51 protein-coding genes (1 of these 51 only partly in view) are annotated in these 57671 nt (G+C 52.0%); 35 read left to right on the forward strand and 16 right to left on the reverse strand.

The window, feature by feature from the left end; all coding sequences use genetic code 11:
- Together leuA and leuL are read right to left on the reverse strand one after the other, a co-directional pair.
- Positions 1-263 carry the 5' end (the start) of a 2-isopropylmalate synthase gene (leuA, locus tag FQZ95_RS11355; protein ID WP_000082846.1) on the reverse strand. 1309 nt of this gene lie to the left of the window's left edge, so 263 of the gene's 1572 nt are visible here — the first part of the coding sequence; its start codon is at positions 261-263; its stop codon lies beyond the left edge, outside the window.
- Positions 264-355: 92 nt separating this feature from the next.
- Positions 356-442 carry a leu operon leader peptide gene (gene leuL / locus FQZ95_RS11360; RefSeq protein ID WP_001300467.1) on the reverse strand — a complete coding sequence of 29 codons (87 nt, stop codon included), beginning with the start codon at positions 440-442 and terminating at the stop codon, positions 356-358.
- A gap of 658 nt (positions 443-1100) precedes the next feature.
- On the opposite strand from leuL, the gene leuO reads away from it, so the two are divergent.
- Complete coding sequence (gene leuO, locus FQZ95_RS11365; RefSeq protein ID WP_001361829.1) at positions 1101-2045, forward strand: transcriptional regulator LeuO; 945 nt, start codon at positions 1101-1103, stop codon at positions 2043-2045.
- A gap of 154 nt (positions 2046-2199) precedes the next feature.
- On the opposite strand, the gene FQZ95_RS26825 is transcribed toward leuO, so the two are convergent.
- Positions 2200-2244 carry a hypothetical protein gene (locus FQZ95_RS26825; RefSeq protein ID WP_175565144.1) on the reverse strand — a complete coding sequence of 15 codons (45 nt, stop codon included), beginning with the start codon at positions 2242-2244 and terminating at the stop codon, positions 2200-2202.
- A gap of 117 nt (positions 2245-2361) precedes the next feature.
- Here FQZ95_RS26825 and ilvI point away from each other — a divergent pair, with 117 nt between their 5' ends.
- The 23 genes from ilvI to mutT all read left to right on the forward strand — a co-directional run bounded on the left by ilvI (position 2362) and on the right by mutT (position 28163).
- Complete coding sequence (ilvI, locus tag FQZ95_RS11370) at positions 2362-4086, forward strand: acetolactate synthase 3 large subunit (protein WP_105277280.1); 1725 nt, start codon at positions 2362-2364, stop codon at positions 4084-4086.
- 2 nt (positions 4087-4088) lie between these two features.
- Positions 4089-4580, forward strand: coding sequence for an acetolactate synthase small subunit (ilvN, locus tag FQZ95_RS11375; RefSeq protein WP_105277281.1), 492 nt, complete (start codon positions 4089-4091; stop codon positions 4578-4580).
- An 11-nt stretch (positions 4581-4591) separates the two neighbouring features.
- A complete protein-coding gene (locus FQZ95_RS11380) occupies positions 4592-4678 on the forward strand; it encodes a hypothetical protein (protein ID WP_032160836.1) in 87 nt (28 codons plus the stop codon).
- Positions 4679-4759: 81 nt separating this feature from the next.
- Complete coding sequence (gene cra / locus FQZ95_RS11385; RefSeq protein ID WP_000762400.1) at positions 4760-5764, forward strand: catabolite repressor/activator; 1005 nt, start codon at positions 4760-4762, stop codon at positions 5762-5764.
- A 600-nt stretch (positions 5765-6364) separates the two neighbouring features.
- A complete protein-coding gene (mraZ, locus tag FQZ95_RS11390) occupies positions 6365-6823 on the forward strand; it encodes a division/cell wall cluster transcriptional repressor MraZ (RefSeq protein ID WP_001295770.1) in 459 nt (152 codons plus the stop codon).
- A gap of 1 nt (position 6824) precedes the next feature.
- Positions 6825-7766, forward strand: coding sequence for a 16S rRNA (cytosine(1402)-N(4))-methyltransferase RsmH (gene rsmH / locus FQZ95_RS11395; RefSeq protein WP_000970479.1), 942 nt, complete (start codon positions 6825-6827; stop codon positions 7764-7766).
- Positions 7763-8128, forward strand: coding sequence for a cell division protein FtsL (ftsL, locus tag FQZ95_RS11400; protein WP_000625658.1), 366 nt, complete (start codon positions 7763-7765; stop codon positions 8126-8128). Before rsmH ends, ftsL begins: the two co-directional genes overlap by 4 nt.
- Positions 8129-8143: 15 nt before the next feature.
- Positions 8144-9910 (forward strand): peptidoglycan glycosyltransferase FtsI, encoded by a 1767-nt coding sequence (gene ftsI / locus FQZ95_RS11405; RefSeq protein ID WP_000642212.1) that lies wholly within the window; start codon positions 8144-8146, stop codon positions 9908-9910.
- A complete protein-coding gene (murE, locus tag FQZ95_RS11410) occupies positions 9897-11384 on the forward strand; it encodes a UDP-N-acetylmuramoyl-L-alanyl-D-glutamate--2,6-diaminopimelate ligase (protein ID WP_032183200.1) in 1488 nt (495 codons plus the stop codon). Before ftsI ends, murE begins: the two co-directional genes overlap by 14 nt.
- Positions 11381-12739: a UDP-N-acetylmuramoyl-tripeptide--D-alanyl-D-alanine ligase gene (gene murF / locus FQZ95_RS11415; protein ID WP_160530196.1), complete on the forward strand. Its 1359-nt coding sequence runs from the start codon at positions 11381-11383 to the stop codon at positions 12737-12739. Before murE ends, murF begins: the two co-directional genes overlap by 4 nt.
- Positions 12733-13815, forward strand: a complete 1083-nt coding sequence (mraY, locus tag FQZ95_RS11420) for a phospho-N-acetylmuramoyl-pentapeptide-transferase (protein ID WP_000964131.1) — start codon at positions 12733-12735, stop codon at positions 13813-13815. The genes murF and mraY overlap by 7 nt, the downstream gene beginning before the upstream one ends.
- 2 nt (positions 13816-13817) lie before the next feature.
- Positions 13818-15134 carry a UDP-N-acetylmuramoyl-L-alanine--D-glutamate ligase gene (murD, locus tag FQZ95_RS11425; RefSeq protein ID WP_160530197.1) on the forward strand — a complete coding sequence of 439 codons (1317 nt, stop codon included), beginning with the start codon at positions 13818-13820 and terminating at the stop codon, positions 15132-15134.
- Positions 15134-16378, forward strand: a complete 1245-nt coding sequence (gene ftsW / locus FQZ95_RS11430) for a cell division protein FtsW (RefSeq protein ID WP_001295532.1) — start codon at positions 15134-15136, stop codon at positions 16376-16378. The genes murD and ftsW overlap by 1 nt, the downstream gene beginning before the upstream one ends.
- Positions 16375-17442, forward strand: a complete 1068-nt coding sequence (gene murG, locus FQZ95_RS11435; RefSeq protein WP_000016571.1) for an undecaprenyldiphospho-muramoylpentapeptide beta-N-acetylglucosaminyltransferase — start codon at positions 16375-16377, stop codon at positions 17440-17442. Before ftsW ends, murG begins: the two co-directional genes overlap by 4 nt.
- A gap of 53 nt (positions 17443-17495) precedes the next feature.
- The gene (gene murC, locus FQZ95_RS11440) at positions 17496-18971 is read left to right on the forward strand and encodes a UDP-N-acetylmuramate--L-alanine ligase (RefSeq protein ID WP_001096048.1); all 1476 of its coding nucleotides are present in this window, start codon (positions 17496-17498) and stop codon (positions 18969-18971) included.
- Entirely contained in the window at positions 18964-19884 is a 921-nt protein-coding gene (ddlB, locus tag FQZ95_RS11445; protein ID WP_000130051.1) for a D-alanine--D-alanine ligase, read from the forward strand. The genes murC and ddlB overlap by 8 nt, the downstream gene beginning before the upstream one ends.
- Position 19885: 1 nt before the next feature.
- Positions 19886-20716 carry a cell division protein FtsQ gene (ftsQ, locus tag FQZ95_RS11450; RefSeq protein WP_000075744.1) on the forward strand — a complete coding sequence of 277 codons (831 nt, stop codon included), beginning with the start codon at positions 19886-19888 and terminating at the stop codon, positions 20714-20716.
- Complete coding sequence (ftsA, locus tag FQZ95_RS11455; RefSeq protein WP_000588474.1) at positions 20713-21975, forward strand: cell division protein FtsA; 1263 nt, start codon at positions 20713-20715, stop codon at positions 21973-21975. The genes ftsQ and ftsA overlap by 4 nt, the downstream gene beginning before the upstream one ends.
- A 60-nt stretch (positions 21976-22035) precedes the next feature.
- Positions 22036-23187: a cell division protein FtsZ gene (gene ftsZ, locus FQZ95_RS11460; RefSeq protein WP_000462776.1), complete on the forward strand. Its 1152-nt coding sequence runs from the start codon at positions 22036-22038 to the stop codon at positions 23185-23187.
- A 100-nt stretch (positions 23188-23287) separates the two neighbouring features.
- Positions 23288-24205: a UDP-3-O-acyl-N-acetylglucosamine deacetylase gene (lpxC, locus tag FQZ95_RS11465; RefSeq protein WP_000595482.1), complete on the forward strand. Its 918-nt coding sequence runs from the start codon at positions 23288-23290 to the stop codon at positions 24203-24205.
- A gap of 230 nt (positions 24206-24435) precedes the next feature.
- Positions 24436-24948, forward strand: coding sequence for a secA translation cis-regulator SecM (gene secM / locus FQZ95_RS11470; RefSeq protein WP_088541444.1), 513 nt, complete (start codon positions 24436-24438; stop codon positions 24946-24948).
- Positions 24949-25009: 61 nt separating this feature from the next.
- The gene (secA, locus tag FQZ95_RS11475) at positions 25010-27715 is read left to right on the forward strand and encodes a preprotein translocase subunit SecA (RefSeq protein WP_000905777.1); all 2706 of its coding nucleotides are present in this window, start codon (positions 25010-25012) and stop codon (positions 27713-27715) included.
- A gap of 58 nt (positions 27716-27773) precedes the next feature.
- Positions 27774-28163, forward strand: a complete 390-nt coding sequence (mutT, locus tag FQZ95_RS11480; protein WP_088541443.1) for an 8-oxo-dGTP diphosphatase MutT — start codon at positions 27774-27776, stop codon at positions 28161-28163.
- Between the two features lie 156 nt (positions 28164-28319).
- On the opposite strand, the gene yacG is transcribed toward mutT, so the two are convergent.
- The 3 genes from yacG to coaE are packed head-to-tail and all read right to left on the reverse strand — an operon-like array spanning position 28320 to position 29887.
- Positions 28320-28514: a DNA gyrase inhibitor YacG gene (gene yacG / locus FQZ95_RS11485; RefSeq protein ID WP_000005043.1), complete on the reverse strand. Its 195-nt coding sequence runs from the start codon at positions 28512-28514 to the stop codon at positions 28320-28322.
- 9 nt (positions 28515-28523) lie between these two features.
- Positions 28524-29267 carry a cell division protein ZapD gene (gene zapD, locus FQZ95_RS11490; protein ID WP_001194743.1) on the reverse strand — a complete coding sequence of 248 codons (744 nt, stop codon included), beginning with the start codon at positions 29265-29267 and terminating at the stop codon, positions 28524-28526.
- Positions 29267-29887: a dephospho-CoA kinase gene (coaE, locus tag FQZ95_RS11495; protein ID WP_001269512.1), complete on the reverse strand. Its 621-nt coding sequence runs from the start codon at positions 29885-29887 to the stop codon at positions 29267-29269. The genes zapD and coaE overlap by 1 nt, the downstream gene beginning before the upstream one ends.
- 24 nt (positions 29888-29911) lie before the next feature.
- Between coaE and FQZ95_RS26130 the strand changes: the two genes are divergently transcribed.
- Both FQZ95_RS26130 and guaC read left to right on the forward strand, forming a co-directional pair.
- Positions 29912-29956, forward strand: a complete 45-nt coding sequence (locus FQZ95_RS26130; RefSeq protein ID WP_120795372.1) for a protein YacM — start codon at positions 29912-29914, stop codon at positions 29954-29956.
- 155 nt (positions 29957-30111) lie between these two features.
- Positions 30112-31155 carry a GMP reductase gene (gene guaC, locus FQZ95_RS11500; RefSeq protein ID WP_001217338.1) on the forward strand — a complete coding sequence of 348 codons (1044 nt, stop codon included), beginning with the start codon at positions 30112-30114 and terminating at the stop codon, positions 31153-31155.
- 34 nt (positions 31156-31189) lie between these two features.
- Here guaC and hofC read toward each other — a convergent pair whose 3' ends face one another.
- The 4 genes from hofC to nadC form a co-directional block, all read right to left on the reverse strand.
- A complete protein-coding gene (gene hofC, locus FQZ95_RS11505; protein WP_088541442.1) occupies positions 31190-32392 on the reverse strand; it encodes a protein transport protein HofC in 1203 nt (400 codons plus the stop codon).
- Positions 32382-33767, reverse strand: coding sequence for a type II secretion system protein GspE (gene gspE / locus FQZ95_RS11510; protein WP_088541441.1), 1386 nt, complete (start codon positions 33765-33767; stop codon positions 32382-32384). The genes hofC and gspE overlap by 11 nt, the downstream gene beginning before the upstream one ends.
- 9 nt (positions 33768-33776) lie before the next feature.
- On the reverse strand, positions 33777-34217 hold the full coding sequence (ppdD, locus tag FQZ95_RS11515) for a prepilin peptidase-dependent pilin (RefSeq protein WP_160530198.1): 441 nt from the start codon (positions 34215-34217) through the stop codon (positions 33777-33779).
- A 202-nt stretch (positions 34218-34419) separates the two neighbouring features.
- Entirely contained in the window at positions 34420-35313 is an 894-nt protein-coding gene (gene nadC / locus FQZ95_RS11520) for a carboxylating nicotinate-nucleotide diphosphorylase (RefSeq protein ID WP_001135168.1), read from the reverse strand.
- 87 nt (positions 35314-35400) lie between these two features.
- Between nadC and ampD the strand changes: the two genes are divergently transcribed.
- A complete protein-coding gene (gene ampD, locus FQZ95_RS11525) occupies positions 35401-35952 on the forward strand; it encodes a 1,6-anhydro-N-acetylmuramyl-L-alanine amidase AmpD (RefSeq protein WP_000923726.1) in 552 nt (183 codons plus the stop codon).
- Positions 35949-36803, forward strand: coding sequence for a beta-lactamase regulator AmpE (gene ampE, locus FQZ95_RS11530; RefSeq protein WP_000171983.1), 855 nt, complete (start codon positions 35949-35951; stop codon positions 36801-36803). Before ampD ends, ampE begins: the two co-directional genes overlap by 4 nt.
- Before the next feature lie 42 nt (positions 36804-36845).
- Here ampE and aroP read toward each other — a convergent pair whose 3' ends face one another.
- Positions 36846-38219, reverse strand: coding sequence for an aromatic amino acid transporter AroP (gene aroP / locus FQZ95_RS11535; RefSeq protein ID WP_000969912.1), 1374 nt, complete (start codon positions 38217-38219; stop codon positions 36846-36848).
- 540 nt (positions 38220-38759) lie between these two features.
- Between aroP and pdhR the strand changes: the two genes are divergently transcribed.
- The 4 genes from pdhR to lpdA all read left to right on the forward strand — a co-directional run bounded on the left by pdhR (position 38760) and on the right by lpdA (position 45887).
- Positions 38760-39524: a pyruvate dehydrogenase complex transcriptional repressor PdhR gene (gene pdhR, locus FQZ95_RS11540; RefSeq protein WP_000331776.1), complete on the forward strand. Its 765-nt coding sequence runs from the start codon at positions 38760-38762 to the stop codon at positions 39522-39524.
- A gap of 160 nt (positions 39525-39684) precedes the next feature.
- The gene (gene aceE / locus FQZ95_RS11545) at positions 39685-42348 is read left to right on the forward strand and encodes a pyruvate dehydrogenase (acetyl-transferring), homodimeric type (protein WP_000003821.1); all 2664 of its coding nucleotides are present in this window, start codon (positions 39685-39687) and stop codon (positions 42346-42348) included.
- A gap of 14 nt (positions 42349-42362) precedes the next feature.
- The gene (gene aceF / locus FQZ95_RS11550) at positions 42363-44255 is read left to right on the forward strand and encodes a pyruvate dehydrogenase complex dihydrolipoyllysine-residue acetyltransferase (protein ID WP_160530199.1); all 1893 of its coding nucleotides are present in this window, start codon (positions 42363-42365) and stop codon (positions 44253-44255) included.
- A gap of 207 nt (positions 44256-44462) precedes the next feature.
- Positions 44463-45887 (forward strand): dihydrolipoyl dehydrogenase, encoded by a 1425-nt coding sequence (gene lpdA, locus FQZ95_RS11555; protein WP_000102485.1) that lies wholly within the window; start codon positions 44463-44465, stop codon positions 45885-45887.
- A 71-nt stretch (positions 45888-45958) separates the two neighbouring features.
- Here lpdA and FQZ95_RS11560 read toward each other — a convergent pair whose 3' ends face one another.
- Complete coding sequence (locus FQZ95_RS11560) at positions 45959-47704, reverse strand: DUF3300 domain-containing protein (RefSeq protein ID WP_160530200.1); 1746 nt, start codon at positions 47702-47704, stop codon at positions 45959-45961.
- A 354-nt stretch (positions 47705-48058) separates the two neighbouring features.
- On the opposite strand from FQZ95_RS11560, the gene acnB reads away from it, so the two are divergent.
- Together acnB and yacL are read left to right on the forward strand one after the other, a co-directional pair.
- Entirely contained in the window at positions 48059-50656 is a 2598-nt protein-coding gene (acnB, locus tag FQZ95_RS11565) for a bifunctional aconitate hydratase 2/2-methylisocitrate dehydratase (protein WP_160530201.1), read from the forward strand.
- A gap of 174 nt (positions 50657-50830) precedes the next feature.
- Positions 50831-51193 (forward strand): protein YacL, encoded by a 363-nt coding sequence (gene yacL / locus FQZ95_RS11570; RefSeq protein WP_160530202.1) that lies wholly within the window; start codon positions 50831-50833, stop codon positions 51191-51193.
- A 37-nt stretch (positions 51194-51230) separates the two neighbouring features.
- Here yacL and speD read toward each other — a convergent pair whose 3' ends face one another.
- The 3 genes from speD to FQZ95_RS11585 all read right to left on the reverse strand — a co-directional run bounded on the left by speD (position 51231) and on the right by FQZ95_RS11585 (position 53360).
- Positions 51231-52025: an adenosylmethionine decarboxylase gene (speD, locus tag FQZ95_RS11575; protein WP_160530203.1), complete on the reverse strand. Its 795-nt coding sequence runs from the start codon at positions 52023-52025 to the stop codon at positions 51231-51233.
- A gap of 15 nt (positions 52026-52040) precedes the next feature.
- Complete coding sequence (gene speE, locus FQZ95_RS11580; RefSeq protein ID WP_160530204.1) at positions 52041-52907, reverse strand: polyamine aminopropyltransferase; 867 nt, start codon at positions 52905-52907, stop codon at positions 52041-52043.
- Positions 52908-53012: 105 nt separating this feature from the next.
- The gene (locus FQZ95_RS11585) at positions 53013-53360 is read right to left on the reverse strand and encodes a YacC family pilotin-like protein (RefSeq protein ID WP_001295568.1); all 348 of its coding nucleotides are present in this window, start codon (positions 53358-53360) and stop codon (positions 53013-53015) included.
- A gap of 165 nt (positions 53361-53525) precedes the next feature.
- Between FQZ95_RS11585 and cueO the strand changes: the two genes are divergently transcribed.
- Complete coding sequence (cueO, locus tag FQZ95_RS11590; protein WP_160530205.1) at positions 53526-55076, forward strand: multicopper oxidase CueO; 1551 nt, start codon at positions 53526-53528, stop codon at positions 55074-55076.
- Positions 55077-55122: 46 nt separating this feature from the next.
- On the opposite strand, the gene gcd is transcribed toward cueO, so the two are convergent.
- The gene (gene gcd / locus FQZ95_RS11595; protein ID WP_160530206.1) at positions 55123-57513 is read right to left on the reverse strand and encodes a quinoprotein glucose dehydrogenase; all 2391 of its coding nucleotides are present in this window, start codon (positions 57511-57513) and stop codon (positions 55123-55125) included.
- Between the last annotated feature and the right edge of the window lie 158 nt (positions 57514-57671).

Here is a 57671-nt window from a genome sequence, read left to right on the forward strand (position 1 = left end):
AGAGATTCAGCTGCCACGTCGATATCCTTTTCCACGCAGCGAGCTAACGCACATACGCGGCTGTTTTTGACCTGGCGGGCGATGGTCTGCACCGATTCGAAATCGCCCGGCGAAGAGACGGGGAAACCGACTTCCATCACGTCAACACCCATACGCTCAAGGGCCAGCGCAATTTGCAGTTTTTCTTTCACACTCAAGCTTGCCTGTAACGCCTGTTCACCGTCGCGCAATGTGGTATCGAAAATAATGACTTGCTGGCTCATGGTTTGGGTCCTTGTCTCTTTTTGAGCGCCTCGCTTCGGGCATAAAAAAACCCGCGCAATGGCGCGGGTTTTTTGTTTGACTGCGTGCTGGCTTAATGCTGAATGCCGCTCACTCGTCTACCGCGCAAAGAAGATGCGTTTAGTAGTAGTAGACCGATAAAGCGAACGATGTGAGTCATTAAATCAGCTCCAGATGAATACGATATGCTTTTAGAGTTACTGGATACAAAAACGGATGTCAACCCTGACGCAACAAAAACGTTCCGCCAGAGTGAGTTCTGCATTCGTCAAATTAGCTAATTGTGCTGCGGTGGTTAAAACAAGCGATATTAATTTCTGCTTAACCACCGACGCTTTTCATCGGTTGACATATTTCAGAATAAATTTTTGCATCTAATCAACGAGGAAAAGGGGGATAAAATGCACGCGTTACAAAACCTATCATGATGATTTGTATTGAATTATATGTTTTGCTAATTTTTTGATATTCATTTGGTGAATATTATTGTTCAATTAATGTTAAGAATTAATGCATTAAACATATAAATTAATTATTAAAAAAGCACATTTAATCCATTTTGTGGATGATTGAGTATTCGCGGTAGTTATGATTAGATTGTTTTCGCAACAAAAACATTATGGATTATTATGCTGCGGTAAATGACTCTTTACTCGGCAATGGGTTCTGTTTTTATAAGAACCCGTATCTTTATGTTTTCCTAATTTTTCTCATTTTCCTTTTTCTTATTTTATATGCATGATAAATCATATTCTCGAGGATTATTTCTCTGCATTCCAATAAGGGAAAGGGAGTTAAGTGTGACAGTGGAGTTAAGTATGCCAGAGGTACAAACAGATCAACCAGAGACGGCGGAGTTAAGCAAGCCACAGCTACGCATGGTCGATCTCAACTTATTAACCGTTTTCGATGCCGTGATGCAGGAGCAAAACATCACCCGTGCCGCTCATGTTCTGGGGATGTCGCAACCTGCGGTCAGTAACGCGGTTGCACGCCTGAAGGTGATGTTTAATGACGAGCTTTTTGTTCGTTATGGCCGTGGCATTCAACCGACTGCTCGCGCATTTCAACTTTTTGGTTCAGTTCGTCAGGCATTGCAATTAGTACAAAATGAATTGCCAGGTTCAGGTTTTGAACCCGCGAGCAGTGAACGTGTATTTCATCTTTGTGTTTGCAGTCCGTTAGACAGCATTCTGACCTCGCAGATTTATAATCACATTGAGCAAACTGCGCCAAATATACATGTTATGTTCAAGTCTTCATTAAATCAGAACACTGAACATCAACTGCGTTATCAGGAAACGGAGTTTGTGATTAGTTATGAAGACTTCCATCGTCCTGAATTTACCAGTGTGCCATTATTTAAAGATGAAATGGTGCTGGTAGCCAGCAAAAATCATCCAACAATTAAAGGCCCGTTACTGAAACATGATGTTTATAACGAACAACATGCGGCAGTTTCGCTCGATCGTTTCGCGTCATTTAGTCAACCATGGTATGACACGGTAGATAAACAAGCCAGTATCGCGTATCAGGGCATGGCAATGATGAGTGTACTGAGCGTGGTGTCGCAAACGCATCTGGTCGCTATTGCGCCGCGTTGGCTGGCTGAAGAGTTCGCTGAATCTTTAGAGTTACAGGTATTACCGCTGCCATTAAAACAAAATAGCAGAACCTGTTATCTCTCCTGGCATGAAGCTGCCGGGCGCGACAAAGGCCATCAGTGGATGGAAGAGCAATTAGTCTCAATTTGCAAACGCTAACTGGATGCAGAATAGGTCAGGCATTGATGTCTGATTTATTCTGTATTTTTTATTGAATATAGAATTTTATTCTGAATGTGTGAGTTCACTATTTTAGGATTAATTAAAAAAATAGAGAAATTGCTGTAAGTTGTGGGATTTAGCCGATTTATTATCAATTTAATCCTCCGTAATGGAGGATTTTATCGTTTCTTTTCACCTTTCCTCCTGTTTATTCTTATTACCTCGTATTTATGTCTCTGGCTGCCAATTGCTTAAGCAAGATCGGGCGGTTAATGTGTTTTACACATTTTTCCGTTAAACAGTGAGGCAGGCCATGGAGATGTTGTCTGGAGCCGAGATGGTCGTCCGATCGCTTATCGATCAGGGCGTTAAACAAGTATTCGGTTATCCCGGAGGCGCGGTCCTTGATATTTACGATGCATTGCATACCGTGGGTGGTATCGATCATGTATTAGTTCGTCATGAGCAGGCGGCGGTGCATATGGCCGATGGTCTGGCACGCGCGACCGGGGAAGTCGGCGTCGTGCTGGTAACATCGGGGCCAGGGGCGACCAATGCGATTACCGGCATCGCCACCGCTTATATGGACTCCATTCCCTTGGTTGTTCTTTCCGGGCAGGTAGCAACTTCGTTGATAGGCTACGATGCCTTTCAGGAGTGTGACATGGTGGGGATTTCCCGCCCGGTGGTGAAGCACAGTTTTCTGGTCAAACAGACAGAAGATATTCCTCAGGTGTTGAAAAAAGCCTTCTGGCTGGCGGCAAGTGGTCGTCCAGGACCTGTGGTGGTCGATCTACCAAAAGATATCCTGAATCCGGCAAAAAAATTACCGTATGCCTGGCCGGAAGCAGTCAGTATGCGTTCTTACAATCCCACAACCACTGGGCATAAAGGGCAAATTAAGCGCGCTCTGCAAACGCTGGTGGCGGCAAAAAAACCGGTTGTCTATGTAGGCGGCGGGGCAATCACGGCGGGCTGCCATCAGCAGCTGAAAGACACGGTGGAGGCGTTGAATCTGCCCGTTGTTTCCTCATTAATGGGGCTGGGGGCGTTTCCGGCAACGCATCGTCAGGCACTGGGCATGCTGGGAATGCACGGCACCTACGAAGCCAATATGACGATGCATAACGCGGATGTGATTTTTGCCGTCGGGGTACGTTTTGATGATCGAACGACGAACAATCTGGCAAAGTACTGCCCAAATGCCACGGTTTTGCATATCGATATTGATCCTACCTCCATTTCTAAAACCGTGACTGCTGATATCCCGATTGTTGGAGATGCCCGCCAGGTCCTTGAACAAATGCTTGAACTCCTGTCGCAAGAATCCGCCCATCAACCGCTGGATGAGATCCGCGATTGGTGGCAGCAGATTGAACAGTGGCGTGCTCGTCAGTGCCTGAAATACGATATTCACAGTGAAAAGATTAAACCGCAGGCGGTTATCGAGACTCTTTGGCGGCTGACGAAGGGGGACGCTTACGTGACGTCTGATGTCGGGCAGCACCAGATGTTCGCCGCACTTTATTATCCTTTCGACAAACCGCGTCGCTGGATTAACTCTGGTGGCCTCGGCACGATGGGGTTTGGTTTACCTGCGGCACTGGGCGTCAAAATGGCGCTGCCAGAAGAAACCGTGGTTTGCGTCACTGGTGACGGCAGTATTCAGATGAACATTCAGGAACTGTCTACCGCCTTGCAATACGAGTTGCCGGTATTGGTGGTGAATCTCAATAATCGCTATCTGGGGATGGTGAAGCAGTGGCAGGACATGATCTATTCCGGCCGTCATTCACAATCTTATATGCAATCGCTACCCGATTTCGTCCGTCTGGCGGAAGCCTATGGGCATGTTGGGATCCAGATTTCTCATCCGCAAGAGCTGGAAAGCAAACTTAGCGAGGCGCTGGAACAGGTGCGCAATAATCGTCTGGTCTTTGTTGATGTTACCGTCGATGGCAGTGAGCACGTCTACCCGATGCAGATTCGCGGGGGCGGAATGGATGAAATGTGGTTAAGCAAAACGGAGAGAACCTGATTATGCGCCGGATATTATCAGTCTTACTCGAAAATGAATCAGGCGCGTTATCCCGCGTGATTGGCCTTTTTTCCCAACGTGGGTACAACATTGAAAGCCTGACCGTTGCGCCCACCGACGATCCGACATTATCGCGTATGACCATCCAGACCGTGGGCGATGAAAAAGTGCTTGAGCAGATCGAAAAGCAATTACACAAACTGGTCGATGTCTTGCGCGTGAGCGAGCTGGGGCAGGGGGCGCACGTCGAGCGGGAAATTATGCTGGTGAAAATTCAGGCCAGCGGCTACGGACGTGACGAAGTGAAGCGCAATACGGAAATATTTCGTGGGCAAATCATCGATGTCACGCCATCGCTTTACACCGTCCAACTGGCAGGCACCAGCGATAAGCTTGATGCATTTTTAACATCGATTCGCGATGTGGCGAAAATTGTGGAAGTTGCTCGCTCTGGTGTAGTTGGACTTTCGCGCGGCGATAAAATAATGCGTTGAGAATGATCTCAATGCGCAATTTGCAGCCCAACATGTCACGTTGGGCTTTTTTTGCGAATTCAGTGGGAACCTGGAATAAAAGCAGTTGCCGCAGTTAATTTTCTGCGCTTAGATGTTAATGAATTTAACCCATACCAGTACAATGGCTATGGTTTTTACATTTTACGCAAGGGGCAATTGTGAAACTGGATGAAATCGCTCGGCTAGCGGGAGTGTCGCGGACCACTGCAAGCTATGTTATTAACGGCAAAGCGAAGCAATACCGTGTGAGCGACAAAACCGTTGAAAAAGTCATGGCTGTGGTGCGTGAGCACAATTACCACCCGAACGCCGTGGCAGCTGGGCTTCGTGCTGGACGCACACGTTCTATTGGTCTTGTGATCCCCGATCTGGAGAACACCAGCTATACCCGCATCGCTAATTATCTTGAACGTCAGGCGCGGCAACGGGGTTATCAACTGCTGATTGCTTGCTCAGAAGATCAGCCAGACAACGAAATGCGTTGTATTGAGCATCTTCTACAGCGTCAGGTTGATGCCATTATTGTTTCGACGTCGTTGCCACCAGAGCATCCTTTTTATCAACGCTGGGCTAACGACCCGTTCCCGATTGTCGCGCTGGACCGCGCCCTCGATCGTGAACACTTCACCAGCGTGGTTGGTGCCGATCAGGATGATGCCGAAATGCTGGCGGAAGAGTTACGTAAGTTTCCCGCCGAGACGGTGCTTTATCTTGGCGCGCTGCCGGAGCTTTCTGTGAGCTTCTTGCGTGAGCAAGGTTTCCGTACTGCCTGGAAAGATGATCCGCGCGAAGTGCATTTCCTTTATGCCAACAGTTATGAGCGGGAGGCGGCTGCCCAGTTATTCGAAAAATGGCTGGAAACGCATCCGATGCCGCAGGCGCTGTTCACAACGTCGTTTGCGTTGTTGCAAGGGGTGATGGATGTCACGCTGCGTCGCGATGGCAAACTGCCTTCTGACCTGGCAATTGCCACCTTTGGCGATAACGAACTGCTCGACTTCTTACAGTGCCCGGTGCTGGCAGTGGCTCAACGTCACCGCGATGTCGCAGAGCGTGTGCTGGAAATTGTCCTGGCAAGCCTGGACGAACCGCGTAAGCCAAAACCTGGGTTAACGCGCATTAAACGTAATCTCTATCGCCGCGGCGTGCTCAGCCGTAACTAAGCCGCGAACAAAAATACGCGCCAGTGAATTTCTCATTGGCGCGTCGAGTACGGGAATGGACATCAATATCCTTAAAGTAAATAAGACTATTCCTGGCTATTATTGATAAATGCTTTTAAACCCGCCCATTAATTAACTCACCTGCTGAAATTCACAATAATTAAGCAATATTGACAGAGCGTTTTTGCATTATTTTGTTACATGCAGAGATGAATTGCCGATTTAACAAACACTTTTCTTTGCTTTTGCGCAAACCTGCTGGCATCAAGCGCCACACAGACGCAACAGGGACTGTTAACCGGGGAAGATATGTCCTAAAATGCCGCTCGCGTCGCAAACTGACACTTTATATTTGCTGTGGAAAATAGTTAGTCATTTTAAAACGGTGATGACGATGAGGGATTTTTTCTTACAGCTATTCATAACGTTAATTTGCTTCGCACGTTGGACGTAAAATAAACAACGCTGATATTAGCCGTAAACATCGGGTTTTTTACCTCGGTATGCCTTGTGACTGGCTTGACAAGCTTTTCCTCCGCTCCGTAAACTCCTTTCAGTGGGAAATTGTGGGGCAAAGTGGGAATAAGGGGTGAGGCTGGCATGTTCCGGGGAGCAACGTTAGTCAATCTCGACAGCAAAGGGCGCTTATCAGTGCCTACCCGTTATCGGGAACAGCTGCTTGAGAACGCTGCCGGTCAAATGGTTTGCACCATTGACATTCATCACCCGTGCCTGCTGCTTTACCCCCTGCCTGAATGGGAAATTATCGAGCAAAAATTATCGCGTCTGTCGAGCATGAACCCGGTTGAGCGCCGTGTGCAGCGCCTTCTGTTAGGTCATGCCAGCGAATGTCAGATGGATGGCGCCGGTCGATTGTTAATCGCGCCAGTACTGCGGCAACATGCCGGTCTGACAAAAGAAGTGATGCTGGTTGGACAGTTCAACAAGTTTGAGCTGTGGGATGAAACAACCTGGCATCAACAGGTCAAGGAAGATATCGACGCAGAGCAGTTGGCTACTGGAGACTTATCGGAGCGACTGCAGGACTTGTCTCTATAAAATGATGGAAAACTATAAACATACTACGGTGCTGCTGGATGAAGCCGTTAATGGCCTCAATATCCGTCCTGATGGCATCTACATTGATGGGACTTTTGGTCGCGGTGGTCACTCACGTCTGATCCTCTCGCAGCTTGGCGAAGAGGGGCGTTTGCTGGCGATCGATCGCGACCCGCAGGCTATCGCCGTTGCGAAGACTATTGATGATCCGCGCTTCTCCATCATCCACGGACCTTTCTCCGCGCTGGGCGAATATGTTGCCGAGCGCGATCTTATCGGCAAGATCGACGGCATTCTCCTCGATCTTGGCGTCTCTTCACCGCAACTTGATGATGCTGAACGCGGCTTTTCCTTTATGCGCGATGGCCCGCTGGACATGCGTATGGACCCAACCCGCGGCCAATCCGCTGCTGAGTGGCTGCAAACCGCAGAAGAAGCTGATATCGCCTGGGTATTGAAAACCTACGGCGAAGAGCGTTTTGCCAAACGCATTGCCCGTGCCATTGTCGAGCGAAACCGCGAACAGCCGATGACCCGCACCAAAGAACTGGCGGAAGTCGTGGCTGCCGCAACGCCGGTGAAAGATAAGTTTAAACATCCCGCGACCCGTACCTTCCAGGCGGTGCGCATTTGGGTAAACAGTGAACTGGAGGAGATAGAGCAGGCGCTAAAAAGCTCGCTCAACGTGCTGGCCCCGGGGGGGCGGCTTTCAATTATCAGCTTCCACTCGCTGGAAGACCGCATTGTGAAGCGCTTTATGCGTGAAAACAGCCGCGGTCCGCAAGTTCCGGCAGGGTTACCGATGACTGAAGAGCAGCTCAAAAAACTGGGTGGCCGTCAGCTGCGAGCACTAGGCAAGTTAATGCCGGGCGAAGAAGAGGTGGCTGAGAACCCTCGTGCCCGTAGTTCAGTTCTGCGTATTGCAGAGAGGACGAACGCATGATCAGCAGAGTGACAGAAGCTCTAAGCAAAGTTAAAGGATCGATGGGAAGCCACGAGCGCCATGCATTGCCTGGTGTTATCGGTGACGATCTATTGCGATTTGGGAAGCTGCCACTCTGCCTGTTCATTTGCATTATTTTGACGGCGGTGACCGTGGTAACCACGGCGCACCACACCCGTTTGCTGACCGCTCAGCGCGAACAACTGGTGCTGGAGCGAGATGCTTTAGACATTGAATGGCGCAACCTGATCCTTGAAGAGAATGCGCTCGGCGACCATAGCCGGGTGGAAAGGATCGCCACGGAAAAGCTGCAAATGCAGCATGTTGATCCGTCACAAGAAAATATCGTAGTGCAAAAATAAGGATAAACGCGACGCATGAAAGCAGCGGCGAAAACGCAGAAACCAAAACGTCAGGAAGAACATGCCAACTTTATCAGTTGGCGTTTTGCGTTGTTATGCGGCTGTATTCTCCTGGCGCTGGCTTTTCTGCTCGGACGCGTAGCGTGGTTACAAGTTATCTCCCCGGATATGCTGGTAAAAGAGGGCGACATGCGTTCTCTTCGCGTTCAGCAAGTTTCCACCTCCCGCGGCATGATTACTGACCGTTCTGGTCGCCCGTTAGCGGTGAGCGTGCCGGTAAAAGCGATTTGGGCTGACCCGAAAGAGGTGCATGACGCTGGTGGTATCAGCGTCGGTGACCGCTGGAAGGCGTTGGCTAACGCGCTCAACATTCCATTGGATCAGCTCTCAGCTCGCATTAACGCTAACCCGAAAGGGCGCTTTATTTATCTGGCGCGTCAGGTAAACCCTGACATGGCAGAGTACATCAAAAAACTGAAGCTGCCGGGGATTCATCTACGTGAAGAATCTCGCCGTTACTATCCGTCTGGCGAAGTGACCGCTCACCTCATCGGCTTTACTAACGTCGATAGTCAGGGGATTGAGGGCGTCGAGAAGAGTTTCGATAAATGGCTTACCGGGCAGCCTGGCGAGCGCATTGTGCGTAAAGACCGCTATGGTCGCGTAATTGAAGATATCTCTTCCACCGACAGTCAGGCGGCACACAACCTGGCGTTGAGTATTGATGAACGCCTGCAGGCGCTGGTTTATCGCGAACTGAATAACGCGGTGGCCTTTAACAAGGCTGAATCCGGTAGTGCCGTGCTGGTGGATGTCAACACCGGTGAAGTGTTGGCGATGGCTAACAGCCCGTCATACAACCCAAACAATCTGAGTGGCACGCCGAAAGAGGCGATGCGTAACCGTACCATCACCGACGTGTTTGAACCTGGCTCAACGGTCAAACCGATGGTGGTGATGACCGCGTTGCAACGTGGCGTGGTGCGAGAAAACTCGGTACTGAATACCGTTCCTTATCGGATTAATGGCCACGAAATCAAAGACGTGGCACGCTACAGCGAATTAACCCTGACCGGGGTATTACAGAAGTCGAGTAACGTCGGTGTTTCCAAACTGGCGTTAGCGATGCCGTCCTCAGCGTTAGTAGATACTTACTCACGTTTTGGACTGGGAAAAGCGACCAATTTGGGGTTGGTCGGAGAACGCAGTGGCTTATATCCTCAAAAACAACGGTGGTCTGACATAGAGAGGGCCACCTTCTCTTTCGGCTACGGGCTAATGGTAACACCGTTACAGTTAGCGCGAGTCTACGCAACTATCGGCAGCTACGGCATTTATCGCCCACTGTCGATTACCAAAGTTGACCCCCCGGTTCCCGGTGAACGTGTCTTCCCGGAATCCATTGTTCGCACCGTAGTGCATATGATGGAAAGCGTGGCGCTACCGGGCGGCGGCGGCGTGAAGGCGGCGATTAAAGGCTATCGTATCGCCATTAAAACCGGTACCGCGAAAAAGGTCGGGCCGGACGGTCGCTACATCAATAAATATATTGCTTATACCGCAGGCGTTGCGCCTGCGAGTCAGCCGCGCTTCGCGCTGGTTGTTGTTATCAACGATCCGCAGGCGGGTAAATACTACGGCGGCGCCGTTTCCGCGCCGGTCTTTGGTGCCATCATGGGCGGCGTATTGCGTACCATGAACATCGAGCCGGATGCGCTGACAACGGGTGATAAAAATGAATTTGTGATTAATCAAGGCGAGGGGACAGGTGGCAGATCGTAATTTGCGCGACCTTCTTGCTCCGTGGGTGCCAGACGCACCTTCGCGAGCACTGCGAGAGATGACACTCGACAGCCGTGTGGCTGCGGCGGGCGATCTCTTTGTAGCTGTAGTAGGTCATCAGGCGGACGGGCGTCGATATATCCCGCAGGCGATAGCGCAAGGTGTGGCTGCCATTATTGCAGAGGCGAAAGATGAGGCGACCGACGGTGAAATCCGTGAAATGCACGGCGTACCAGTCATCTATCTCAGCCAGCTCAATGAGCGTTTATCTGCACTGGCGGGCCGCTTTTACCATGAACCCTCTGACAATTTACGTCTCGTGGGCGTAACGGGCACCAACGGCAAAACCACGACTACCCAGCTGTTGGCGCAGTGGAGCCAACTGCTTGGCGAAACCAGCGCGGTAATGGGCACCGTTGGTAACGGCCTGCTGGGAAAAGTGATCCCGACAGAAAATACCACCGGTTCGGCAGTCGATGTTCAGCATGAGCTGGCGGGGCTGGTGGATCAGGGCGCGACTTTTTGCGCAATGGAAGTTTCCTCCCACGGGCTGGTACAGCACCGTGTGGCGGCATTGAAATTTGCGGCGTCAGTCTTTACCAACTTGAGCCGCGATCACCTTGATTACCATGGTGATATGGAACACTACGAAGCGGCGAAATGGCTGCTTTATTCTGAGCATCATTGCGGTCAGGCGATTATTAACGCCGACGATGAAGTGGGCCGCCGCTGGCTGGCAAAACTGCCGGACGCGGTTGCGGTATCAATGGAAGGTCATATCAATCCGAACTGTCACGGACGCTGGTTGAAAGCGACTGAAGTGAACTATCACGACAGCGGTGCGACTATTCGCTTTAGCTCAAGCTGGGGCGATGGCGAAATTGAAAGCCATCTGATGGGCGCTTTTAACGTCAGCAACCTGCTGCTGGCGCTGGCGACGCTGCTGGCGCTGGGCTATCCACTGGCTGATCTGCTGAAAACCGCTGCTCGTCTGCAGCCCGTCTGCGGGCGTATGGAAGTGTTCACTGCGCCTGGCAAACCAACGGTGGTGGTGGATTACGCGCATACGCCGGATGCATTGGAAAAAGCCTTGCAGGCTGCACGTCTTCACTGTGCAGGCAAGCTGTGGTGCGTCTTTGGCTGTGGTGGCGATCGCGATAAAGGTAAGCGTCCACTGATGGGCGCGATTGCGGAAGAATTTGCTGACGTGGCGGTGGTAACGGACGATAACCCGCGTACCGAAGAACCGCGCGCTATCATCAACGATATTCTGGCGGGAATGTTAGATGCCGGACATGCCAAAGTGATGGAAGGCCGTGCTGAAGCGGTGACTTGCGCCGTTATGCAGGCTAAAGAGAATGATGTGGTACTGGTCGCGGGCAAAGGTCATGAGGATTACCAGATTGTTGGCAATCAGCGTCTGGACTACTCCGATCGTGTCACGGTGGCGCGTCTGCTGGGGGTGATTGCATGATTAGCGTAACCCTTAGCCAACTTACCGATATTCTCAACGGTGAACTGCAAGGTGCAGATATTACCCTTGATGCTGTAACCACTGACACGCGAAAACTGACGCCGGGCTGCCTGTTTGTTGCCCTGAAAGGCGAACGTTTCGATGCCCATGATTTTGCTGAACAGGCGAAAGCTGGCGGTGCGGGGGCACTACTGGTTAGCCGTCCGCTGGATATCGATCTGCCGCAGGTAATCGTCAAGGATACTCGTCTGGCGTTTGGTGAACTGGCTGCATGGGTTCGCCAGCAAGTTCCGGCGCGCGTGGTTGCTCTGACCGGTTCCTCCGGCAAAACCTCCGTTAAAGAGATGACGGCAGCGATTTTAAGCCAGTGTGGCAACACGCTTTATACGGCAGGCAATCTCAACAACGACATCGGTGTACCGATGACGCTGTTGCGCTTAACGCCAGAGTACGATTACGCAGTAATTGAACTTGGCGCGAACCATCAGGGCGAAATTGCCTGGACTGTGAGTCTGACTCGCCCGGAAGCGGCGCTGGTCAACAACCTGGCAGCGGCGCATCTGGAAGGTTTTGGCTCGCTTGCGGGTGTCGCGAAAGCGAAAGGTGAAATCTTTAGCGGCCTGCCGGAAAACGGTATCGCCATTATGAATGCCGACAACAACGACTGGCTGAACTGGCAGAGTGTGATTGGCTCACGCAAAGTGTGGCGCTTCTCACCGAATGCTAACAACAGCGATTTCACCGCCACCAATATCCACGTGACCTCGCACGGTACGGAATTTACGCTGCAAACCCCAACGGGTAGCGTCGATGTTCTGCTGCCGTTGCCGGGGCGTCACAATATTGCGAATGCTCTGGCAGCCGCTGCGCTCTCCATGTCCGTGGGCGCAACGCTTGATGCTATTAAAGCGGGGCTGGCAAATCTGAAAGCTGTTCCTGGCCGTCTGTTCCCCATTCAACTGGCGGAAAATCAGTTGCTGCTCGACGACTCCTACAACGCTAACGTCGGCTCCATGACCGCCGCTGTTCAGGTACTGGCTGAAATGCCGGGCTACCGTGTGCTGGTGGTGGGCGATATGGCGGAACTGGGCGCTGAAAGCGAGGCCTGCCATGTACAGGTGGGCGAAGCGGCGAAGGCGGCGGGTATTGACCGCGTGTTAAGTGTGGGTAAACAAAGCCATGCTATCAGTACCGCCAGCGGCGTTGGTGAACATTTTGCCGATAAAACTGCGCTTATCACACGTCTTAAATCACTGATTGCTGAGCAACAGGTAATTACAATTTTAGTTAAGGGTTCACGTAGTGCTGCCATGGAAGAGGTAGTACGCGCTTTACAGGAGAATGGGACATGTTAGTTTGGCTGGCCGAACATTTGGTCAAATATTATTCCGGCTTTAACGTCTTTTCCTATCTGACGTTTCGCGCCATCGTCAGCCTGCTGACTGCGCTGTTCATCTCATTGTGGATGGGCCCGCGCATGATTGCTCATTTACAAAAACTCTCCTTTGGTCAGGTGGTGCGTAACGACGGTCCTGAATCACACTTCAGCAAGCGCGGTACGCCGACTATGGGCGGGATTATGATCCTGACAGCGATTGTGATCTCCGTGCTGCTGTGGGCATACCCGTCCAACCCGTATGTCTGGTGCGTGTTGGTCGTGCTGGTCGGTTACGGTGTTATTGGCTTCGTTGATGACTATCGCAAAGTGGTGCGTAAAGACACCAAGGGGTTGATTGCTCGCTGGAAGTATTTCTGGATGTCGGTTATTGCGCTGGGTGTTGCTTTTGCTTTGTACCTTGCCGGGAAAGACACGCCTGCAACGCAGCTGGTGGTCCCGTTCTTTAAAGATGTGATGCCGCAGTTGGGGCTGTTCTACATTCTGCTGGCTTACTTCGTCATTGTGGGCACCGGCAACGCGGTAAACCTGACCGATGGTCTTGATGGCCTGGCGATTATGCCGACTGTATTCGTCGCCGGTGGTTTTGCGCTGGTGGCATGGGCAACCGGCAACATGAATTTTGCCAGCTATTTACACATACCGTATCTGCGACACGCCGGGGAACTGGTCATTGTCTGTACCGCGATAGTCGGGGCAGGGCTGGGCTTCTTGTGGTTTAACACCTATCCGGCGCAGGTCTTTATGGGCGATGTAGGTTCGCTGGCGTTAGGTGGCGCGCTGGGCATTATCGCCGTACTGCTGCGTCAGGAATTCCTGCTGGTGATTATGGGCGGCGTGTTTGTCGTTGAAACTCTGTCGGTTATTTTGCAGGTCGGCTCCTTTAAACTGCGCGGACAACGTATTTTCCGCATGGCACCGATTCATCACCACTATGAACTGAAAGGCTGGCCGGAACCGCGCGTCATTGTACGTTTCTGGATTATTTCGCTGATGCTGGTCCTGATTGGTCTGGCAACGCTGAAGGTACGTTAATCATGGCTGATTACCAGGGTAAAAATGTCGTCATTATCGGCCTGGGCCTCACCGGGCTTTCTTGCGTGGACTTTTTCCTCGCTCGCGGTGTGACGCCGCGCGTTATGGATACGCGTATGACACCGCCTGGCCTGGATAAATTACCCGAAGCCGTAGAACGCCACACGGGCGGTCTTAATGACGACTGGCTGATGGCGGCTGATCTGATCGTCGCCAGTCCCGGCATTGCATTGGCGCATCCTTCCTTAAGCGCTGCCGCTGATGCCGGAATCGAAATTGTTGGCGATATCGAACTGTTCTGTCGTGAAGCACAAGCACCAATCGTGGCGATCACCGGTTCTAATGGCAAAAGCACGGTCACCACACTAGTGGGTGAAATGGCGAAAGCGGCGGGCGTTAACGTTGGCGTGGGTGGCAACATTGGCCTGCCCGCGTTGATGCTGTTGGATGCTGAGTGCGAACTGTACGTGCTCGAGCTGTCGAGCTTCCAGCTGGAAACCACCTCCAGTTTACAGGCGGTGGCAGCGACCATTCTGAACGTGACAGAAGATCATATGGATCGCTATCCATTTGGTTTACAGCAGTATCGTGCGGCAAAACTGCGCATTTATGAAAATGCGAAAGTTTGCGTGGTTAATGCTGATGATGCCTTAACAATGCCGATTCGTGGTGCGGATGAACGTTGCGTTAGCTTTGGTATCAATATGGGCGACTATCACTTGAATCATCAGCAGGGTGAAACCTGGCTGCGGGTGAAAGGCGAGAAAGTGTTGAACGTGAAAGAGATGAAACTTTCCGGTCAGCATAACTACACCAATGCGCTGGCGGCACTGGCTCTGGCAGACGCAGCTGGTTTGCCACGCGCCAGTAGCCTGAAAGCGTTAACTACGTTCACTGGTCTACCGCATCGCTTTGAAGTGGTGCTGGAACATAACGGTGTGCGCTGGATTAACGACTCGAAAGCGACCAATGTCGGCAGTACGGAAGCGGCGCTCAATGGCCTGCACGTAGATGGCACGCTGCATTTGTTGCTGGGCGGCGATGGTAAATCGGCGGACTTTAGTCCGCTGGCACGTTACCTGAATGGCGATAACGTACGTTTGTATTGTTTCGGTCGTGACGGCGCACAGCTGGCGGCACTGCGCCCGGAAGTGGCAGAACAAACCGAAACCATGGAACAGGCGATGCGCTTGCTGGCTCCGCGTGTTCAACCAGGAGATATGGTTCTGCTCTCCCCGGCCTGTGCCAGCCTTGATCAATTCAAGAACTTTGAACAACGAGGCAATGAGTTTGCCCGTCTGGCGAAGGAGTTAGGTTGATGCGTTTATCTCTCCCTCGCCTGAAAATGCCGCGCCTGCCAGGATTCAGTATCCTGGTCTGGATCTCCACGGCGCTAAAGGGCTGGGTGATGGGCTCGCGGGAAAAAGATACCGACAGCCTGATCATGTACGATCGCACCTTACTGTGGCTGACCTTCGGCCTCGCGGCGATCGGCTTTATCATGGTGACGTCCGCATCAATGCCTATCGGACAACGCTTGACTAACGATCCCTTTTTCTTCGCTAAGCGTGATGGCGTCTACCTGATCCTGGCGTTCATTCTGGCGATCATTACGCTGCGTCTGCCGATGGAGTTCTGGCAACGTTACAGCGCTACGATGCTACTCGGTTCAATCATCCTGTTGATGATCGTTCTGGTAGTGGGTAGCTCTGTTAAAGGGGCATCGCGTTGGATCGATCTCGGCTTGCTGCGTATCCAGCCTGCGGAGCTGACAAAACTGTCGCTGTTTTGCTATATCGCCAACTATCTGGTGCGTAAAGGCGACGAAGTGCGTAATAACCTGCGCGGCTTCTTGAAACCGATGGGCGTGATTTTGGTGTTGGCAGTGTTACTGCTGGCACAGCCAGACCTTGGTACGGTGGTGGTGCTGTTTGTGACCACGCTGGCGATGTTGTTCCTGGCGGGGGCGAAATTGTGGCAGTTCATTGCCATTATCGGCATGGGGATTTCAGCGGTTGTGTTACTGATCCTCGCCGAACCGTACCGTATCCGCCGTGTTACCGCATTCTGGAATCCGTGGGAAGATCCCTTTGGTAGCGGCTATCAGTTAACGCAATCGCTGATGGCGTTTGGTCGCGGCGAACTGTGGGGGCAAGGTTTAGGTAACTCGGTTCAAAAACTGGAGTATCTGCCGGAAGCACACACTGACTTTATTTTCGCCATTATCGGCGAAGAACTGGGGTATGTCGGTGTGGTGCTGGCACTTTTAATGGTATTCTTCGTCGCTTTTCGTGCGATGTCGATTGGCCGTAAAGCATTAGAAATTGACCATCGTTTTTCCGGTTTTCTCGCCTGTTCCATTGGCATCTGGTTTAGTTTCCAGGCACTGGTTAACGTAGGCGCGGCAGCGGGGATGTTACCGACCAAAGGTCTGACATTGCCGCTGATCAGTTACGGTGGTTCGAGCTTACTGATTATGTCGACAGCCATCATGATGCTGTTGCGTATTGATTATGAAACGCGTCTGGAGAAAGCGCAGGCGTTTGTACGAGGTTCACGATGAGTGGTCAAGGAAAGCGATTAATGGTGATGGCCGGCGGAACCGGTGGACATGTGTTCCCGGGACTGGCGGTTGCGCACCATCTAATGGCTCAGGGTTGGCAAGTTCGCTGGCTGGGGACTGCCGACCGTATGGAAGCGGACTTAGTGCCAAAACATGGCATCGAAATTGATTTCATTCGTATCTCTGGTCTGCGTGGTAAAGGTATAAAAGCACTGTTAGCTGCGCCTCTGCGTATTTTTAACGCCTGGCGTCAGGCACGGGCGATTATGAAAGCGTTCAAACCTGATGTGGTGCTCGGTATGGGCGGCTACGTATCAGGTCCAGGTGGACTGGCAGCGTGGTCGTTAGGCATTCCGGTTGTACTTCATGAACAAAACGGTATTGCGGGCTTAACCAATAAATGGCTGGCGAAGATTGCCACCAAAGTGATGCAGGCGTTTCCAGGCGCTTTCCCTAATGCGGAAGTGGTGGGTAACCCGGTGCGTACCGATGTGCTGGCGCTGCCGTTGCCACAGCAACGTTTGGCTGGACGTGAAGGTCCGGTTCGTGTGTTGGTAGTGGGTGGTTCCCAGGGCGCACGCATTCTTAACCAGACAATGCCGCAGGTTGCTGCGAAACTGGGTGATTCAGTCACTATCTGGCATCAGAGCGGCAAAGGTTCGCAACAATCCGTTGAACAGGCGTATGCGGAAGCGGGGCAACCGCAGCATAAAGTGACGGAATTTATTGATGATATGGCGGCGGCGTATGCGTGGGCGGATGTCGTCGTTTGCCGCTCCGGTGCGTTAACGGTGAGTGAAATTGCCGCAGCGGGGCTACCGGCATTGTTTGTGCCGTTTCAACATAAAGACCGCCAGCAATACTGGAATGCGCTACCGCTGGAAAAAGCGGGCGCAGCCAAAATTATCGAGCAGCCACAGCTTACTGTGGATGCTGTCGCCAACACCCTGGCCGGGTGGTCGCGAGAAACCTTATTAACCATGGCAGAACGCGCCCGTGCTGCATCCATTCCGGATGCCACCGAGCGAGTGGCAAATGAAGTGAGCCGGGCTGCCCGGGCGTAATTGTAGCGATGCCTTTTGCATCGTATGAATGTAAGAAGTTAATGGCGTAAAGAATGAATACACAACAATTGGCAAAACTGCGTTCCATCGTGCCCGAAATGCGTCGCGTTCGGCACATACATTTTGTCGGCATCGGTGGTGCCGGTATGGGCGGTATTGCCGAAGTTCTGGCCAATGAAGGTTATCAGATCAGTGGTTCCGATTTAGCGCCAAATCCGGTCACGCAACAGTTAATGAATCTGGGAGCGACGATTTATTTCAACCATCGCCCGGAAAACGTACGTGATGCCAGTGTGGTCGTTGTTTCCAGCGCGATTTCTGCCGATAACCCGGAAATTGTCGCAGCTCATGAAGCGCGTATTCCGGTGATTCGTCGCGCGGAAATGCTGGCTGAGTTAATGCGTTTTCGTCATGGCATCGCCATTGCCGGAACGCACGGCAAAACGACAACCACCGCGATGGTTTCCAGCATCTACGCAGAAGCGGGGCTCGACCCAACCTTCGTTAACGGCGGGCTGGTAAAAGCGGCGGGTGTTCATGCGCGTTTGGGGCATGGTCGATACCTGATTGCCGAAGCGGATGAGAGCGATGCATCGTTCCTCCATTTGCAACCGATGGTGGCGATTGTCACCAATATCGAAGCCGACCACATGGATACCTACCAGGGCGACTTTGAGAATTTAAAACAGACCTTTATTAATTTTCTGCACAACCTGCCGTTTTACGGTCGTGCGGTGATGTGTGTAGATGATCCGGTGATCCGCGAATTGTTACCGCGTGTGGGGCGTCAGACCACGACTTACGGCTTCAGCGAAGATGCCGACGTGCGTGTAGAAGATTATCAGCAGATTGGTCCGCAGGGGCACTTTACGCTGCTGCGCCAGGACAAAGAGCCGATGCGCGTTACCCTGAATGCGCCAGGCCGTCATAACGCGCTGAATGCCGCAGCTGCGGTCGCTGTTGCCACGGAAGAGGGGATTGACGACGAGGCTATTTTGCGTGCGCTGGAGAGTTTCCAGGGGACAGGCCGTCGTTTTGATTTCCTCGGTGAATTCCCGCTGGAGCCAGTGAATGGTAAAAGCGGTACGGCAATGCTGGTTGATGACTACGGTCACCATCCGACCGAAGTGGATGCCACCATTAAAGCGGCGCGTGCAGGCTGGCCGGATAAAAACCTGGTAATGCTGTTTCAGCCGCACCGTTTTACCCGTACGCGCGACCTGTATGATGATTTCGCCAATGTGCTGACGCAGGTTGATACCCTGTTGATGCTGGAAGTGTATCCGGCTGGCGAAGCGCCAATTCCGGGAGCGGACAGCCGTTCGCTGTGTCGCACAATTCGTGGACGTGGGAAAATTGATCCCATTCTGGTGCCGGACCCGGCGCAGGTAGCCGAAATGCTAGCACCAGTATTAACCGGTAACGACCTGATTCTCGTTCAGGGGGCCGGTAATATCGGAAAAATTGCTCGTTCTTTAGCTGAAATCAAACTGAAGCCGCAAACTCCGGAGGAAGAACAACATGACTGATAAAATCGCGGTCCTGTTGGGCGGGACCTCCGCTGAGCGGGAAGTTTCTCTGAATTCTGGTGCAGCGGTGTTAGCCGGGCTGCGTGAAGGCGGTATTGACGCGTATCCTGTCGACCCGAAAGAAGTCGACGTGACGCAACTGAAGTCGATGGGCTTTCAGAAAGTGTTTATCGCGCTACATGGTCGCGGCGGTGAAGATGGCACGCTGCAGGGTATGCTCGAGCTGATGGGCTTGCCTTATACCGGCAGCGGAGTGATGGCATCTGCGCTTTCAATGGATAAACTACGCAGCAAATTGCTTTGGCAGGGCGCTGGTTTACCGGTAGCGCCGTGGGTAGCATTAACCCGCGCAGAGTTTGAAAAAGGCCTGAGCGATAAGCAGTTAGCAGAAATTTCTGCCTTAGGTTTGCCGGTTATCGTTAAGCCGAGCCGCGAAGGTTCCAGTGTGGGAATGTCAAAAGTAGTAGCAGAAAATGCTCTACAAGATGCATTAAGATTGGCATTTCAGCACGATGAAGAAGTATTGATTGAAAAATGGCTAAGTGGGCCGGAGTTCACGGTTGCGATACTTGGTGAAGAAATTTTACCGTCAATACGTATTCAACCGGCCGGAACCTTCTATGATTATGAGGCGAAGTATCTCTCTGATGAGACACAGTATTTCTGCCCCGCAGGTCTGGAAGCGTCACAAGAGGCCAATTTGCAGGCATTAGTGCTGAAAGCATGGACGACGTTAGGTTGCAAAGGATGGGGACGTATTGACGTTATGCTGGACAGCGATGGACAGTTTTATCTGCTGGAGGCCAATACCTCACCGGGTATGACCAGCCACAGCCTGGTGCCGATGGCGGCACGTCAGGCAGGTATGAGCTTCTCGCAGTTGGTAGTACGAATTCTGGAACTGGCGGACTAATATGTCGCAGGCTGCTCTGAACACGCGAAACAGCGAAGAAGAGGTTTCTTCTCGCCGCAATAATGGAACGCGTCTGGCGGGGATCCTTTTCCTGCTGACCGTTTTAACGACAGTGTTGGTGAGCGGCTGGGTCGTGTTGGGCTGGATGGAAGATGCGCAACGCCTGCCGCTCTCAAAGCTGGTGTTGACCGGTGAACGCCATTACACGCGTAATGACGATATCCGGCAGTCGATCCTGGCATTGGGTGAGCCAGGTACCTTTATGACCCAGGATGTCAACATCATCCAGACGCAAATAGAACAACGCCTGCCGTGGATTAAGCAGGTGAGCGTCAGAAAGCAGTGGCCTGATGAATTGAAGATTCATCTGGTTGAATATGTGCCGATTGCGCGGTGGAATGATCAACATATGGTAGACGCGGAAGGAAACACTTTCAGCGTACCACCAGATCGCACCAGCAAGCAGGTGCTTCCAATGCTGTATGGCCCGGAAGGCAGCGCCAATGAAGTGTTGCAGGGCTATCGCGAAATGGGGCAGATGCTGGCAAAGGACAGATTTACTCTGAAGGAAGCGGCGATGACCGCGCGGCGTTCCTGGCAGTTGACGCTGAATAACGATATTAAGCTCAATCTTGGCCGGGGCGATACGATGAAACGTTTGGCTCGCTTTGTAGAACTTTATCCGGTTTTACAGCAGCAGGCGCAAACCGATGGCAAACGGATTAGCTACGTTGATTTGCGTTATGACTCTGGAGCGGCAGTAGGCTGGGCGCCCTTGCCGCCAGAGGAATCTACTCAGCAACAAAATCAGGCACAGGCAGAACAACAATGATCAAGGCGACGGACAGAAAACTGGTAGTAGGACTGGAGATTGGTACCGCGAAGGTTGCCGCTTTAGTAGGGGAAGTTCTGCCCGACGGTATGGTCAATATCATTGGCGTGGGCAGCTGCCCGTCGCGTGGTATGGATAAAGGCGGGGTGAACGACCTCGAATCCGTGGTCAAGTGCGTACAACGCGCCATTGACCAGGCAGAATTGATGGCAGATTGTCAGATCTCTTCGGTATATCTGGCGCTTTCTGGTAAGCACATCAGCTGCCAGAATGAAATTGGTATGGTGCCTATTTCTGAAGAAGAAGTGACGCAAGAAGATGTGGAAAACGTCGTCCATACCGCGAAATCAGTGCGTGTGCGCGATGAGCATCGTGTGCTGCATGTGATCCCGCAAGAGTATGCGATTGACTATCAGGAAGGGATCAAGAATCCGGTAGGACTTTCGGGCGTGCGGATGCAGGCAAAAGTGCACCTGATCACATGTCACAACGATATGGCGAAAAACATCGTCAAAGCGGTTGAACGTTGTGGGCTGAAAGTTGACCAACTGATATTTGCCGGACTGGCATCAAGTTATTCGGTATTGACGGAAGATGAACGTGAACTGGGTGTCTGCGTCGTCGATATCGGTGGTGGTACAATGGATATCGCCGTTTATACCGGTGGGGCATTGCGCCACACTAAGGTAATTCCTTATGCTGGCAATGTCGTGACCAGTGATATCGCTTACGCCTTTGGCACGCCGCCAAGCGACGCCGAAGCGATTAAAGTTCGCCACGGTTGTGCACTGGGTTCCATCGTTGGAAAAGATGAGAGCGTGGAAGTGCCTAGCGTAGGCGGTCGTCCACCGCGGAGTCTGCAACGTCAGACCCTGGCAGAGGTGATCGAGCCGCGCTATACCGAGCTGCTCAACCTGGTCAACGAAGAGATATTGCAGTTGCAGGAAAAGCTTCGCCAACAAGGGGTTAAACATCACCTGGCGGCAGGCATTGTTTTAACTGGTGGCGCAGCGCAGATCGAAGGTCTTGCAGCCTGTGCTCAGCGCGTGTTTCATACGCAGGTGCGCATCGGCGCGCCGCTGAACATTACCGGTTTAACGGATTATGCTCAGGAGCCGTATTATTCGACGGCGGTGGGATTGCTTCACTACGGGAAAGAGTCACATCTTAACGGTGAAGCTGAAGTAGAAAAACGTGTTACAGCATCAGTTGGCTCGTGGATCAAGCGACTCAATAGTTGGCTGCGAAAAGAGTTTTAATTTTTATGAGGTCGACGATAATTACGGCCTCAGGCGACAGGCACAAATCGGAGAGAAACTATGTTTGAACCAATGGAACTTACCAATGACGCGGTGATTAAAGTCATCGGCGTCGGCGGCGGCGGCGGTAATGCTGTTGAACACATGGTGCGCGAGCGCATTGAAGGTGTTGAATTCTTCGCGGTAAATACCGATGCACAAGCGCTGCGTAAAACAGCGGTTGGACAGACGATTCAAATCGGTAGCGGTATCACCAAAGGACTGGGAGCTGGCGCAAATCCAGAAGTTGGCCGTAATGCGGCTGATGAGGATCGCGATGCACTGCGTGCGGCGCTGGAAGGTGCAGACATGGTCTTTATTGCTGCGGGTATGGGTGGTGGTACCGGTACTGGTGCAGCACCAGTTGTCGCTGAAGTGGCAAAAGATTTGGGGATCCTGACCGTTGCTGTCGTGACTAAGCCTTTCAACTTTGAAGGCAAGAAGCGTATGGCATTCGCTGAGCAGGGGATCACTGAACTGTCCAAGCATGTGGACTCTCTGATCACTATCCCTAACGACAAACTGCTGAAAGTCTTGGGCCGCGGTATCTCCCTGCTGGATGCATTTGGCGCAGCGAACGATGTACTGAAAGGTGCTGTGCAAGGTATCGCTGAACTGATTACTCGTCCAGGCCTGATGAACGTGGACTTTGCAGACGTACGTACCGTAATGTCTGAAATGGGCTACGCAATGATGGGTTCTGGTGTGGCGAGCGGCGAAGACCGTGCGGAAGAAGCTGCTGAAATGGCAATCTCCTCTCCGCTGCTGGAAGATATCGATCTGTCTGGCGCGCGCGGCGTGCTGGTTAACATCACGGCGGGCTTCGACCTGCGTCTGGATGAGTTCGAAACGGTAGGTAACACCATCCGTGCATTTGCATCCGACAACGCAACTGTCGTTATCGGTACTTCTCTTGACCCGGATATGAATGACGAGCTGCGCGTAACCGTTGTTGCGACAGGTATCGGTATGGACAAACGTCCTGAAATCACCCTGGTGACCAATAAGCAGGTTCAGCAGCCAGTGATGGATCGCTACCAGCAGCACGGGATGGCACCGCTGACTCAGGAGCAGAAACCGGTTGCTAAAGTCGTGAATGACAACGCACCGCAAACTGCGAAAGAGCCGGATTATCTGGATATCCCAGCATTCCTGCGTAAGCAAGCTGATTAAGAATTGACTGGAATTTGGGTTTCGAGGCTCTTTGTGCTAAACTGGCCCGCCGAATGTATAGTACACTTCGGTTGGATAGGTAATTTGGCGAGATAATACGATGATCAAACAAAGGACACTTAAACGTATCGTTCAGGCGACGGGTGTCGGTTTACATACCGGCAAGAAAGTCACCCTGACGTTACGCCCTGCGCCGGCCAACACCGGGGTCATCTATCGTCGCACCGACTTGAATCCACCGGTAGATTTCCCGGCCGATGCCAAATCTGTGCGTGATACCATGCTCTGTACGTGTCTGGTCAACGAGCATGATGTACGGATTTCAACCGTAGAGCACCTCAATGCTGCTCTCGCGGGCCTGGGCATCGATAACATTGTTATCGAAGTTAACGCGCCGGAAATCCCGATCATGGACGGCAGCGCCGCTCCGTTTGTATACCTGCTGCTTGACGCCGGTATCGACGAGTTGAACTGCGCCAAGAAATTTGTTCGCATCAAAGAGACTGTTCGTGTCGAAGATGGCGATAAGTGGGCTGAATTTAAGCCGTACAATGGTTTTTCGCTGGATTTCACCATCGATTTTAACCATCCGGCTATTGATTCCAGCAACCAGCGCTATGCGATGAACTTCTCCGCTGATGCGTTTATGCGCCAGATCAGCCGTGCGCGTACGTTCGGTTTCATGCGTGATATCGAATATCTGCAGTCCCGTGGTTTGTGCCTGGGCGGCAGCTTCGATTGTGCCATCGTTGTTGACGATTATCGCGTACTGAACGAAGACGGCCTGCGTTTTGAAGACGAATTTGTGCGTCACAAAATGCTCGATGCGATCGGTGACTTGTTCATGTGTGGTCACAATATTATTGGTGCATTTACCGCTTATAAATCTGGTCATGCACTGAATAACAAACTGCTGCAGGCTGTCCTTGCAAAACAGGAAGCCTGGGAATATGTGACCTTCCAGGACGACGCAGAACTGCCGTTGGCCTTCAAAGCGCCTTCAGCCGTACTGGCATAACGACATTTATACTGTCGTATAAAATTCGACTGGCAAATCTGGCACTCTCTCCGGCCAGGTGAACCAGTCGTTTTTTTTTGAATTTTATAAGAACGATAAAAAACGGTGCGAACGCTGTTTTCTTAAGCACTTTTACGCACAACTTATCTTCATTCGTGCTGTGGACTTCAGGCTTTAATGATAAGATTTGTGCGCTAAATACGTTTGAATACGATCGGGATGGCAATAACGTGAGTGGAATACTGACGCGCTGGCGACAGTTTGGTAAACGCTACTTCTGGCCGCATCTCTTATTAGGGATGGTCGCGGCGAGTTTAGGTTTGCCTGCGCTCAGCAACGCCGCCGAACCAAACGCGCCCGCAAAAGCGACAACCCGCAACCACGAGCCTTCAGCCAAAGTTAACTTTGGTCAATTGGCCATGCTGGAAGCGAACACGCGCCGCCCGAATTCGAACTATTCCGTTGATTACTGGCATCAACATGCCATTCGCACGGTAATCCGTCATCTTTCCTTCGCAATGGCACCGCAAACGCTGCCCGTTGCTGAAGAATCTTTGTCTCTTCAGGCGCAACATCTTGCATTACTGGATACGCTCAGCGCGCTGTTGACCCAGGAAGGCACGCCGTCTGAAAAGGGTTATCGCATTGATTATGCGCATTTTACCCCACAAGCAAAATTCAGCACGCCCGTCTGGATAAGCCAGGCGCAAGGCATCCGTGCTGGCCCTCAACGCCTCAGCTAACAACAATAAACCTTTACTTCATTTTATTGACTCCGCAACGCGGGGCGTTTGAGATTTTATTATGCTAATCAAATTATTAACTAAAGTTTTCGGTAGTCGTAACGATCGCACCCTGCGCCGGATGCGCAAAGTCGTCAACATCATCAATGCCATGGAACCGGAGATGGAAAAACTCTCCGACGAAGAACTGAAAGGGAAAACCGCAGAGTTTCGTGCACGTCTGGAAAAAGGCGAAGTGCTGGAAAATCTGATCCCAGAAGCTTTCGCTGTGGTGCGTGAGGCAAGTAAGCGCGTCTTTGGTATGCGTCACTTCGACGTTCAGTTACTCGGCGGTATGGTTCTTAACGAACGCTGCATCGCGGAAATGCGTACCGGTGAAGGTAAAACCCTAACCGCAACGCTGCCTGCTTACCTGAACGCATTAACCGGTAAGGGGGTACACGTTGTTACCGTCAACGATTACCTGGCGCAACGTGACGCCGAAAACAACCGTCCGCTGTTTGAATTCCTTGGCCTGACAGTCGGCATCAACTTGCCGGGCATGCCAGCACCGGCAAAGCGCGAAGCTTACGCAGCTGACATCACTTACGGTACAAACAACGAATACGGCTTTGACTACCTGCGCGACAACATGGCATTCAGCCCTGAAGAACGTGTACAACGTAAACTGCACTATGCGCTGGTGGACGAAGTGGACTCCATCCTCATCGATGAAGCGCGTACACCGCTGATCATTTCCGGCCCGGCTGAAGACAGCTCGGAAATGTATAAACGCGTGAATAAAATTATTCCGCACCTGATCCGTCAGGAAAAAGAAGACTCCGAAACCTTCCAGGGCGAAGGCCACTTCTCGGTGGACGAAAAATCTCGCCAGGTGAACCTGACCGAACGTGGTCTGGTGCTGATTGAAGAACTGCTGGTGAAAGAAGGCATCATGGATGAAGGGGAGTCTCTGTACTCTCCGGCCAACATCATGCTGATGCACCACGTAACGGCGGCGCTGCGCGCTCATGCGCTGTTTACCCGAGACGTCGACTACATCGTTAAAGATGGTGAAGTTATCATCGTTGACGAACACACCGGTCGTACCATGCAGGGACGTCGTTGGTCCGATGGCCTGCATCAGGCAGTGGAAGCGAAAGAAGGAGTACAGATCCAGAACGAAAACCAGACGCTGGCGTCGATCACCTTCCAGAACTACTTCCGTTTGTATGAAAAACTGGCGGGCATGACCGGTACTGCTGATACCGAAGCTTTCGAATTTAGCTCAATCTACAAACTGGATACCGTTGTTGTTCCAACCAACCGTCCGATGATTCGTAAAGATCTGCCAGATCTGGTCTATATGACTGAAGCAGAAAAAATCCAGGCGATCATCGAAGATATCAAAGAGCGTACTGCGAAGGGCCAGCCAGTGCTGGTGGGTACTATCTCCATCGAAAAATCGGAATTGGTGTCAAACGAGCTGACCAAAGCCGGTATCAAACACAACGTTCTGAACGCCAAATTCCACGCTAACGAAGCAGCGATTGTTGCACAAGCGGGTTATCCGGCGGCGGTGACTATCGCGACTAACATGGCGGGTCGTGGTACAGATATTGTGCTCGGTGGTAGCTGGCAGGCAGAAGTTGCCGCGCTGGAAAATCCGACCGCAGAGCAAATTGAAAAAATCAAAGCCGACTGGCAGGTGCGTCACGATGCGGTACTGGCTGCAGGTGGTCTGCATATCATCGGTACAGAACGTCACGAATCTCGTCGTATCGATAACCAGCTACGCGGTCGTTCTGGGCGCCAGGGGGATGCCGGTTCTTCACGTTTCTACCTGTCGATGGAAGATGCGCTGATGCGTATTTTTGCTTCTGACCGTGTTTCCGGCATGATGCGTAAACTGGGTATGAAACCAGGCGAAGCCATCGAGCACCCGTGGGTGACCAAAGCGATTGCCAACGCTCAGCGTAAAGTTGAAAGCCGTAACTTCGATATTCGTAAGCAACTGCTGGAATATGATGACGTGGCTAACGATCAGCGTCGCGCTATTTATTCCCAGCGTAATGAACTGCTGGATGTCAGCGATGTGAGCGATACCATCAACAGCATTCGTGAAGATGTGTTCAAAGCGACCATCGATGCCTACATTCCGCCGCAGTCGCTGGAAGAAATGTGGGATATTCCGGGGCTGCAGGAACGTCTGAAGAACGATTTCGACCTCGATTTGCCGATTGCCGAGTGGCTGGACAAAGAGCCAGAACTGCATGAAGAGACGCTGCGTGAGCGTATTCTGGCGCAGTCCATCGAAGTGTATCAGCGTAAAGAAGAAGTGGTTGGCGCTGAGATGATGCGTCACTTCGAGAAAGGCGTCATGCTGCAAACGCTTGACTCCCTGTGGAAAGAGCACCTGGCGGCGATGGATTATCTGCGTCAAGGTATCCACCTGCGTGGCTATGCACAGAAAGATCCGAAGCAGGAATACAAACGTGAATCGTTCTCCATGTTTGCAGCGATGCTGGAGTCGCTGAAATATGAAGTCATCAGCACGCTGAGCAAAGTCCAGGTACGTATGCCTGAAGAGGTTGAAGAGCTGGAACAACAGCGTCGTATGGAAGCCGAGCGTTTAGCGCAAATGCAGCAGCTTAGCCATCAGGATGACGACTCTGCAGCCGCAGCTGCACTGGCGGCGCAAACCGGTGAACGCAAAGTAGGACGTAACGATCCTTGCCCGTGCGGTTCTGGTAAAAAATACAAGCAGTGCCATGGTCGCCTGCAATAAAGCTAACAGTTGAAGTAAAAGGCGCAGGATTCTGCGCCTTTTTTATAGGTTTAAGACAATGAAAAAGCTGCAAATTGCGGTAGGTATTATTCGCAACGAGAACAATGAAATCTTTATAACCCGTCGCGCCGCAGATGCGCACATGGCGAATAAACTGGAGTTTCCTGGCGGTAAAATTGAAATGGGCGAAACGCCGGAACAGGCGGTGGTGCGTGAACTTCAGGAAGAAGTCGGGATTACCCCACAACATTATTCGCTATTTGAAAAACTGGAATATGAATTCCCGGACAGGCATATAACACTGTGGTTCTGGCTGGTCGAAAGCTGGGAAGGGGAGCCGTGGGGTAAAGAAGGGCAGCCCAGTGAGTGGATTTCACAGGCCAGCCTCAATGCAGATGATTTTCCGCCAGCCAATGAACCGGTAATTGCGAAGCTTAAGTGTCTGTAGATCGGTTAAGGCATCCAACATTTACACTGGATGCCTGATGCGACGCTGGCGCGTCTTATCAGGCCTACAATTTTTTAACACATTGATATAAAAGATCTTGCAGGTCGGATAAGGCGTTCGCGCTGCATCCGACAACATCTCACCTTTTACACCCAATTACTTCTGCTCTTCGCTCCAGTCATCGCTTTCGGAAAGATCGCCACTGCTGGGGATTCGTTTTTCTTCAGCAGCCCATTCTCCTAGGTCGATCAGCTGACAACGTTTGGAACAAAATGGCCGAAACGGGCTGATTTCACCCCACACCACCGTTTTCCCGCAGGTTGGGCAATTCACCGTAATAGTTTCTGACATTTTTACTCCTTAGCAACAGGCCAGTTCGAAATCCAGACGTTCCGGTACCTGTCCGTTTTCACTGTCCAGCGGCATAAAACGAATGGCAAAACGGCTCTTATGACCGGAAATTTGCGGATAAAGCTGTGAATCGAGCGACAGATTCAGGCGCAGCAAGTCGGCATCGCCACCGTTATCCTGATAAAAACCATTCAGGCTGGTTTGTTTACGGAAGGGGGCCGACTGGCGAATTAAATCCAGCACCATGGTAAGTGCCTGGGTGAGCGGGTTCAGACTGGCAATCCAGGTTTCTACCTGGCTGTCGCGCTGCGCCTGGGGTAGATGCAGCCAAATGTGCAATGTAGGTAAATCAAAGCTACAACAGCCGCCTGGGATGCTCAGTCGCTGACGCACCAGAGCAATCAAACGATCTTCACGCAGAAATTGCCCGATACGCGGCGCGGAAATTAATACGCTCCCCGCCGCTTTTAACTGCTGAATTAATGCTTCAATACGGCTCTGGTCCACGCCAGGCACGCCAATCCAGGTCTGGAGTTTGCGCTGCTGGCGGTCAAGTTCTTTCAACAGCTCAGTACGGACTTCGCCGCGCTCGAAAACATCCAGTAATTCACTGACATTGCGGAAGAAATGCAGAGCGCCAGCGTAGTCAACGACGGGTAGATTAACGGTGAGTTGCTGAATCAAAAACTCAATGCGCAGCCATGTACGCATTTTTTCATTTAGTGGATGTTCAAAAAGGACCTGGGTCTGCATTACGGTTTTTCCTGTGAGACAAACTGCGACGCAAGCTGCAAATAGTGTGCGTGCAGGCGGGCAACATCCGATGCGATAGCATCCGGTGCGCCGTTATTATCAATGACGTCATCTGCCACGGCAAGGCGGGCTTCGCGCGTTGCCTGAGCAGCAAGAATTTGTTCAACATGCTCGCGAGTGACATCATCGCGCTGCATGGTGCGTTTAAGTTGCGTTTCTGGGCTGACATCCACCACCAGCACTCGATTCGCTTTTTTATACAATGAGTTTTCTACCAGCAATGGCACAACCCAAAGTACATAGGGGGAAGATGCTTGCTGGATCTGGTGTTGCGTCTCTTGCTGAATCAGCGGATGTAGCAGGGCGTTAAGCCAGTTTTTCTCTTCCGGGTTGGCGAAAATCCGCTCGCGCAAGGCCCGGCGCTGCAATGTTCCATCAGCAGCAATCATGTTAGCGCCAAAGTGATCAGCAATGGCATGTAGCGCAGGTGCACCTGGTTCAACCACCTGACGCGCAATAATATCGGCATCAATGACGTTAATTCCGAGATCAGCAAACGCATTGGCAACGGTACTCTTGCCACTGCCAATGCCTCCCGTTAAGGCAACTATATACCTCATAATTTATATTCCCGGGAATTCATCATGATTATCAAAACGTTAAAAATGAGCGCACGAAAGCGAAATTGATGAAACGTTCGCTCACTATTTACCAGGTAAATTTATGGGATTGTAGCGTAAAAAAAGACAATTTCGCAGTCTTGCGCCGCATTGATTAGTGCGTATGATAGCGTCACTGGAGTTGCGCTCTTACCCTTATAGCCATTAACCCCAGGAATCCGCACATGCGTATTGAAGAAGATCTGAAGTTAGGTTTTAAAGACGTTCTCATCCGCCCTAAACGCTCCACTCTTAAAAGCCGTTCCGATGTTGAACTGGAACGTCAATTCACCTTCAAACATTCAGGTCAGAGCTGGTCCGGCGTGCCGATTATCGCCGCAAATATGGACACCGTAGGCACATTTTCTATGGCCTCTGCGCTGGCTTCTTTTGATATTCTGACTGCTGTGCATAAACACTATTCTGTCGAAGAGTGGCAAGCGTTTATCAACAATTCTTCCGCTGATGTGCTGAAACATGTGATGGTTTCTACCGGCACGTCAGATGCGGATTTCGAAAAAACTAAACAGATTCTCGACCTGAACCCGGCATTAAACTTCGTTTGTATTGATGTGGCGAATGGTTATTCTGAACACTTCGTGCAGTTCGTTGCGAAAGCGCGTGAAGCGTGGCCGACCAAAACCATTTGTGCTGGCAACGTCGTGACAGGTGAAATGTGTGAGGAGCTTATCCTCTCCGGTGCTGATATCGTTAAAGTTGGCATTGGCCCCGGTTCTGTTTGTACAACTCGCGTCAAAACAGGCGTCGGTTATCCGCAACTTTCTGCGGTGATCGAATGTGCCGATGCTGCGCATGGTCTGGGCGGAATGATCGTCAGCGACGGTGGCTGCACCACGCCGGGCGATGTCGCGAAAGCCTTTGGCGGCGGTGCCGATTTCGTCATGCTTGGCGGCATGCTGGCGGGCCACGAAGAGAGCGGCGGTCGCATCGTTGAGGAGAACGGCGAGAAATTTATGCTGTTCTACGGCATGAGCTCCGAGTCTGCGATGAAACGTCACGTTGGCGGCGTTGCGGAATATCGCGCAGCAGAAGGTAAAACCGTTAAGCTGCCGCTGCGAGGCCCGGTTGAAAATACCGCGCGTGATATTTTGGGCGGCCTGCGTTCAGCTTGTACATACGTTGGGGCTTCACGCCTGAAAGAGCTGACCAAGCGCACTACGTTTATCCGTGTACAGGAACAAGAAAACCGCATCTTCAACAATCTGTAATCTCCCAATGCTGGCGTGGAGTAACACGCCAGCGTTATCCCATCCCACTCATCGCATCGCCTAAATGGAAAATTGGCAAATACATTGCCACCACTAGCGTACCGATAATTCCTCCCGTTATGACCAGCAACACCGGTTCGAGCAAGGCTGCAAGGTTATCCGCCAGCGCCATGGTGTTATCCCGATGATGACGGGCGAGGTTGTCTAACATGAGATCCAGCGAACCGGATGCCTCTCCTGTTCTCACTAATTGCAAACAGAGCGGGCTAAACTCACCGGCATTTTTTAGCGCCAGCCAGATGGGATGACCGTTACTGATATCGTGCTGGATTTGTGTCAGAAGTTGCTCCCAGTACGGACAGCGCATTGTTGCTCTGACGCTCTCTACGCCCTGTAAAAAAGTAATGCCTGCACTTTGTGTCAGCGCCAGAATCGTAAAGATCTGCGTGAGTTTTTGCCCTCGCATCAGTGAACCCATAATTGGGATGCGTAACAGTGATTTTTGCCTCACGATGAGCCAGGTCGGGCGGCGCACCAGCAACTTATTGGCTATTGCCAGCAGTAAGCCGAACAACAGCAGCAGCCAGCCCCATTCGCCACTAAAGTCTGCCAGCGTCATGATCCCCTGCGTTAGCGCCGGTAATGGGGTGTTAAAGGTCTTGTAGATAGCAGCAAACTCCGGCAGTACAAAATGCAGCATTGCCACAACCACCATGATTGCCATCGCTAAAATGATGATGGGATAACGCAACGCTGATTTCACTTTATCGGCTAACTGACGCTGGGCTTTTTGCTGTCGAGCAAGTTCAAAGCAACATTCATCTAACTTACCGGTCAATTCCCCCGTGCGGATCATTGCCTGATAGAGCGGCGGAAACACCTCTGACCAGGGTAATAAGGCATTGGAAAAGGCAACGCCCTGTTCGAGATCGAGCGCCAGTGATTGCAGCAACGCTTGCCATTGCTTACTGGGATGCTGTTCCGCCAGCAGTGCCAGCCCTTCAGAAAGCGTTAACCCGGCTTTGAGTAGCGTCGCCAGTTGATGAATGACTTCCGCGCTTTTATCTCCTCGCCACTGCGCAGAATTGATGGCGATTCGCTTCAGGCTAAGTGGGGTAACCATCTGTTGCTGTAGTGCTATGAGCAGCAAAGCACGGCTCTCTGCCCATAGCATCCCATCTTGCGCATTGCCGTCGCCGGTTATGCCACGCCAGCGCCAGAGTTGCTTACTCGCCATACGGCATTCCCAATACGCGGATTAACTCTTCAAAGGTGGTTAAGCCTTGCTCCACGGCCAGGCAGCCGTTTTCAAAAAGCGTTCGCATACCCGCCTGTCGGGCGTGCGTTTCCAGCGATTCAACGTCGGTATTAGCGGAAATAAGCTGACGTATGAATGGTGTTATGGGCAGAACTTCAAATAAGGCCGTGCGACCATAAAAACCGTGGTAGCAATGTACACAACCGGGTGCTTGCCAGCGGGGCAGCGGCGACGGCCATACATTGTCTGGAATATGGATGGGCTCCCCTTGCTGCAGGCGGCAATGTGGGCAAAGTTTGCGTACCAGACGCTGGGCTATTACCAGCGTAAGCGCCGATGAGAGCATCCAGCGGGCTACTCCCATTTGCTGTAAACGTACCAGCGTTTCGCAGGTGGAATTGGTGTGTAGGGTAGACAACACCAGGTGGCCCGTTTGCGCGGCTTTAATGGCAATTTCTGCCGTTTCGCCATCGCGGATCTCTCCGATCATGATGACGTCAGGATCCTGGCGCAGCAACGCACGCAAAACACCCTGAAAGGTGAGCCCGGCACGCGGATGGATTTGTGTCTGGTTTAGCCCTGCTATGGGGATCTCAATCGGATCTTCCACGCTGCAAATATTAATATCAGCGGTATTTAGCGTTTGCAGGGCGCTATACAGCGTGACCGTTTTGCCGCTGCCAGTAGGGCCAGTTACCAGCACCAATCCCTGTGGTTGCTGCAAGGCGTAGGTAAAGTCAGTCAGTTGTGATGGTTGCATCCCCAGCGTGTTGATATCCAGCGCCTGGTCCACCTGCTGTAACAACCGTAATACCACCTTTTCACCGCCGCGACATGGCAAGGTAGCAATGCGAAATGAGACGGCGTTCCCGCCCAGTTCGACAGTGAATTGCCCGTCCTGTGGCAGGCGATGTTCCGCGATATCCAGGTTGCCCAGCACTTTTAATCTGGCGGTTAATGCGACTCCGGCATCCGGTAAAACATCCGGTAAAGGATGCAATACACCGTCGATACGCAAGCGGATGCGGTAGGCATTGTCCGCTGGTTCGATATGAATATCAGACGCGCGTTGTTCCAGCGCAGATTGTAACGTTCGAGTCAGCAACTCTGCTTTGGGCTGATGCTTCTCATGAATAGCTACGGGCAATGTCTGTTGGGTGCGACTGGCGTGACCTTCCATTTGTTGGCGCGTCCAGCAGGTGATCTCAATACGTTTGGTGGTAGCGAAATGCAATGCGTCCAGTAGCTCATGCGAAGGGGCATCGACCACCGCAACATGAACCACCTCTTCGCTGGCATCCAGCAAGACTCCCTGATAACGCAGACACAGGGCGGTGAGCTGTGGAATATTCATTGCCGCTCCTTAGTTGGCGTCATCAAAGCGAAAGACATCTTCGCAGGCTTGCTGCAATGCGCTGTCACTTTGAATATTGCAGTTGCGCGTCCAGCCGGTGACGCCGTTTGCGTTATCCCAACCCGGTGTCATGACGACGTTTAGCCCATTGAGACTTTCTTGCCCGGTCAGCGACACCACGCCCTTTGCCACACTCATGGCTGAAACATAGCGGGTGGTGGTAGGCGAGGGAATGCCATTGCTGCCACCGTCGCAGGTATCTAATCCACCATGTTCCAGCGCGCACAACTCTACGGCGGTACGGTAAGGCACAAAGGTTTGTAGCATGTCGGTGAGTGCGGCTTTGCGCAGGTAGTTTTGATAAGCGGGAATACCAATGGCGCTTAAAATGGCAATGATGCCAATAACCACCATCAGTTCGATAAGTGTAAAACCGCGTTGCTTGTCCATTTGTTTCGCTCCTTGATTTGGTTGGCGCTACTTTGGCAAACGCCATCAGCACAAGCGAGGGGCAAAAAACGAAACGGGAAAGCAGCTTCCGGAGTTTTTTATTACGTTGCAGCGAAAGACAAGAAATTTGCGAGGCGTTACGAAGAAAGTTGGGAAAGGGGAGATTATCCGCCCGCGATGGAGCGGATAAATCTGTCAGCAATCAGCGAAAACGCATTGAAAGGTCGAGTGCCTGTACGTGTTTAGTTAGCGCACCGACGGAGATAAAGTCCACGCCCGTTTCGGCAAATTCGCGCAGTGTTTTGTCAGTGACGTTGCCAGACACTTCCAGTAGCGCCTTGCCGTTGGTGCGTTTGACGGCTTCGCGCATCTGTTCTGTTTCGAAGTTATCCAGCATGATGATATCGGCACCTGCTTTCAGGGCTTCATCAAGTTCTTCCAGATTCTCTACTTCGACTTCTACTGGCGCATCTGGGTGCAGCCAGGACGCTTTTTCGACCGCCTGGCGCACTGAGCCGGAGGCAATAATATGGTTTTCTTTGATCAGGAAGGCATCAGAAAGCCCCAGGCGGTGATTCGCTCCGCCGCCGCAAAGTACCGCGTATTTCAGAGCTGAACGCAGGCCGGGTAAGGTTTTGCGCGTATCCAACAACTGCGTGTTGGTGCCCTCCAGTAATTCGACATAGTGGCGTACCTTACTGGCAACCCCTGAAAGGGTTTGCACAAAATTAAGTGCAGTGCGTTCGCCCGTTAACAGCACGCGGGATGGGCCTTCAAGTTCGAACAAGGGTTGATTAGCGTTGATGACATCGCCGTCATCCACATGCCAGATTATGGTGACATCGTCGCCTGCCAGTTGAATAAACACCTCTTCAACCCAGCGTTTGCCGCAAAATACGCCATTCTCGCGTGTGATCACTGTGGCATGAGAGCGAGAGTTTTCCGGTAAAAGTTTTGCCGTAATGTCATTGTTGGCATCGACTGTTCCGCCTAAATCTTCCCGCAGCGCCTGGGCCACCGCGCCGGGGATATCGAGATTAATGCGTTCCAGCAGCTCGTCACGTCGGGTGTCAGGGTTATAGCGGCGAGGCGGCATGTTAAAACTCCAGATAGCTAACGAATCATAAGGTAGAAACATGCTACTCTGAACCGGGTATTAGCACCACATATAAGGAGATCCTGCATGTTGTTAGAACAGGGGTGGCTGGTTGGCGCGCGCCGCGTTCCCTCACCACATTACGATTGCCGCCCGGATGACGAAACACCCACCCTGCTGGTGGTGCACAATATTAGCCTGCCGCCAGGCGAGTTTGGCGGTCCGTGGATCGACGCATTATTCACTGGAACTATTGATCCGCAGGCACATCCTTTCTTTGCTGAGATCGCCCATTTGCGCGTCTCCGCTCACTGTTTGATTCGCCGCGATGGTGAAATAGTCCAGTATGTTCCTTTCGATAAACGTGCCTGGCATGCCGGAGTCTCTCAGTATCAGGGGCGCGAACGCTGCAATGATTTTTCTATTGGGATTGAGCTGGAAGGCACCGATACGCTGGCGTATACCGATGCGCAGTATCAACAGCTTGCGGCGGTTACGCGGGCACTGATTGATCGCTATCCAGATATCGCTAATAACATGACGGGCCATTGTGATATTGCGCCGGATCGGAAAACCGATCCCGGTCCTGCATTTGATTGGGCACGGTTTCGTGCGCTGGTCAGCAAGGAGACAACATGACGCTATTTACAACCTTACTGGTGTTAATTTTCGAGCGCCTGTTTAAGTTGGGCGAGCACTGGCAGCTTGATCATCGTCTTGAAGCGTTCTTTCGGCGGGTGAAACATTTTTCTCTCGGGCGCACGTTATGCATGACCATTATTGCGATGGGCGTGACTTTTTTACTGTTACGCGCATTGCAGGGTGTATTGTTCAACGTTCCCACGTTGCTGGTGTGGCTGCTGATTGGTTTGCTGTGTATTGGCGCAGGTAAAGTTCGTCTTCATTATCATGCTTATCTGACAGCTGCTTCACGTAATGATAGCCATGCCCGTGCCACGATGGCTGGCGAACTCACCATGATTCACGGCGTCCCGGCAGGCTGCGATGAACGTGAGTATTTGCGTGAGCTGCAAAATGCATTGCTGTGGATTAACTTTCGTTTTTATCTTGCTCCGCTGTTCTGGCTGATTGTGGGGGGAACCTGGGGACCCGTTACGCTGATGGGGTATGCGTTTTTGCGTGCATGGCAATACTGGCTGGCGCGATACCAGACGCCGCATCATCGTTTACAGTCCGGCATTGATGCCGTGCTTCATGTACTGGATTGGGTGCCGGTTCGTCTTGCGGGTGTGGTATATGCCTTGATCGGTCATGGTGAGAAAGCGTTACCGGCCTGGTTTGCTTCGCTGGGTGATTTCCATACTTCGCAATATCAGGTATTAACGCGTCTGGCACAGTTCTCTCTGGCGCGTGAACCGCATGTCGATAAGGTGGAGACGCCAAAGGCAGCGGTTTCCATGGCGAAGAAAACCTCGTTCGTGGTCGTGGTGGTAATTGCGCTACTGACGATTTACGGGGCGTTGGTGTAAAGATTATTGCCCTCACCCTGCACGGGTGAGGGCGTAGAGAGATTAATGCGCTTTTACGGCTTTGGCGGTTTTCTCTTTAAACAGATAGCCGATACCTAACACGATCAGCCATACCGGGATCAGGTATACCGAAATCGCCATTCCTGGGGTCATCAGCATAATCACCAGTACCGCCGCCATAAACAGCAGGCAGATCCAGTTACCCAGCGGATAAAGCAGAGCAGGGAAGCGAGTTACCACACCTTGTTCCTGCTTGGCGCGACGGAATTTCATATGCGCCAGGCTGATCATCGCCCAGTTGATCACGAGTGCAGATACTACCAGTGCCATTAACAGTCCGAATGCGGATTCCGGTGCAAGGTAGTTAATCAGCACGCACAATGCTGTAACCAGCGCGGAAACCAGAATGGTGTTAACCGGTACGCCGCGTTTGTCGACAGACGCTAGCGCTTTTGGCGCGTTGCCCTGTTGTGCCAGCCCAAATAGCATACGGCTGTTGCAATATACGCAGCTGTTGTACACGGAGAGCGCAGCAGTCAGTACTACGATGTTTAGCGCATTCGCCACAAAGGTATCGCCCAATTCGTGGAAGATCAGTACAAACGGACTGGTATCAGCGGTAACGCGGGTCCATGGCATCAGCGAGAGCAGAACGGCTAACGAACCAATATAGAAAATCAGGATGCGGTAGATAACCTGGTTAGTCGCTTTTGGAATGCTTTGCTCCGGATTATCAGCTTCTGCTGCGGTGATCCCCACCAGTTCCAGACCGCCGAAAGAGAACATGATAATCGCCATCATCATCACCAGTCCGGTAAAGCCGTGCGGCAGGAAACCACCCTGATCCCACAGGTTGCTAACGCTCGCCTGCGGGCCGCCGTTGCCGCTGAATAGCAGCCAGCCGCCGAAGATGATCATCGCCACCACTGCGATAACTTTGATAATGGCAAACCAGAACTCCATCTCGCCAAACACTTTTACGTTTGTCAGGTTGATGGCGTTGATCACCACAAAGAACACGGCGGCAGAAACCCAGGTGGGGATTTCCGGATACCAGAACTGAATGTATTTACCCACGGCAGTCAGCTCTGCCATGGCAACTAAAACGTACAGTACCCAGTAGTTCCAGCCAGAAGCGAAACCGGCAAAGCTACCCCAGTATTTATAAGCAAAGTGGCTAAAGGAGCCTGCGACAGGTTCTTCGACCACCATTTCACCTAGCTGACGCATGATCAGAAAGGCGATAAAACCAGCAATGGCGTAACCCAGGATAATCCCTGGCCCTGCGGACTGTATTACGGAGGCGCTACCCAGAAATAGCCCGGTCCCTATCGCGCCACCCAGCGCGATAAGCTGAATATGGCGGTTTTTAAGGCCGCGCTTTAGCTGCTCGCCGTGCTGTTGACCTTCCATCATGAAACCTCGTGCGGTGATTGTTTTTTTGATCTACGCAGTGATGCGTGTGTAAGTTTGCAATTCCGTTTTTTGTATTAATTTGTTTACATCAAAGACGTTTGAATTGTTACAAAAGGACTTCCGTCAGATCAAGAATAATGGTATGCGGCAGCGAATGCACCCGCTTTATGCATGGTTGAAGATGAGTTGCTTAAAAAGGAACCGTTTGTAAAGGTCAGCCTCAAATCCCCTCAACATACAAAATGAATATAAATTCATTATTTTTGAATTAAAAATCGATAAATTGGTAAGTGAATCGGTTCAATTCGGATTTTTATAGTTTAATAATCGTTAAAAAATCCCTTTCCTACGTAAAGTCTTCATTTGTGCATAGTTACAACTTTGAAACGTTATATATGTCAAGTTGTTAAAATGTGCACAGTTTCATGATTTCAATCAAAACCTGTATGGACATGAGGTGAATACTTTGTTACTTTAGCGTCACAGACATGAAATTGGTAAGACCAATTGACTTCGGCAAGTGGCTTAAGACAGGAACTCATGGCCTACAGCAAAATCCGCCAACCAAAACTCTCCGATGTGATTGAGCAGCAACTGGAGTTTTTGATCCTCGAAGGCACACTCCGCCCGGGCGAAAAACTCCCACCGGAACGCGAACTGGCGAAACAGTTCGACGTCTCCCGTCCCTCCTTGCGTGAGGCGATTCAACGTCTCGAAGCAAAGGGCTTGTTGCTTCGTCGCCAGGGTGGCGGCACTTTTGTTCAGAGCAGCCTCTGGCAAAGTTTCAGCGATCCGCTGGTGGAGCTGCTCTCCGACCATCCTGAATCACAGTATGACTTGCTCGAAACACGACACGCCCTGGAAGGTATCGCCGCCTATTACGCCGCGCTGCGTAGTACCGATGAAGACAAGGAACGCATCCGTGAACTCCACCACGCTATAGAGCTGGCGCAGCAGTCTGGCGATCTGGACGCGGAATCAAACGCCGTACTCCAGTATCAGATTGCCGTCACCGAAGCAGCTCACAATGTGGTTCTGCTTCATCTGCTAAGGTGTATGGAGCCGATGTTGGCTCAGAATGTCCGTCAGAACTTCGAATTGCTCTATTCGCGTCGCGAGATGCTGCCGCTGGTGAGTAGTCACCGCACTCGCATATTCGAAGCGATTATGGCCGGTAAGCCGGAAGAAGCACGCGAAGCATCGCATCGCCATCTGGCCTTTATCGAAGAAATTTTGCTCGACAGAAGCCGTGAAGAGAGCCGCCGTGAGCGTTCTCTGCGTCGTCTGGAACAACGAAAGAATTAGTGATTTTTCTGGTAAAAATTATCCAGAAGATGTTGTAAATCAAGCGCATATAAAAGCGCGGCAACTAAACGTAGAACCTGTCTTATTGAGCTTTCCGGCGAGAGTTCAATGGGACAGGTTCCAGAAAACTCAACGTTATTAGATAGATAAGGAATAACCCATGTCAGAACGTTTCCCAAATGACGTGGATCCGATCGAAACTCGCGACTGGCTCCAGGCGATCGAATCGGTCATCCGTGAAGAAGGTGTTGAGCGTGCTCAGTATCTGATCGACCAACTGCTTGCTGAAGCCCGCAAAGGCGGTGTCAACGTAGCCGCAGGCACCGGTATCAGCAACTACATCAACACCATCCCCGTTGAAGAACAACCGGAGTATCCGGGTAATCTGGAACTGGAACGCCGTATTCGTTCAGCTATCCGCTGGAACGCCATCATGACGGTTCTGCGTGCGTCGAAAAAAGACCTCGAACTGGGCGGCCACATGGCGTCCTTCCAGTCTTCCGCAACCATTTATGATGTGTGCTTTAACCACTTCTTCCGTGCACGCAACGAGCAAGATGGCGGCGACCTGGTTTACTTCCAGGGCCACATCTCCCCGGGCGTTTACGCACGTGCTTTCCTGGAAGGTCGTCTGACTCAAGAGCAGCTGGATAACTTCCGTCAGGAAGTTCACGGCAATGGCCTCTCTTCCTATCCGCACCCGAAACTGATGCCGGAATTCTGGCAGTTCCCGACCGTATCTATGGGGCTGGGTCCGATTGGTGCTATTTACCAGGCTAAATTCCTGAAATATCTGGAACACCGTGGCCTGAAAGATACTTCTAAACAGACCGTTTACGCTTTCCTCGGCGACGGCGAGATGGACGAACCAGAATCCAAAGGTGCGATCACCATCGCTACCCGTGAAAAACTGGATAACCTGGTCTTCGTTATCAACTGTAATCTGCAGCGTCTTGACGGCCCGGTCACCGGTAACGGCAAGATCATCAACGAACTGGAAGGCATCTTCGAAGGTGCTGGCTGGAACGTGATCAAAGTGATGTGGGGTAGCCGTTGGGATGAGCTGCTGCGTAAAGATACCAGCGGTAAACTGATCCAGCTGATGAACGAAACCGTTGACGGCGACTACCAGACCTTCAAATCGAAAGATGGTGCATACGTTCGTGAACACTTCTTCGGTAAATATCCGGAAACCGCAGCTCTGGTTGCAGACTGGACTGACGAGCAGATCTGGGCGCTGAACCGTGGTGGTCACGATCCGAAGAAAATCTACGCTGCATTCAAGAAAGCGCAGGAAACCAAAGGCAAAGCGACAGTAATCCTTGCTCATACCATTAAAGGTTACGGCATGGGCGACGCAGCTGAAGGTAAAAACATCGCGCACCAGGTTAAGAAAATGAACATGGACGGCGTGCGTCATATCCGCGACCGTTTCAATGTGCCGGTGTCTGATGCTGATATCGAAAAACTGCCGTACATCACCTTCCCGGAAGGTTCTGAAGAGCATACCTATCTGCACGCTCAGCGTCAGAAATTGCACGGTTATCTGCCAAGCCGCCAGCCGAACTTCACCGAGAAGCTGGAGCTGCCGAGCCTGCAAGACTTCGGCGCGCTGCTGGAAGAGCAGAGCAAAGAGATCTCTACCACTATCGCTTTCGTTCGTGCCCTGAACGTGATGCTGAAGAACAAGTCGATCAAAGATCGTCTGGTACCGATCATCGCCGACGAAGCGCGTACTTTCGGTATGGAAGGTCTGTTCCGTCAGATTGGTATTTACAGCCCGAACGGTCAGCAGTACACCCCGCAGGACCGCGAGCAGGTTGCTTACTATAAAGAAGACGAGAAAGGTCAGATTCTGCAAGAAGGGATCAACGAGCTGGGCGCAGGTTGTTCCTGGCTGGCAGCGGCGACCTCTTACAGCACCAACAATCTGCCGATGATTCCGTTCTACATCTATTACTCGATGTTCGGCTTCCAGCGTATCGGCGATCTGTGCTGGGCTGCTGGCGACCAGCAGGCACGTGGCTTCCTGATCGGCGGTACTTCCGGTCGTACCACCCTGAACGGCGAAGGTCTGCAGCACGAAGATGGTCACAGCCACATTCAGTCGCTGACTATCCCGAACTGTATTTCTTACGACCCGGCTTACGCTTACGAAGTTGCTGTCATCATGCATGATGGTCTGGAGCGTATGTACGGTGAGAAACAAGAGAACGTTTACTACTACATCACTACGCTGAACGAAAACTACCACATGCCGGCAATGCCGGAAGGTGCTGAGGAAGGTATCCGTAAAGGTATCTACAAACTCGAAACCATTGAAGGTAGCAAAGGTAAAGTTCAGCTGCTGGGCTCCGGTTCTATCCTGCGTCACGTCCGTGAAGCGGCAGAGATCCTGGCGAAAGATTATGGCGTAGGTTCTGACGTATATAGCGTGACCTCCTTCACCGAACTGGCGCGTGATGGTCAGGATTGTGAACGCTGGAATATGCTGCACCCGCTGGAAACTCCACGCGTTCCGTATATCGCTCAGGTGATGAACGACGCTCCGGCAGTGGCATCTACCGACTATATGAAACTGTTCGCTGAGCAGGTCCGTACTTACGTACCGGCTGACGACTACCGCGTACTGGGTACTGATGGCTTCGGTCGTTCCGACAGCCGTGAGAACCTGCGTCACCACTTCGAAGTTGATGCTTCTTATGTCGTGGTTGCGGCGCTGGGCGAACTGGCTAAACGTGGCGAAATCGATAAGAAAGTGGTTGCTGACGCAATCGCCAAATTCAACATCGATGCAGAAAAAGTTAACCCGCGTCTGGCGTAAGAGGTAAAAGAATAATGGCTATCGAAATCAAAGTACCGGACATCGGGGCTGATGAAGTTGAAATCACCGAGATCCTGGTCAAAGTGGGCGACAAAGTTGAAGCCGAACAGTCGCTGATCACCGTAGAAGGCGACAAAGCCTCTATGGAAGTTCCATCTCCGCAGGCGGGTATCGTTAAAGAGATCAAAGTCTCTGTTGGCGATAAAACCCAGACCGGCGCACTGATTATGATTTTCGATTCCGCCGACGGTGCAGCTGACGCTGCACCTGCTCAGGCAGAAGAGAAGAAAGAAGCAGCTCCGGCAGCAGCACCCGCGGCTGCGGCGGCAAAAGACGTAAATGTTCCGGATATCGGCAGCGACGAAGTCGAAGTGACCGAAATCCTGGTGAAAGTGGGCGACAAAGTTGAAGCTGAACAGTCGCTGATCACCGTAGAAGGCGACAAGGCTTCTATGGAAGTTCCGACTCCGTTTGCAGGCACCGTGAAAGAGATCAAAGTGACCGTGGGTGACAAAGTGTCTACCGGCTCGCTGATTATGGTCTTCGAAGTCGCGGGTGAAGCAGGCGCGGCAGCTCCGGCGGCTAAACAGGAAGCGGCTCCGGCAGCGGCCCCTGCACCAGCGGCTGGCGTGAAAGAAGTTAACGTTCCGGATATCGGCGGTGACGAAGTTGAAGTGACCGAAGTGATGGTGAAAGTGGGCGACAAAGTTGCCGCTGAACAGTCACTGATCACCGTAGAAGGCGATAAAGCGTCTATGGAAGTTCCGGCTCCGTTTGCAGGCGTCGTGAAGGAACTGAAAGTCAACGTTGGCGACAAAGTGAAAACTGGCTCGCTGATTATGATCTTCGAAGTTGAAGGCGCAGCACCTGCGGCAGCTCCTGCGAAACAGGAAGCGGCAGCGCCGGCTCCGGCAGCAAAAGCTGAAACTCCGGCAGCAGCACCGGCTGCGAAAGCAGAAGGCAAATCTGAATTTGCTGAAAACGACGCTTACGTTCACGCGACTCCGCTGATCCGCCGTCTGGCACGCGAATTTGGCGTTAACCTGGCGAAAGTGAAGGGCACTGGCCGTAAAGGTCGTATCCTGCGCGAAGACGTTCAGGCTTACGTGAAAGAAGCGATCAAACGTGCAGAAGCGGCTCCGGCGGCAACTGGCGGCGGTATCCCTGGCATGCTGCCGTGGCCGAAGGTGGACTTCAGCAAGTTTGGTGAAATCGAAGAAGTGGAACTGGGCCGCATCCAGAAAATCTCTGGTGCGAACCTGAGCCGTAACTGGGTGATGATCCCGCATGTTACTCACTTCGACAAAACCGATATCACTGAGCTGGAAGCGTTCCGTAAACAGCAGAACGAAGAAGCAGCGAAACGTAAGCTGGATGTGAAGATAACCCCAGTTGTCTTCATCATGAAAGCCGTTGCTGCGGCACTTGAGCAGATGCCTCGCTTCAACAGTTCTCTGTCGGAAGACGGTCAGCGTCTGACCCTGAAGAAATACATCAACATCGGTGTGGCGGTGGATACCCCGAACGGTCTGGTTGTTCCGGTATTCAAAGACGTCAACAAGAAAGGCATCATCGAGCTGTCTCGCGAGCTGATGACTATTTCTAAGAAAGCGCGTGACGGTAAGCTGACTGCGGGCGAAATGCAGGGCGGTTGCTTCACCATCTCCAGCATCGGCGGCCTGGGTACTACCCACTTCGCGCCGATTGTGAACGCGCCGGAAGTGGCTATCCTCGGCGTTTCCAAGTCCGCGATGGAGCCGGTGTGGAATGGTAAAGAGTTCGTGCCGCGTCTGATGCTGCCGATTTCTCTCTCCTTCGACCACCGCGTGATCGACGGTGCTGATGGTGCCCGTTTCATTACCATCATTAACAACACGCTGTCTGACATTCGCCGTCTGGTGATGTAAGTAAAAGAGCCGGCCCAACGGCCGGCTTTTTTCTGGTAATCTCATGAATGTATTGAGGTTATTAGCGAATAGACAAATCGGTTGCCGTTTGTTGTTTAAAAATTGTTAACAATTTTGTAAAATACCGACGGATAGAACGACCCGGTGGATGATGGGCGTCATAAAAAAAACGTCAGACCCGCCGGAGATAAATATATAGAGGTCATGATGAGTACTGAAATCAAAACTCAGGTCGTGGTACTTGGGGCAGGCCCCGCAGGTTACTCCGCTGCCTTCCGTTGCGCTGATTTAGGTCTGGAAACCGTAATCGTAGAACGCTACAACACCCTCGGCGGTGTTTGCCTGAACGTCGGCTGTATCCCTTCTAAAGCACTGCTGCACGTAGCAAAAGTTATCGAAGAAGCCAAAGCGCTGGCTGAACACGGTATCGTCTTCGGCGAACCGAAAACCGATATCGACAAGATTCGTACCTGGAAAGAGAAAGTGATCAATCAGCTGACCGGTGGTCTGGCTGGTATGGCGAAAGGCCGCAAAGTCAAAGTGGTCAACGGTCTGGGTAAATTCACCGGGGCTAACACCCTGGAAGTGGAAGGTGAGAACGGCAAAACCGTGATCAACTTCGACAACGCGATCATTGCAGCGGGTTCTCGCCCGATCCAACTGCCGTTTATTCCGCATGAAGATCCGCGTATTTGGGACTCCACAGATGCGCTGGAACTGAAAGAAGTACCAGAACGCCTGCTGGTAATGGGTGGTGGTATCATCGGTCTGGAAATGGGGACCGTATACCACGCGCTGGGTTCACAGATTGATGTGGTTGAAATGTTCGACCAGGTTATCCCGGCAGCTGACAAAGACATCGTTAAAGTCTTCACCAAGCGTATCAGCAAGAAATTCAACCTGATGCTGGAAACCAAAGTTACCGCCGTTGAAGCGAAAGAAGACGGCATTTATGTGACGATGGAAGGCAAAAAAGCACCAGCTGAACCGCAGCGTTACGACGCCGTGCTGGTAGCGATTGGTCGTGTGCCGAACGGTAAAAACCTCGACGCAGGCAAAGCGGGCGTGGAAGTGGACGACCGTGGTTTCATCCGCGTTGATAAACAGCTGCGTACCAACGTACCGCACATCTTTGCTATCGGCGATATCGTCGGTCAGCCGATGCTGGCACACAAAGGTGTTCACGAAGGTCACGTTGCCGCTGAAGTTATTGCCGGTAAGAAACACTACTTCGATCCGAAAGTTATCCCGTCTATCGCCTATACCGAACCAGAAGTTGCATGGGTGGGTCTGACTGAGAAAGAAGCGAAAGAGAAAGGCATCAGCTATGAAACCGCCACCTTCCCGTGGGCTGCTTCTGGTCGTGCTATCGCTTCTGACTGCGCAGACGGTATGACCAAGCTGATTTTCGACAAAGAATCTCACCGTGTGATCGGTGGTGCGATTGTCGGTACTAACGGCGGCGAGCTGCTGGGTGAAATCGGTCTGGCAATCGAAATGGGTTGTGATGCTGAAGACATCGCACTGACCATCCACGCGCACCCGACTCTGCACGAGTCTGTGGGCCTGGCGGCAGAAGTGTTCGAAGGTAGCATCACCGACCTGCCGAACCCGAAAGCGAAGAAGAAGTAATTCTTCGAGTGCCGGGACATCCGGTAATTAAAAAAGCGGCTAACCACGCCGCTTTTTTTTACGTCTGTAATTTACCTTTCCAGTCGCCTTGCTCCGTGCTCAGAGAGACGTTCGCGTACTGCTGACCGTTGCTCGTTATTCAATCGGGCAGTACGGTTACTGTCGTTTAGACGTTGTGGGCGGCTCTCCTGAACTTTCTCCCGAAAAACCTGACGTTGTTCAGGTGATGCTGATTGTATACGCTCACGCGCTGCCTCTCTTCGCTGCTGGTTCTGCGGGTTAGTCTGCATTTTCTCGCGAACCGCCTGGCGCTGCTCAGGCGAGGCTGACTGAATACGCTCACGTGCCGCTTCTCTTCTCTGCTGGTTCTGCGGGTTAGTCTGCATTCTCTCGCGGACTGCCTGGCGCTGCTCAGGAGAGGCCGACTGATAACGCTGACGAGCGGCGTCCTTTTGTTGCTGGGTCAGTGGTTGGCGACGGCTGAACTCGCGGAAGTCGTCATAGCTCCCATAGTGTTCCGCTTCATTAAATCGCTGTGCCGCAGCCTGACGTTGTGTATCTCGCGTAATGACGGGTGTGGCGTGTGTTCGTTGCTGAAACTGACTTGCTGCCGCCTGACGCTGGCTGTCGCGTGTTGGAGCAGGTAACTGCGTGGCGCTCATGCCGCCGTTGACATCGGTTTGGTGAAACCGCTTTGCCATATCCTGATCATGATAGGGCACACCATTACGGTAGTTTGGATTGTGCCGCCATGCCATGTTCTTATCAGTAAGATGCTCACCGGTGATACGGTTGAAATTGTTGACGTCGATATTGATGTTGTCGCCGTTGTGTTGCCAGCCATTACCGTCACGATGACCGCCATCGTGGTGGTGATAATCATCATCGTCATGATGATGGTCATCGTCCCAGTCGATGCTGCTGAATAGTGCGTACGTGGTAGCAACGCCCATGCTATAGCCGAATCCGCGCACAAAGCTGTCAACAAACGGTTCACCGGCTGGTGGTGGCAGATAAACCGGCGGATACGCAGTATTGGCCCAGTTCCCGTAAACCACGGATGGGTTGTAGTTGGGAATATAGACCACATCAGGATTGGCGGGCTCAATGGAAATGACGGTTGTTGCAGGCTCTGTAATGACAGGGTTGGCAGTTGTAACGGTATTGAATGGTATGACGGGAGCCGTGACTGTCTGTTTTACCGGTATAGCTTTCTTCGTTGTGGTAATAACTTTCTGTTCGGTTGATGACTTCAGCGAGCCGGTTTGTTGCGCCAGTTGCCGCAACCGCTGTACCGAGTCCATCACGTCCTGCGGCTGCGCCAGAAAAGCATCGCCCAGGTTTTGCACCCACTGCGGGTTTTCGCCCATTAACGCCATCAATTGCGGAAAAGCCACCAGCGATTTGACGCTGGCGTCCCACGGCTGGTCAGATACCGCCTGAATAGCAGCATCGCCTTGTTTAAGTGGATTATCGTGCGACCATTGCACTGCTTGCGCAACGTTTGCCGGATAGGTTGATGCCATTAACACTTGTGAAAGCAAAGAGTCGGGGTACAGCGCGACAGGTGCAACCCATTGATCTATTTGCGCAGTGCTGAATGCGGTTTTAACGACGGCGGGCGTTACGGGCGGTGCGGAAACCGTTGCAGGAAGCGTAACTGCGGTGATGTCAGGCGCAGCCAGTTGTGTCGATTGCGCTTCCACAGGCGCTTCCACTGTGCGGCTTTTTATATATAGCCCTGCAGAGGCGGCACAAAGCCCGGCACTGCAAATTAGCGCCAGCACATGGGGTTTAAACGGCAAAGTCATTTTCATAATTCGGATCTCAAGGAAATCGCAATGGTCGGCGAACTGCCACCCGCAGGTGCTGTGAATCCGAGTATAAAGAGGCGGTAGTTTAAATTTTGACTAATCTTGGGATTCGTTGAGAAAGGTGATTATCACCATGCGAATTAACGAAGTTTTTACGGAGGGAAACAATCTCTAGACCATCCTTAACGATTCAGCCACTTTTTTATGTTGCTTTTTTGTAAACAGATTAACACATCGTCAAAATCCTGCTATTCTGCCCGTTGCGGTACTGGGCATTTACCCTACAAACTGCTGTCTCACAGGAGCGTGAAGAGAATCGCCTGCCGCACTATGACAATGAGAGCGAGGAGAACCGTCGTGCTAGAAGAATACCGTAAGCACGTAGCTGAGCGTGCCGCTGAGGGGATTGCGCCCAAACCCCTGGATGCAAACCAAATGGCCGCACTTGTAGAGCTGCTGAAAAACCCGCCCGCGGGCGAAGAAGAATTCCTGTTAGATCTGTTAACCAACCGTGTTCCCCCTGGCGTCGATGAAGCAGCCTATGTAAAAGCAGGCTTCCTGGCTGCTGTCGCCAAAGGCGAAGCTAAATCCCCGCTGCTGACTCCGGAAAAAGCTATCGAACTGCTGGGCACTATGCAGGGTGGTTATAATATTCATCCGCTGATCGACGCGCTGGACGATGCCAAACTGGCACCGATTGCTGCCAAAGCACTGTCCCACACGCTGTTGATGTTCGATAACTTCTATGACGTAGAAGAGAAAGCCAAAGCAGGCAACGAATATGCGAAGCAGGTAATGCAGTCCTGGGCAGATGCCGAATGGTTCCTGAATCGCCCGGCGCTGGCTGAAAAACTGACCGTTACCGTCTTCAAAGTAACTGGCGAAACCAACACCGATGACCTTTCTCCAGCACCGGATGCGTGGTCACGCCCGGATATCCCACTGCACGCGTTGGCGATGCTGAAAAACGCCCGTGAAGGTATTGAGCCAGATCAGCCGGGTGTTGTTGGTCCGATCAAGCAAATCGAAGCTCTGCAACAGAAAGGTTTCCCGCTGGCCTATGTGGGTGACGTTGTGGGTACCGGTTCCTCGCGTAAATCTGCGACTAACTCCGTGCTGTGGTTTATGGGTGAAGATATTCCTCATGTACCGAACAAACGCGGCGGTGGTTTGTGCCTCGGTGGTAAAATTGCACCAATCTTCTTTAACACGATGGAAGACGCGGGTGCATTGCCAATCGAAGTCGACGTCTCTAACCTGAACATGGGCGACGTGATTGACGTTTACCCGTACAAAGGTGAAGTGCGTAACCACGAAACCGGCAAACTGCTGGCAACCTTCGAACTGAAAACCGACGTGCTGATTGATGAAGTGCGAGCAGGTGGCCGTATTCCGCTGATTATCGGGCGTGGCCTGACCACCAAAGCGCGTGAAGCACTCGGCCTGCCGCAGAGCGATGTGTTCCGTCAGGCGAAAGATGTCGCTGAGAGCGATCGCGGCTTCTCGCTGGCGCAGAAAATGGTCGGTCGTGCCTGCGGCGTGAAAGGCATTCGTCCGGGCGCGTACTGCGAACCGAAAATGACCTCTGTCGGTTCTCAGGACACCACCGGTCCAATGACCCGTGATGAACTGAAAGACCTGGCGTGCCTGGGCTTCTCGGCTGACCTGGTGATGCAGTCTTTCTGCCACACCGCGGCGTATCCGAAACCAGTTGACGTGAATACGCACCACACGCTGCCGGACTTCATTATGAACCGTGGCGGTGTGTCGCTGCGTCCGGGTGATGGCGTAATCCACTCCTGGCTGAACCGTATGCTGCTGCCGGATACCGTCGGTACTGGCGGTGACTCCCATACCCGTTTCCCGATCGGTATCTCTTTCCCGGCGGGCTCTGGTCTGGTGGCATTTGCAGCTGCAACAGGCGTAATGCCGCTGGATATGCCGGAATCCGTTCTGGTTCGCTTCAAAGGCAAAATGCAGCCAGGCATCACCCTGCGCGATCTGGTACACGCCATTCCGCTGTATGCGATCAAACAAGGTCTGCTGACCGTTGAGAAGAAAGGCAAGAAAAACATCTTCTCTGGTCGCATTCTGGAAATCGAAGGTCTGCCGGATCTGAAAGTTGAGCAGGCCTTTGAGCTGACCGATGCGTCCGCCGAGCGTTCTGCTGCCGGTTGTACCATCAAGCTGAACAAAGAGCCGATCATTGAATACCTGAACTCTAACATCGTCCTGCTGAAGTGGATGATCGCGGAAGGTTATGGCGATCGTCGTACCCTCGAACGTCGTATTCAGGGTATGGAAAAATGGTTGGCGAATCCTGAGCTGCTGGAAGCCGATGCTGATGCAGAATACGCAGCAGTAATCGATATCGATCTGGCTGATATCAAAGAGCCAATCCTCTGTGCACCGAACGACCCGGACGACGCACGTCCGCTGTCTGCGGTACAGGGCGAGAAGATCGACGAAGTGTTTATCGGTTCTTGCATGACCAACATCGGTCACTTCCGTGCCGCCGGTAAACTGCTGGATGCGCATAAAGGTCAGCTGCCGACCCGTCTGTGGGTGGCACCGCCAACGCGTATGGACGCCGCGCAGTTGACCGAAGAAGGCTACTACAGCGTCTTCGGTAAGAGTGGTGCGCGTATCGAGATCCCTGGCTGTTCCCTGTGTATGGGTAACCAGGCGCGTGTAGCGGACGGTGCGACGGTGGTTTCCACCTCTACCCGTAACTTCCCGAACCGTCTGGGGACTGGCGCGAACGTCTTCCTGGCTTCTGCGGAACTGGCTGCTGTTGCGGCGCTGATTGGCAAACTGCCGACGCCGGAAGAGTACCAGACCTACGTGGCGCAGGTAGATAAAACAGCCGTTGATACTTATCGTTATCTGAACTTCAACCAGCTTTCTCAGTACACCGAAAAAGCGGATGGGGTGATTTTCCAGACTGCGGTTTAATAAGTAAGCGCACCCGCTGCGCATAAACGAGACAATGCCCGGTGAATGAGATTCCCGGGCATTTTTTATTTCTAAACCATCGCCGTTCCGCTGTTTTTCTCCGATAAGGCTGCGATAATTAAATCAATGGCGCAATGCGATTTCGGCGCATTGCCGGGAGCAGAGGAACACACTATGGATTATGAATTTCTGCGCGATGTAACCGGAGTGGTAAAGGTGCGCATGTCCATGGGGCATGAAGTGGTCGGGCACTGGTTTAATGAAGAGGTAAAAGAAAACCTGGCCTTGCTTGATGAAGTGGAAGACGCCGCGCGCACGCTCAAAGGCAGCGAACGTTCCTGGCAGCGGGCAGGGCATGAATACACCCTGTGGATGGACTGTGAAGAGGTAATGGTTCGCGCCAATCAACTGGAATTCGCTGGCGATGAAATGGAAGAGGGGATGAACTACTACGACGAGGAAAGCCTGTCGCTGTGCGGCGTTGAGGACTTCTTGCAGGTAGTAGCGGCTTATCGCGATTTTGTGCAGCAGAAGTAGATTAATCAGGCGGAGCCTCTGTGCTCCGCCTGAGTCGTTAAACAGCTGGCATATTGCGCCCGTAATAAATCTCGCGCATCTCTTTCCACAGCGCCGCGGTAATTTCCTCACGCTCGCTGTCGGTTAAATCTTCTGGCCTTGTGTGGAACATATAGTGCTTAAGGTCGAACTCTTTAAGCAACATCTTGGTATGGAAGATATTTTCCTGATAGACGTTCACATCCACCATGTCATACAGCGCCTTCATATCCTCGGACATAAAGTTCTGAATCGAATTAATCTCATGGTCGATAAAGTGCTTCATACCGTTAATGTCGCGGGTAAAACCGCGCACGCGATAATCAATGGTCACGATATCGGATTCAAGCTGGTGGATCAGGTAATTCAGTGCCTTCAACGGAGAAATCACGCCGCAGGTCGAGACTTCAATATCAGCGCGGAAGGTACATAAACCGCCTTCAGGATGGCTTTCCGGATAGGTATGTACGCAAATATGACTTTTATCGAGATGGGCAACGACCGTTTCTGGCAGTGGTCCAGGGTGTTCTGTTTTGTCGATAAGTTTCGGGTCGACCGGTTCTTCACTCACCAGAATAGTGACGCTGGCACCCTGTGGTTCGTAATCCTGGCGGGCGATGTTAAGAATATTGGCTCCGATAATGGAACAGGTTTCTGACAGAATTTCGGTCAGGCGGTTGGCATTATAGAGTTCATCGATATAAGCGATATAACCGTCGCGCTCTTCGGCAGTTTTGGCATAGCAGATATCGTAAATACAAAAACTCAGACTTTTGGTCAGATTATTAAAGCCATGCAGTTTCAGTTTTTTCAATTTCTTATCTTCTCCTTAGGACGGCTGTGAGGCCAGTGCGTCTTGCAGATACTGAGGTAAGGCAAAAGCTGCCGTATGGACTGCCGGATTGTAATAACGGCATTTCAGGCCAGAAGCGAGAAAACGCGCCTGAATAATTTCGGTTGAGAGATGGCGCAAGGCGTTGTTATCTGTCGCCCATGCAAAGGTCATGATGCCGCCGTAATAGGTCGGGATTGCCGCCTGATAAAAGCCAACATCGCTGAAGTAATGGCTGAGTTTACGATAGCTGTCAATGGCCTCTTCCTGCTGTAAAAAGCAGACGCCGTTCTGTGCGACAAAAATACCGCCAGGATTCAGGCAACGTTTGCAGCCTTCATAAAATGCTGAGGTGAAAAGACTTTCGCCGGGACCGATAGGATCGGTGCAGTCGGAGATAATGACATCAAAGGTCTGGCTGGTTTGATTAACGAAATTGACGCCATCGTCGATCACCAGTTTAAAGCGCGGATCGTCGTAGCTACCGGCGTTATGGTTGGGCAGATACTGACGGCAGAACGACACGACACCCGCATCGATTTCCACCATCGTGATTGACTCAACGTTTTTATGTCGGGTCACTTCACGCAGCATGGCACCGTCGCCGCCGCCGATAATCAGCACATGTTTCGCGTGACCGTGGGCTAATAGCGGAACGTGGGTCATCATCTCATGATAGATAAACTCGTCGCGCTCGGTGGTTTGTACTACGCCATCCAGCGCCATTACGCGGCCAAATGCAGCGTTCTCAAAAATGATCAGATCCTGGTGATCGGTCTTTTCATGATACAGAACGTTATCTACCGCAAAGTACTGCCCAAACTGGTCGTGTAGCGTTTCATGCCACTGTTTTTTTTCGGCCATGGGTTGATACCTCCTTTGTTAACACCCGTAAAAAAAGGGCGCAACATAATAGCTAACATTGACCGCGGATGCACGGTCAATATTTCTACAAAAAGGTATCAGGGATTATTTGACGTAGGCAAGCAGGCTTAAGGAATCGCGGGCCAGGGCTTTGCACTTTTTAGCGACGGGAATGCCAATGCCGCTGAGATCGCGGTAGCTGTCTTCACCGAGGGCTTTCATGTCGAAGGTGTCGTAATTACTGAGATCCCACTGGTTTTGCTGGGCAAAAAAGACCAGTGCGCGACGAATCTGCCCGTTTGGTAAGTTCTGGTAACCACAATCGTTTTTCAGAAAGACAAAAACTGCCGTTAAATCGGCCATATCTTCGGCTTCAGACTCGCTGAGCGCGTAACTGTTTGCGCAGACGGCCATCAAGCTGCCGAATAACACTGTTCTGAAAAACGTCTTCATTGCTTCTACCAGGGGCTTAAAGAAGATAAACGTTAGCACACTGCGAGCGAGGCGACGACCATTATTGTTGATTAAATTGTGTCTGCGGCTTGACCTTCCCGTAAGGGGAAGGACTATGCTCAACGTTTGATTTTGTTTCGCCTGCTTAAGAATAAGGAAATAACTATGCAACGTCGTGATTTCTTAAAATATTCCGTCGCGCTGGGCGTGGCTTCAGCCTTACCGCTGTGGAGCCGCGCAGTATTTGCGGCGGAACGCCCAACGTTACCGATCCCTGATTTGCTCACGACTGATGCCCGCAATCGTATTCAGTTAACTGTTGGCACAGGCCAGTCCACCTTTGCCGGAAAAACGGCAACTACCTGGGGCTATAACGGCAATCTGCTGGGGCCGGCGGTGAAATTACAGCGCGGCAAAGCGGTAACGGTTGATATCTATAACCAACTGACGGAAGAAACGACGTTGCACTGGCACGGGCTGGAAGTACCGGGTGAAGTCGACGGCGGCCCGCAGGGAATTATTCCGCCAGGTGGCAAGCGTACGGTGACGTTGAACGTTGATCAACCTGCCGCTACCTGCTGGTTCCATCCGCATCAACATGGCAAAACCGGGCGACAGGTGGCGATGGGGCTGGCGGGGCTGGTAGTGATTGAAGATGACGAGATTCTAAAATTAATGCTGCCAAAACAGTGGGGTATCGATGATGTCCCGGTGATCGTGCAGGATAAAAAATTTAACGCTGACGGGCAGATTGATTATCAACTGGATGTGATGACCGCTGCCGTGGGTTGGTTTGGCGATACGCTGCTGACCAATGGTGCTATCTACCCGCAACACGCCGCCCCGCGCGGCTGGCTGCGCCTGCGTTTGCTCAATGGCTGTAACGCCCGCTCGCTCAATTTCGCTACCAGTGACAATCGCCCGCTGTATGTGATTGCCAGCGACGGTGGTCTGCTACCTGAACCAGTGAAGGTGAGCGAGCTGCCGGTGCTGATGGGCGAGCGTTTCGAAGTGCTGGTGGAGGTTAACGACAACAAACCCTTTGATCTGGTGACGCTACCGGTCAGCCAGATGGGAATGGCAATTGCACCGTTTGACAAGCCGCATCCGGTAATGCGGATCCAGCCGATTTCCATTAGTGCTTCAGGTGCCTTACCTGACGCGTTAAGTAGCCTGCCAGCATTACCTTCGCTGGAAGGGCTGACGGTACGCAAGCTGCAACTCTCTATGGACCCGATGCTCGATATGATGGGGATGCAGATGCTGATGGAGAAATATGGCGATCAGGCGATGGCCGGGATGGATCACAGCCAGATGATGGGCCATATGGGGCACGGCAATATGAATCATATGAACCACGGCGGGAAGTTCGATTTCCACCATGCCAATAAAATCAACGGTCAGGCGTTTGATATGAATAAGCCGATGTTTGCGGCGGCGAAAGGGCAGTACGAGCGTTGGGTTATCTCTGGCGTGGGCGACATGATGCTGCATCCGTTCCATATCCACGGTACGCAGTTCCTTATCTTGTCGGAAAATGGCAAACCGCCAGCGACGCATCGCGCAGGCTGGAAAGATACTGTTAAGGTAGAAGGTAATGTCAGCGAAGTCTTGGTGAAGTTTAATCATGACGCCCCGAAAGAACATGCATATATGGCGCACTGCCATCTGCTGGAGCATGAAGATACGGGGATGATGTTAGGGTTTACGGTATAAAAAGACCGTATTCGGAAATATGCCCGGATCTCTCCGGGCATTATGGTTATTTCACATCATCCGGCAACGCATAAGCCACAATATAGTCGCCCATCTTCGTACCAAATGAACCGTGACCGCCTGCGGAGATCACCACATACTGCTTGCCATTCACTTCATAGGTCATTGGCGTAGCCTGACCACCCGCCGGTAAACGGCCCTGCCACAGTTTTTCACCGTTGCTCATGTTGTAAGCGCGTAGGTAGTTATCTGCCGTAGCGGCAATAAACAGCACGTTACCCGCCGTGGAGATTGGCCCGCCCAGCATCGGCATACCCATATTGAACGGCACCGGAACGGGCATCGGGAACGGCATGCTGTCCTGCGGCGTACCAATGCGTTTCTTCCACACCACTTCGTTGGTTTTCAGATCCAACGCCGAGATATAGCCCCATGCTGGCTGTTTACATGGCAGACCAAACGGCGAAAGGAACGGGTTGAGTGTAACGCCATACGGTACGCCGTACTGTGGCTGAATGCCGGATTCCGTACCGGTGCCTTTGGCATCTTTCGGCTGTTCCATCGGGTTACCAGGACCGCGTGGGATCAGTTTCGAAACAAACGGCAGTGCCATTGGGTTAGCAATTGCTACTTCACGATTCGGATCAACGGAAATCCCGCCCCATTCGAACATTCCCAGGTTACCCGGGAAGACCAGCGTACCCTGTTCAGATGGCGGGGTGAAAATGCCTTCATAGCGCATCTGGTGGAACATCACGCGGCACACCAGTTGGTCAAACATGGTGGCTCCCCACATATCCGCACCGCTCAAATCTTTCGTCGGACGGAAGCTCAGTTCCGAGAAGGGTTGAGTAGGGGTCACGTAATCGCCTTTCGCTGCACCTTGTGGAACCGGTTTTTCCGGGGCTGGAACCACCAGTTCACCATTACGACGATCGAGCACAAAAATGTTGCCGGTTTTCGCTGGAGCGTAAATAACCGGAACTTTTTGACCATTAACGGTAATATCTGCCAGCGTTGGCTGTGCCGGAAGATCCATATCCCACAGGTCGTGGTGAACGGTCTGATAGCTCCACGCCAGTTTCCCGGTAGTGGCATTCAGCGCCAGAATCGAGCTGGCATAACGTTCCTGTTCTGGGGTGCGGTTACCGCCCCAGATATCTGGCGTGGTCACACCCATCGGCAGATACACCAGATCCAGCTTCGCGTCATAGGCCGCAGGTGCCCACGAGTTTGGTGAGTTAAAGGTAAAGGTGTGTTCGTCAGACGGGATCGCATTCGGATCTTTCGCGCCCGGATCAAAGGCCCACAACAGCTCCCCGGTATTGACATCAAAACCACGGATCACGCCAGACGTTTCGCGGGTTGAGAAGTTATCAGTGACGGAACCCGCCATCACGATGGTTTTATCAGTGATAATCGGTGGTGAAGTCGGCTCATACAGACCCGGTTTGGTGTCCGGCATATTGCTTTGCAGATTGAGTACGCCTTTATTGGCAAAGGTTTCGCACAGCTTGCCGTTTTCAGCGTTAATCGCAATCAGGCGGCCATCATTGACCGGGAGAATGATACGACGCGGGCAATCCGCCATCACTTCCGGCGAAGCAGTTTCTGCTTTGGCTTCATGATAAGAGACACCACGGCAGGTTACGTGCTGGAAAGACTCGTTGGTTTTCAGTTCAGGATCGTAATGCCATTTCTCTTTGCCGCTGGCGGCATCGAGCGCAAACAAACGCTGGTGAGCGGTACACAGGTAAAGCGTGTCGCCTACTTTAATCGGCGTCACTTCATTGGTGATTTCGCCCGGATCGTTCGGCTGCTTCACATCGCCAGTACGGAACACCCAGGCTTCTTTCAGCTTGTGGACGTTATCAGCGTTAATTTGTTTCAGAGGTGAAAAGCGTTGACCTTCCTGATTGCGACCATAGGCAGGCCAGTCCTGATCGGCAACGGGGGAGATAGCTTCGGCAGGTGTGGCATCGGCGCTTAAGGTGCCGTTGATTTCCTGCGGATCGTTAAATCCGGCCCAGGTCAGAATGCCACCGCTAATCAGCAGTGCCACCACCAGTGCGGCAACTGCGCCGCTGGTAGGAATGACCAGGCGACGCCAGACAAACGGCAGGATCAGCCAGATACCAAAGAAGACCAGAATGTCGCTGCGCGGAGTCAGCGCCCAGAAGTCGAAACCAACTTCCCAGACGCCCCAAATCATGGTGCCGAGCAGCAGGGCGGCGTATAGCCAAAGCGCAGCGCGTTTACTGCGCCACAGCATCCAGGCGACGCCGAGCATCACAAGGCCAGCGATAGGGTAGTACCAGGAGCCGCCAATCGCGACCAGCCAGCCTCCGCCAATGAGAAGATACAGCCCGCAAAGCGCTGCAAATAGGGCTGTTAGCGTGACGAGTAATCGTCGCGAGCCGGTATTGTTAATTGCCATAAAGAGACACCATTTCAATTCATTAATATTTTAGTAGCAATTAATTATAGGTTTTAACATGTGTGATCGTCATCACAATTCGAGCTTTATTAACAGATTCCGCCAATGAATAGTTTTACTGGTATACTGCGTGTCTTGCGCTTTGTTGCGGTGCTGAA

Source organism: Escherichia sp. HH41S, assembly GCF_009820115.1.
GTDB classification, from domain to species: domain Bacteria; phylum Pseudomonadota; class Gammaproteobacteria; order Enterobacterales; family Enterobacteriaceae; genus Escherichia; species Escherichia coli_F.

Bases quoted from the DNA above. Each gene is read 5' to 3' on its own strand.
- leuL (WP_001300467.1), bottom strand. From the start codon at position 442: ATGACTCACATCGTTCGCTTTATCGGTCTACTACTACTAAACGCATCT.
- leuO (WP_001361829.1), top strand. From the start codon at position 1,101: ATGCCAGAGGTACAAACAGATCAACCAGAGACGGCGGAGTTAAGCAAG.
- ilvI (WP_105277280.1), top strand. From the start codon at position 2,362: ATGGAGATGTTGTCTGGAGCCGAGATGGTCGTCCGATCGCTTATCGAT.
- ilvN (WP_105277281.1), top strand. From the start codon at position 4,089: ATGCGCCGGATATTATCAGTCTTACTCGAAAATGAATCAGGCGCGTTA.
- FQZ95_RS11380 (WP_032160836.1), top strand. From the start codon at position 4,592: ATGCGCAATTTGCAGCCCAACATGTCACGTTGGGCTTTTTTTGCGAAT.
- mraZ (WP_001295770.1), top strand. From the start codon at position 6,365: ATGTTCCGGGGAGCAACGTTAGTCAATCTCGACAGCAAAGGGCGCTTA.
- rsmH (WP_000970479.1), top strand. From the start codon at position 6,825: ATGATGGAAAACTATAAACATACTACGGTGCTGCTGGATGAAGCCGTT.
- ftsL (WP_000625658.1), top strand. From the start codon at position 7,763: ATGATCAGCAGAGTGACAGAAGCTCTAAGCAAAGTTAAAGGATCGATG.
- ftsI (WP_000642212.1), top strand. From the start codon at position 8,144: ATGAAAGCAGCGGCGAAAACGCAGAAACCAAAACGTCAGGAAGAACAT.
- murF (WP_160530196.1), top strand. From the start codon at position 11,381: ATGATTAGCGTAACCCTTAGCCAACTTACCGATATTCTCAACGGTGAA.
- mraY (WP_000964131.1), top strand. From the start codon at position 12,733: ATGTTAGTTTGGCTGGCCGAACATTTGGTCAAATATTATTCCGGCTTT.
- murD (WP_160530197.1), top strand. From the start codon at position 13,818: ATGGCTGATTACCAGGGTAAAAATGTCGTCATTATCGGCCTGGGCCTC.
- ftsW (WP_001295532.1), top strand. From the start codon at position 15,134: ATGCGTTTATCTCTCCCTCGCCTGAAAATGCCGCGCCTGCCAGGATTC.
- murG (WP_000016571.1), top strand. From the start codon at position 16,375: ATGAGTGGTCAAGGAAAGCGATTAATGGTGATGGCCGGCGGAACCGGT.
- murC (WP_001096048.1), top strand. From the start codon at position 17,496: ATGAATACACAACAATTGGCAAAACTGCGTTCCATCGTGCCCGAAATG.
- ddlB (WP_000130051.1), top strand. From the start codon at position 18,964: ATGACTGATAAAATCGCGGTCCTGTTGGGCGGGACCTCCGCTGAGCGG.
- ftsQ (WP_000075744.1), top strand. From the start codon at position 19,886: ATGTCGCAGGCTGCTCTGAACACGCGAAACAGCGAAGAAGAGGTTTCT.
- ftsA (WP_000588474.1), top strand. From the start codon at position 20,713: ATGATCAAGGCGACGGACAGAAAACTGGTAGTAGGACTGGAGATTGGT.
- ftsZ (WP_000462776.1), top strand. From the start codon at position 22,036: ATGTTTGAACCAATGGAACTTACCAATGACGCGGTGATTAAAGTCATC.
- lpxC (WP_000595482.1), top strand. From the start codon at position 23,288: ATGATCAAACAAAGGACACTTAAACGTATCGTTCAGGCGACGGGTGTC.
- secA (WP_000905777.1), top strand. From the start codon at position 25,010: ATGCTAATCAAATTATTAACTAAAGTTTTCGGTAGTCGTAACGATCGC.
- mutT (WP_088541443.1), top strand. From the start codon at position 27,774: ATGAAAAAGCTGCAAATTGCGGTAGGTATTATTCGCAACGAGAACAAT.
- yacG (WP_000005043.1), bottom strand. From the start codon at position 28,514: ATGTCAGAAACTATTACGGTGAATTGCCCAACCTGCGGGAAAACGGTG.
- zapD (WP_001194743.1), bottom strand. From the start codon at position 29,267: ATGCAGACCCAGGTCCTTTTTGAACATCCACTAAATGAAAAAATGCGT.
- coaE (WP_001269512.1), bottom strand. From the start codon at position 29,887: ATGAGGTATATAGTTGCCTTAACGGGAGGCATTGGCAGTGGCAAGAGT.
- guaC (WP_001217338.1), top strand. From the start codon at position 30,112: ATGCGTATTGAAGAAGATCTGAAGTTAGGTTTTAAAGACGTTCTCATC.
- hofC (WP_088541442.1), bottom strand. From the start codon at position 32,392: ATGGCGAGTAAGCAACTCTGGCGCTGGCGTGGCATAACCGGCGACGGC.
- gspE (WP_088541441.1), bottom strand. From the start codon at position 33,767: ATGAATATTCCACAGCTCACCGCCCTGTGTCTGCGTTATCAGGGAGTC.
- ppdD (WP_160530198.1), bottom strand. From the start codon at position 34,217: ATGGACAAGCAACGCGGTTTTACACTTATCGAACTGATGGTGGTTATT.
- nadC (WP_001135168.1), bottom strand. From the start codon at position 35,313: ATGCCGCCTCGCCGCTATAACCCTGACACCCGACGTGACGAGCTGCTG.
- ampD (WP_000923726.1), top strand. From the start codon at position 35,401: ATGTTGTTAGAACAGGGGTGGCTGGTTGGCGCGCGCCGCGTTCCCTCA.
- ampE (WP_000171983.1), top strand. From the start codon at position 35,949: ATGACGCTATTTACAACCTTACTGGTGTTAATTTTCGAGCGCCTGTTT.
- aroP (WP_000969912.1), bottom strand. From the start codon at position 38,219: ATGATGGAAGGTCAACAGCACGGCGAGCAGCTAAAGCGCGGCCTTAAA.
- pdhR (WP_000331776.1), top strand. From the start codon at position 38,760: ATGGCCTACAGCAAAATCCGCCAACCAAAACTCTCCGATGTGATTGAG.
- aceE (WP_000003821.1), top strand. From the start codon at position 39,685: ATGTCAGAACGTTTCCCAAATGACGTGGATCCGATCGAAACTCGCGAC.
- aceF (WP_160530199.1), top strand. From the start codon at position 42,363: ATGGCTATCGAAATCAAAGTACCGGACATCGGGGCTGATGAAGTTGAA.
- lpdA (WP_000102485.1), top strand. From the start codon at position 44,463: ATGAGTACTGAAATCAAAACTCAGGTCGTGGTACTTGGGGCAGGCCCC.
- FQZ95_RS11560 (WP_160530200.1), bottom strand. From the start codon at position 47,704: ATGAAAATGACTTTGCCGTTTAAACCCCATGTGCTGGCGCTAATTTGC.
- yacL (WP_160530202.1), top strand. From the start codon at position 50,831: ATGGATTATGAATTTCTGCGCGATGTAACCGGAGTGGTAAAGGTGCGC.
- speE (WP_160530204.1), bottom strand. From the start codon at position 52,907: ATGGCCGAAAAAAAACAGTGGCATGAAACGCTACACGACCAGTTTGGG.
- FQZ95_RS11585 (WP_001295568.1), bottom strand. From the start codon at position 53,360: ATGAAGACGTTTTTCAGAACAGTGTTATTCGGCAGCTTGATGGCCGTC.
- cueO (WP_160530205.1), top strand. From the start codon at position 53,526: ATGCAACGTCGTGATTTCTTAAAATATTCCGTCGCGCTGGGCGTGGCT.
- gcd (WP_160530206.1), bottom strand. From the start codon at position 57,513: ATGGCAATTAACAATACCGGCTCGCGACGATTACTCGTCACGCTAACA.